This window comes from Pseudomonas sp. NPDC087185, assembly GCF_044744955.1.
Taxonomy (GTDB): Bacteria; Pseudomonadota; Gammaproteobacteria; order Pseudomonadales; family Pseudomonadaceae; genus Aquipseudomonas.
Genome location: NZ_JBIUZK010000009.1, coordinates 136376 through 193898, shown reverse-complemented (window position 1 = coordinate 193898; position 57523 = coordinate 136376). Strand labels below are relative to the sequence as shown.

The 57523-nt window shown below is 65.5% G+C and carries 46 protein-coding genes (2 of these 46 cut by a window edge); 14 read left to right on the top strand and 32 right to left on the bottom strand.

The genetic code is table 11. The annotated features are described in order from the left end of the window. On the top strand, positions 1–706 hold the 3' portion of the coding sequence (locus tag ACIPIJ_RS26145) for a hypothetical protein (protein ID WP_401082422.1). The gene continues 488 nt to the left of window position 1, outside the view; 706 of the gene's 1194 nt are visible here — the last part of the coding sequence; its start codon lies off the left edge, out of view; it ends in the stop codon at positions 704–706. 348 nt (positions 707–1054) lie between these two features. Here ACIPIJ_RS26145 and ACIPIJ_RS26140 read toward each other — a convergent pair whose 3' ends face one another. Then, a complete protein-coding gene (locus ACIPIJ_RS26140; RefSeq protein ID WP_401082419.1) occupies positions 1055–2590 on the bottom strand; it encodes an MFS transporter in 1536 nt (511 codons plus the stop codon). Positions 2591–2973: 383 nt separating this feature from the next. Between ACIPIJ_RS26140 and ACIPIJ_RS26135 the strand changes: the two genes are divergently transcribed. Both ACIPIJ_RS26135 and cysC read left to right on the top strand, forming a co-directional pair. Beyond that, positions 2974–3834, top strand: a complete 861-nt coding sequence (locus tag ACIPIJ_RS26135; RefSeq protein WP_401082417.1) for a LysR family transcriptional regulator — start codon at positions 2974–2976, stop codon at positions 3832–3834. Between the two features lie 38 nt (positions 3835–3872). Further along, positions 3873–4460, top strand: coding sequence for an adenylyl-sulfate kinase (gene cysC, locus ACIPIJ_RS26130; RefSeq protein ID WP_401082414.1), 588 nt, complete (start codon positions 3873–3875; stop codon positions 4458–4460). On the opposite strand, the gene ACIPIJ_RS26125 is transcribed toward cysC, so the two are convergent. From ACIPIJ_RS26125 to ACIPIJ_RS26070, 12 genes are all read right to left on the bottom strand, one after another. Continuing rightward, the gene (locus tag ACIPIJ_RS26125; protein WP_401082411.1) at positions 4444–5940 is read right to left on the bottom strand and encodes a TolC family protein; all 1497 of its coding nucleotides are present in this window, start codon (positions 5938–5940) and stop codon (positions 4444–4446) included. The two genes, cysC and ACIPIJ_RS26125, sit on opposite strands and share 17 nt — an antisense overlap. Positions 5941–6003: 63 nt before the next feature. After that, positions 6004–14292, bottom strand: coding sequence for an Ig-like domain-containing protein (locus tag ACIPIJ_RS26120; RefSeq protein ID WP_401082408.1), 8289 nt, complete (start codon positions 14290–14292; stop codon positions 6004–6006). A gap of 137 nt (positions 14293–14429) precedes the next feature. After that, positions 14430–15020: a phage tail protein gene (locus ACIPIJ_RS26115; protein WP_401082406.1), complete on the bottom strand. Its 591-nt coding sequence runs from the start codon at positions 15018–15020 to the stop codon at positions 14430–14432. Positions 15021–15094: 74 nt separating this feature from the next. After that, entirely contained in the window at positions 15095–15604 is a 510-nt protein-coding gene (locus ACIPIJ_RS26110; protein WP_401082404.1) for a GNAT family N-acetyltransferase, read from the bottom strand. 174 nt (positions 15605–15778) lie between these two features. Beyond that, positions 15779–16762, bottom strand: coding sequence for a sulfotransferase family protein (locus ACIPIJ_RS26105; protein WP_401082402.1), 984 nt, complete (start codon positions 16760–16762; stop codon positions 15779–15781). Beyond that, a complete protein-coding gene (locus ACIPIJ_RS26100) occupies positions 16750–17550 on the bottom strand; it encodes an aspartyl/asparaginyl beta-hydroxylase domain-containing protein (protein ID WP_401082400.1) in 801 nt (266 codons plus the stop codon). Before ACIPIJ_RS26100 ends, ACIPIJ_RS26105 begins: the two co-directional genes overlap by 13 nt. Positions 17551–17575: 25 nt before the next feature. After that, positions 17576–19672: a biotin/lipoyl-binding protein gene (locus tag ACIPIJ_RS26095; protein WP_401082398.1), complete on the bottom strand. Its 2097-nt coding sequence runs from the start codon at positions 19670–19672 to the stop codon at positions 17576–17578. Beyond that, positions 19669–20988 (bottom strand): efflux RND transporter periplasmic adaptor subunit, encoded by a 1320-nt coding sequence (locus ACIPIJ_RS26090; RefSeq protein WP_401082395.1) that lies wholly within the window; start codon positions 20986–20988, stop codon positions 19669–19671. Before ACIPIJ_RS26090 ends, ACIPIJ_RS26095 begins: the two co-directional genes overlap by 4 nt. Then, complete coding sequence (locus ACIPIJ_RS26085) at positions 20985–21731, bottom strand: efflux RND transporter periplasmic adaptor subunit (RefSeq protein ID WP_401082604.1); 747 nt, start codon at positions 21729–21731, stop codon at positions 20985–20987. The genes ACIPIJ_RS26090 and ACIPIJ_RS26085 overlap by 4 nt, the downstream gene beginning before the upstream one ends. Before the next feature lie 162 nt (positions 21732–21893). Then, on the bottom strand, positions 21894–23288 hold the full coding sequence (gene gabP / locus ACIPIJ_RS26080; RefSeq protein WP_401082392.1) for a GABA permease: 1395 nt from the start codon (positions 23286–23288) through the stop codon (positions 21894–21896). Between the two features lie 367 nt (positions 23289–23655). Next, positions 23656–24999, bottom strand: a complete 1344-nt coding sequence (locus ACIPIJ_RS26075) for an MFS transporter (RefSeq protein WP_401082389.1) — start codon at positions 24997–24999, stop codon at positions 23656–23658. Positions 25000–25104: 105 nt separating this feature from the next. Beyond that, entirely contained in the window at positions 25105–26046 is a 942-nt protein-coding gene (locus ACIPIJ_RS26070; protein WP_401082386.1) for a 2-hydroxyacid dehydrogenase, read from the bottom strand. 100 nt (positions 26047–26146) lie between these two features. On the opposite strand from ACIPIJ_RS26070, the gene ACIPIJ_RS26065 reads away from it, so the two are divergent. Continuing rightward, on the top strand, positions 26147–27034 hold the full coding sequence (locus ACIPIJ_RS26065; protein ID WP_401082383.1) for a LysR substrate-binding domain-containing protein: 888 nt from the start codon (positions 26147–26149) through the stop codon (positions 27032–27034). Between the two features lie 48 nt (positions 27035–27082). Here ACIPIJ_RS26065 and gudD read toward each other — a convergent pair whose 3' ends face one another. Together gudD and ACIPIJ_RS26055 are read right to left on the bottom strand one after the other, a co-directional pair. Beyond that, positions 27083–28438, bottom strand: coding sequence for a glucarate dehydratase (gudD, locus tag ACIPIJ_RS26060; protein WP_401082380.1), 1356 nt, complete (start codon positions 28436–28438; stop codon positions 27083–27085). 19 nt (positions 28439–28457) lie between these two features. After that, positions 28458–29810, bottom strand: coding sequence for an MFS transporter (locus ACIPIJ_RS26055; protein WP_401082377.1), 1353 nt, complete (start codon positions 29808–29810; stop codon positions 28458–28460). 262 nt (positions 29811–30072) lie between these two features. Here ACIPIJ_RS26055 and ACIPIJ_RS26050 point away from each other — a divergent pair, with 262 nt between their 5' ends. Continuing rightward, positions 30073–30771, top strand: a complete 699-nt coding sequence (locus ACIPIJ_RS26050) for a FadR/GntR family transcriptional regulator (RefSeq protein WP_401082374.1) — start codon at positions 30073–30075, stop codon at positions 30769–30771. 66 nt (positions 30772–30837) lie between these two features. Here ACIPIJ_RS26050 and ACIPIJ_RS26045 read toward each other — a convergent pair whose 3' ends face one another. From ACIPIJ_RS26045 to ACIPIJ_RS26015, 7 genes are all read right to left on the bottom strand, one after another. Further along, positions 30838–31599, bottom strand: a complete 762-nt coding sequence (locus ACIPIJ_RS26045) for an ABC transporter ATP-binding protein (RefSeq protein WP_401082371.1) — start codon at positions 31597–31599, stop codon at positions 30838–30840. Further along, positions 31596–32657 carry a FecCD family ABC transporter permease gene (locus ACIPIJ_RS26040; protein ID WP_401082368.1) on the bottom strand — a complete coding sequence of 354 codons (1062 nt, stop codon included), beginning with the start codon at positions 32655–32657 and terminating at the stop codon, positions 31596–31598. The genes ACIPIJ_RS26045 and ACIPIJ_RS26040 overlap by 4 nt, the downstream gene beginning before the upstream one ends. Further along, positions 32654–33724, bottom strand: a complete 1071-nt coding sequence (locus ACIPIJ_RS26035) for an ABC transporter substrate-binding protein (protein WP_401082601.1) — start codon at positions 33722–33724, stop codon at positions 32654–32656. Before ACIPIJ_RS26035 ends, ACIPIJ_RS26040 begins: the two co-directional genes overlap by 4 nt. A gap of 169 nt (positions 33725–33893) precedes the next feature. Continuing rightward, complete coding sequence (locus ACIPIJ_RS26030) at positions 33894–34904, bottom strand: NAD(P)-dependent alcohol dehydrogenase (protein WP_401082365.1); 1011 nt, start codon at positions 34902–34904, stop codon at positions 33894–33896. 163 nt (positions 34905–35067) lie between these two features. After that, positions 35068–35658 carry an HAD family hydrolase gene (locus ACIPIJ_RS26025; RefSeq protein WP_401082363.1) on the bottom strand — a complete coding sequence of 197 codons (591 nt, stop codon included), beginning with the start codon at positions 35656–35658 and terminating at the stop codon, positions 35068–35070. After that, positions 35655–36524, bottom strand: a complete 870-nt coding sequence (gene tesB, locus ACIPIJ_RS26020) for an acyl-CoA thioesterase II (RefSeq protein ID WP_401082360.1) — start codon at positions 36522–36524, stop codon at positions 35655–35657. The genes ACIPIJ_RS26025 and tesB overlap by 4 nt, the downstream gene beginning before the upstream one ends. Positions 36525–36615: 91 nt before the next feature. Beyond that, positions 36616–37188: a GNAT family N-acetyltransferase gene (locus tag ACIPIJ_RS26015; RefSeq protein ID WP_401082357.1), complete on the bottom strand. Its 573-nt coding sequence runs from the start codon at positions 37186–37188 to the stop codon at positions 36616–36618. Between the two features lie 148 nt (positions 37189–37336). Here ACIPIJ_RS26015 and ACIPIJ_RS26010 point away from each other — a divergent pair, with 148 nt between their 5' ends. The 3 genes from ACIPIJ_RS26010 (at position 37337) to ACIPIJ_RS26000 (ending at position 40383) form a co-directional block, all read left to right on the top strand. Next, the gene (locus tag ACIPIJ_RS26010; protein WP_401082354.1) at positions 37337–38023 is read left to right on the top strand and encodes a histidine phosphatase family protein; all 687 of its coding nucleotides are present in this window, start codon (positions 37337–37339) and stop codon (positions 38021–38023) included. Between the two features lie 55 nt (positions 38024–38078). Further along, positions 38079–38993: a histone deacetylase gene (locus ACIPIJ_RS26005; RefSeq protein WP_401082352.1), complete on the top strand. Its 915-nt coding sequence runs from the start codon at positions 38079–38081 to the stop codon at positions 38991–38993. Positions 38994–39141: 148 nt separating this feature from the next. Continuing rightward, positions 39142–40383 (top strand): TIGR03862 family flavoprotein, encoded by a 1242-nt coding sequence (locus tag ACIPIJ_RS26000; protein ID WP_401082349.1) that lies wholly within the window; start codon positions 39142–39144, stop codon positions 40381–40383. 71 nt (positions 40384–40454) lie between these two features. Here ACIPIJ_RS26000 and ACIPIJ_RS25995 read toward each other — a convergent pair whose 3' ends face one another. The 4 genes from ACIPIJ_RS25995 to ACIPIJ_RS25980 form a co-directional block, all read right to left on the bottom strand. Further along, positions 40455–41774 (bottom strand): DEAD/DEAH box helicase, encoded by a 1320-nt coding sequence (locus ACIPIJ_RS25995; RefSeq protein WP_401082346.1) that lies wholly within the window; start codon positions 41772–41774, stop codon positions 40455–40457. 166 nt (positions 41775–41940) lie between these two features. After that, a complete protein-coding gene (locus ACIPIJ_RS25990) occupies positions 41941–42546 on the bottom strand; it encodes a PolC-type DNA polymerase III (RefSeq protein ID WP_401082343.1) in 606 nt (201 codons plus the stop codon). Between the two features lie 10 nt (positions 42547–42556). After that, on the bottom strand, positions 42557–43036 hold the full coding sequence (locus tag ACIPIJ_RS25985; RefSeq protein WP_401082340.1) for an NYN domain-containing protein: 480 nt from the start codon (positions 43034–43036) through the stop codon (positions 42557–42559). Positions 43037–43191: 155 nt separating this feature from the next. Beyond that, positions 43192–43944, bottom strand: coding sequence for a DUF2076 domain-containing protein (locus ACIPIJ_RS25980; RefSeq protein WP_401082337.1), 753 nt, complete (start codon positions 43942–43944; stop codon positions 43192–43194). A 154-nt stretch (positions 43945–44098) separates the two neighbouring features. Here ACIPIJ_RS25980 and ACIPIJ_RS25975 point away from each other — a divergent pair, with 154 nt between their 5' ends. Further along, entirely contained in the window at positions 44099–44770 is a 672-nt protein-coding gene (locus ACIPIJ_RS25975; RefSeq protein ID WP_401082334.1) for a YciC family protein, read from the top strand. Positions 44771–44774: 4 nt separating this feature from the next. Here the strand turns inward: ACIPIJ_RS25975 and hrpB are convergent, their stop codons facing one another. Next, positions 44775–47303, bottom strand: a complete 2529-nt coding sequence (gene hrpB, locus ACIPIJ_RS25970; protein ID WP_401082332.1) for an ATP-dependent helicase HrpB — start codon at positions 47301–47303, stop codon at positions 44775–44777. 117 nt (positions 47304–47420) lie between these two features. Between hrpB and ACIPIJ_RS25965 the strand changes: the two genes are divergently transcribed. Further along, the gene (locus ACIPIJ_RS25965; RefSeq protein WP_401082329.1) at positions 47421–47840 is read left to right on the top strand and encodes a polyribonucleotide nucleotidyltransferase; all 420 of its coding nucleotides are present in this window, start codon (positions 47421–47423) and stop codon (positions 47838–47840) included. Positions 47841–47865: 25 nt separating this feature from the next. Beyond that, positions 47866–48735, top strand: a complete 870-nt coding sequence (locus ACIPIJ_RS25960) for a cation diffusion facilitator family transporter (RefSeq protein ID WP_401082326.1) — start codon at positions 47866–47868, stop codon at positions 48733–48735. A gap of 3 nt (positions 48736–48738) precedes the next feature. Here the strand turns inward: ACIPIJ_RS25960 and ACIPIJ_RS25955 are convergent, their stop codons facing one another. After that, the gene (locus ACIPIJ_RS25955; RefSeq protein WP_401082323.1) at positions 48739–49581 is read right to left on the bottom strand and encodes a DUF6515 family protein; all 843 of its coding nucleotides are present in this window, start codon (positions 49579–49581) and stop codon (positions 48739–48741) included. A gap of 395 nt (positions 49582–49976) precedes the next feature. Here ACIPIJ_RS25955 and ACIPIJ_RS25950 point away from each other — a divergent pair, with 395 nt between their 5' ends. Together ACIPIJ_RS25950 and ACIPIJ_RS25945 are read left to right on the top strand one after the other, a co-directional pair. Further along, on the top strand, positions 49977–50453 hold the full coding sequence (locus ACIPIJ_RS25950; RefSeq protein ID WP_003249795.1) for an Lrp/AsnC family transcriptional regulator: 477 nt from the start codon (positions 49977–49979) through the stop codon (positions 50451–50453). A gap of 54 nt (positions 50454–50507) precedes the next feature. Beyond that, positions 50508–50711: a DUF2788 domain-containing protein gene (locus ACIPIJ_RS25945; protein ID WP_008092861.1), complete on the top strand. Its 204-nt coding sequence runs from the start codon at positions 50508–50510 to the stop codon at positions 50709–50711. Here the strand turns inward: ACIPIJ_RS25945 and ACIPIJ_RS25940 are convergent. The 4 genes from ACIPIJ_RS25940 to ACIPIJ_RS25925 form a co-directional block, all read right to left on the bottom strand. Beyond that, positions 50708–51340 (bottom strand): pseudouridine synthase, encoded by a 633-nt coding sequence (locus ACIPIJ_RS25940; protein ID WP_401082320.1) that lies wholly within the window; start codon positions 51338–51340, stop codon positions 50708–50710. The two genes, ACIPIJ_RS25945 and ACIPIJ_RS25940, sit on opposite strands and share 4 nt — an antisense overlap. Before the next feature lie 6 nt (positions 51341–51346). Continuing rightward, a complete protein-coding gene (gene amn / locus ACIPIJ_RS25935; protein WP_401082317.1) occupies positions 51347–52810 on the bottom strand; it encodes an AMP nucleosidase in 1464 nt (487 codons plus the stop codon). A gap of 68 nt (positions 52811–52878) precedes the next feature. Then, positions 52879–54531: an acyl-CoA dehydrogenase family protein gene (locus ACIPIJ_RS25930; RefSeq protein ID WP_401082314.1), complete on the bottom strand. Its 1653-nt coding sequence runs from the start codon at positions 54529–54531 to the stop codon at positions 52879–52881. Between the two features lie 195 nt (positions 54532–54726). Further along, on the bottom strand, positions 54727–56718 hold the full coding sequence (locus ACIPIJ_RS25925; RefSeq protein ID WP_401082312.1) for a 7TM diverse intracellular signaling domain-containing protein: 1992 nt from the start codon (positions 56716–56718) through the stop codon (positions 54727–54729). Positions 56719–56983: 265 nt separating this feature from the next. Here ACIPIJ_RS25925 and ACIPIJ_RS25920 point away from each other — a divergent pair, with 265 nt between their 5' ends. After that, positions 56984–57523, top strand: the 5' portion of a protein-coding gene (locus ACIPIJ_RS25920) for a hydroxymethylpyrimidine/phosphomethylpyrimidine kinase (RefSeq protein ID WP_401082309.1). Its footprint extends 258 nt past the window's final position; 540 of the gene's 798 nt are visible here — the first part of the coding sequence; it begins with the start codon at positions 56984–56986; the stop codon falls past the right edge of the window.

Sequence of the window (57523 nt, the reverse complement as noted above, 5' to 3'; positions counted from 1 at the left end):
AAGAATCATTGAAAAACTAATTCACCCAGTTGAGTTAAACAATTTTGCCAAAGATATCTATCATTGCCAAAAAGAGGAAGACTTCCTCAGGTTAGTTGCACCAAAAGCGCTGACCGACTACCAAGCCATGATAATTTTCACCCGCTTGGTAAACCTCTTTGTTCACGAAATGAAGATCTCAGAAACCAACGTAAAGAGATTCAAGAAAGGTGCGTATCTATTTATTGACGAACTTGATGACTTAGAGCGTTCGAGCCTCAAGGAAGCCCGTGAAGTCAATGATATCCTTCGCCATATCTATGACAACTGCCCTAACTGCTTCTGCATGGTGATCGCACTTTCCGCAGAAATCTCCCAATTATCCGTGCTATTCTTCGACTATATTTTAAGCCGTATTCATCGCCAGATTGAGCTAGTCGTTCTGGACAAAGATGACTCGGTCGCCTTTGTCCGTGAAATCCTCAATAGCAATCGAGTCAACCCAGACGGTGAAGTCGGCTTCTTCCCATTCGATGAGACAGCTATTGAAACTATAGCGTCACAGCTCACTGAAATTACGCCACGAAAAATTGTTACGACAATGCAGCAGATTATCGAAGAAGCGCGTCTCGCAGGGCATGACCCTGCCGATGGCCCAGTATCTGTAGAGTTTCTGGATGAAAACGAAATTCTAGAGGAGGTCCTTGGAGAAGGAGGAGTCGCATAACTGGCAAAATTTTCGCCCGATATTCGATACAACAGCGAAAACAAAATTTACCATTTTACTTCGCTGTTGTATGAATTACATTGAAGCCAAACCATCTTGGTCTCTGCCACCATATTTTGGCGGGGCAAAAAGTGCACACTTACTCCGAACACCGCCGTTTTCCATGCTAGCTGTATTCCAGGCGGCATTCCATTTATAATTTAGAAATTAAAAAAACTATAAAATTCAGCTGGATATGCGACCAATTCAACTTACCCCGGCCCACCAAATGATCAAACAAAGACGTCCACGGAGGTCTTTGTTTGTGATTTGAACTCCAGCAAGTAAAGCTTCGCGTCAGTGCCTTTTTCACTGCGCGACTTGCACGGCCTGTACGCCATGCTCCGGCAGCGGCCGCCCCAGCAACACTCCGACTACCACTGCAAACACCAGCGTCACAGCCCCTGCCGTCAGCAGCACCGCCTCGAAACCACCCGCAAACGCGTGCCGCGCCAACGGCGCAACCGCCTCACGCAACCTCGGGTCAAGCAACGACAGCGCAGCCTGCAAATCCCCTGCAGCCACCCGGGTAGCCATACCACTGACCTTACCCAGATGCTCCGGTGCCACGCCGGCCATGGCCTCACGCAACAACTGCCCACTGCGCGCCGCCAGCACCCCACCGAATACCCCGATCGCAATCACGATGGCCCCAAAGCGCGTGGTCGTACTCAACCCCGAAGCCATCCCCGTCCGCTCGCGCGGCACGCAGGCCATGATGTTCTTCTGCGTATCACCATTGAGCAGCCCGGCCCCCGCTCCCAGCACCACACTGGCCCAGGCAAACGCGATGTAGCCACCCTGCCCGACCGCCCAGGCACACAGCAGATTACCTACCCCAACCAGTACCAACCCCAAGGCAAACACCTGCGCCGGGCTCAAGCGTACGGCCAGGCGCATGCCGAATCGCGGCATCAGCAACATCGCCACGGCAAACGGCAACATCCCCGCCCCCGCTGCCAGCGCCGATAACTGCAGGCCGTTCTGCAGGTACAGCGGCAACAAGGTCATCATCACCTGCGCACAAGCGGCATAGGCGAACATGCCCAGCAGGGCGCCGATGAAGCGGCCGCTGCGCATCAGTCGCAGGTCGACCATGGGCCGGGGCTGGCTGCGTTCGACCATGATGAACAGGCTGAACAGAAAAGCGCTGATCAGCAGGCGGCCGAGGGTATCGACGCTGCCCCAGCCGACCTGGTTGGCATCGATCATCGCCCAGATCAAACAGCTGAGGCTGCCGGCGAAGGTCAGGCTGCCCATGGGGTCGAGCCGGGCGGCGGCGCTGTCGCGCGATTCTTCGATGCTGCCCAGCACCATCAGGGCGAGCACGGCCACCAGCGGCAGGTTGATGTAAAAAATCCAGCGCCAGCCGAGGGTGCTGGCGATCACACCGCCCAGCAGCGGCGCGAAGGTGATGGTCGCGCCCATGCAGGCGCCCCAGAAGGCCCAGGCGCGCAGGCGTTCTTGCGGTTCGTGGAAGCGATTGCCGATGGCGGCCAGGGCTGAGGTCAGCAGCATGGCCGCGCCGATGCCTTTGGCGGCCCTGGCCAGGTCGAGCAACAGTAGGCTCGGGGCCGCGCCACAGGCCCACGAGGCAGCGCCGAACACGGCCAGGCCGAGCAGCAGCATGCGCCGTCGGCCGAAGCGGTCGGCGAGGCTGCCGGCGGGCAGCAGGCAGGCGGCGAAGGCCAGCAGGTAGGCGCTGACCACCCATTCGATGTCGGCGAACGAGCCGGACAGGTCGCGGGCGATGCTGGGCAGGCTGACGGCGACGATGTTGGTGTCGAGGATGATCAGGGCGCAGACCAGGGAGGCGGTCAGCAGTGTGTAACGCGCAGAGGGCATGGTGGGGCTCCAGAAAGCAGGGCGGGTTGCCTTGGCGGCCACTCATTGCCTGTGAAATCGCCGGGGCTGCGCTGCAGCCCATCGCAGGCAAGCCAGCTGCCACAGGGGCCGCGCTATCCGCATAGGCACAGCCGGCCGTTACTGCCAAGGCATCAGCCTTGAAGTGATGCCCTCACCATACCGCGACCCTTTTCAAGCGGTGTTAGCCCAAGCAGTCAGGTTTGTTAGCCAGCAGCTAACGCCTGGCGCCCTTCCCTGTGTCTTCGGTGGCAATCGTGTCAGCGGTGATGACACTATTGCCTGCAGGTTTAACCCCATTCGCAGAGCATTTGTCGCACCGGTGGTGCGACAATCAGCTTTACCTCCCAGCCTACGGGTCCGCCATGGAAATCCGCCATTTCCGCTACTTCCTCTGCGTCGCCCGCCACGGCCATTTCACCCGTGCCGCCGAGCAGCTGGGCATCGCCCCGCCAACCCTCAGCCGGCAGATCCAGGACATGGAGCGCGAGCTGGGTGTGCGCCTGTTCGAGCGCAATCAGCGCGAGGTCAACCTGACCGCCGCCGGCCAGGCGCTGTTGATCGAGGCGGAGCAGGCAGTGCGCCAGTTCGATGCGGCGCAGCGGGGGGCGCAGCGGGCCGGGCGGGGCGAGAGTGGCAATGTCGAGCTGGGTTATGTGGCGTCTGCGGCGTACTCCGGGATATTGCAGCGCCAGGTCACTACCTTCAGCGACGCGCACCCCGGGGTGCGCCTGAATATCCGTGAGCTGCCCATGGCCGAGCTGCCGGGCCTGGTCCGCGATGGGCTGCTGGACCTGGCCTATGTGCGCTCGCCGATGGAGATCCCCGATGAGGTCGAAGCCATCGCCCTGCACCAGGAGAACTTCGTCCTCGCCCTGCCCGCCAGCGCGCGGATCAATGAGCTGGCGCAGATCCCTGCGGCGCGGCTGGCCGGGGAAACCTTCATCCTCCCGGAGCAGATTTCCGGCACGCTGGAGGTTGCCGCGCAAGGTGGCTTTGTACCGCGCCTGGGGCCGCAGCCGGGCAGCCTGGTGGCGGTGATCACCCTGGTGTCGCTGGGCCAGGGCGTCGCCGTGGTGCCCGAGTCGGTGGTGCGGCGCATCAGCCTGCCGCAGGTAAATTACCGGCCCCTTGCCGACTGCCAGGCCAGCTCCTGGCTGAGCCTGGTGCACCGGCGTTTCGAAAAAGCCCCAGCGGTGCTGCGCTACCTCGAAAGCGTGCGCTAGCCGCACTACACTGGGCCTTTCGGCCTGGAGGGTTGCACGTGCACAACGCAGGAAGCGAACGGCAACGACGCGGCGCAGTGGTGTGGCTGACCGGGCTTTCCGGGGCGGGCAAATCGTCCCTGGCCACGGCCCTGGCCCTGCGCCTGCAGCAATTGGGGCACGCCTGCTACGTGCTCGATGGCGATGTGCTGCGCAATGGCCTGAACGCCGACCTTGGCTTTTCCCCCACCGACCGTCATGAAAACATCCGCCGCACCGGCGAGGTGGCGGCGCTGTTCGCCGATGCCGGGCTGGTCTGCATCGCCGCGCTCATTTCGCCTTACCGCGCCGACCGCGCGGCCGCGCGCCAGGCGTGCAAGGCCGGGTTCCACGAGGTACACGTCAAGGCCGACCTGGCCACCTGCGAGGCGCGCGACCCCAAGGGCCTGTACCGGCGGGCGCGGGCCGGCGAGCTGAAGGCGTTCACCGGCATCGATGCGCCCTACGAGGCGCCGCAGCACCCCGAGCTGGTGGTGGACACCGCCGGCGCCACGCTGCAGGCGTCGCAGGACCTGCTGCTGGGCTATGTGCTTGAGCAGGTCCTGCAGCAAGTCCTCCCACCCCAGGGCCTCACGACTCCGGCGTGATCTCGCCGCGCTGCCAGCGCGCTTCGCTGTTGCCCAGTGCCTGGGCGATGTCGGTCAGCTGGTCGGACGGCAGGGTCGCCGGCAGCGGGTCGAGGCCAGCACTGGCGAACAGTTGGCCGTAGCTGTTGCGCAACTCGGCGTAGGCCAGGTCGCGGCGCAGGTCGGCCTGCAAGGCGTTCAACTCACCCTGGATCAGCTCCAGCTCACCAATGCCCTGGGCCTGGTGGCGGTTGCGCAGCTGTTCGACGATCTGCTGATCAAGGGCAACCATCTGCTGGCTGGTGGCGAACTGGCGACGCGCCTCGCTGTAGTTGGCATTGGCCACATACAGCTGGGCCAGGATGGCCATCGACATTGCCTGGCGCCGCGCCTCGACCACCTGCTCACCCGCTTTGGCCACATCGATCGAGGCCGGGCCGGACAACACGTTGAACAGGTTCCAGGTGAGTTTGACGCCGTAGTCGGCCCAGTGCTGGTTGGTCAGGAAGCTGTTGCTGTCGTAATGCCCACCGGCGGAGAACTCCAGGCCCGGCAACATGCGCAGCATCGACTTACGCACCTCGGCAGCGCTGATGCGCGCCTGGTAGTCCTGCTCGCGCAGCTCGGGGCGCGAGGCCAGGGCCTGCTGTTCCAGGCTGTCCAGCCCGACTTTCAGCTCCGGCACGCTGTAGTCGTCGCTGGCCGCCAGGGTCAGCTCGGTACCCGGCGGCAGGTTGATCAGCGCGCCCAGCTCCGTCTTGGCCAGCGACAAGGCGCGGCGCTGCTCTTCCAGCTGGCGGGTGGCCTCGATCAGCGAACGCTGGTAGTTCAACGCCTGGATCTGGTCGCCGATGCGCTGCTCGCCCAGGCGCTGGCTGTTGTCGCGGGCCTGTTCGACGCGCACCATCAGCGCGTCGATCTGCTTGAGCAGCCGCTCGGCGGCGACTGCACGCCAGTAGGCCGAGCGCACGTCCTGGATAATGGTCTGCACCACCTTGCGCCGACGCTCCTGCACGATCAGGCGCTGGTCGCCCTGCTGCTTGGCGCTGACGTAGCTGACACCGAAGTCCAGCACGTTCCACACCATGGTCAGGTCGGCGACGTCGCGGTCGCGGTCCTGGGAGGTCGACGGCTCCAACGACTGGGTGTTGGTCAGCACGCTGCGGCTGCTGGCGGCGCTGACGTTGCTGCGCCCGGCATAGCCGGCCGACATGGCCATGCGCGGCAGCATGTCGAAGGTGGCCAGGTCGACCTGGCGCTGGGCCAGGGCTTCTTCCATCACCTTCAGGCGCGCCTCCAGGTTGTACTTCACCGCACGGGCCATCGCCTGGTGCAGGGTCAGCGGACCTTGCAGTGCCTCCTGGCCCTTGAACATGCTGGCCAGATCGTTACGCGCGCGCTGTTCGCTGACGCTGCGCTCGATCGGCTGGGTCTTGACCGCACAACCGGTCACGGCCAGTGCCAACATGCTGATCGCAAAAATCCTTGATGCTCTGCTCATCCCCACCGCCCCCTGGTACTGCCTTTTGATGTCTATTGTGTTGTTATCCGCCGTGCCCATGGCTCATGCCTCGGGCACGGGGGTTTCGATCTGCCCCAGCGCCAGCGCCAGGTCCCGGACCTGACGTTGCTCGCCGTCCTTGAACGCCTGCAACTGCTGGCCCAGCGTCGGCGCCCCGGACAGGCCCTCGCCGCCCTGGCGCCAGGGTTTGCCGCCGCTCAGCTCGTACTGGCCGCCGTCGTCCGGCAGCGTCTTGTCGAAGATGTTGGCCAGGCTGCTGGCACCGAACACGTTGGCATCGCCGCCGCCAAAACCGAGGAACCCCGCACCGGAGCCATTGCCGATGCCGAAGCCGCCTTGCTGCCCGGCGAACACCTGCGCCAGGTAGCTGGGCGCCAAGGCGCCATCGCGAATGAAGATATTGCCCAGCGGCGGCAGCCCACCACCCACGCTCGGGGCCTCGAACAGCGGCGCCGGCAGCAGCGGCGACTGGAATGCCGTCAACGGCGGCGCCGGCACTATCTGTACCGGCAGCGGCTGGCTGGCCAAGCCTGGGGCCGTGGCCGGGTAGGCGCGGAACTGCGGATCACCGTCGCTGGACTGCAACGCCCTGCCCTGGCCGACAAAGCCATCTTCCAGCACGTTGCCGGCCGCATCGCTGATGCCAGTGCCGCTGGCCTTCAGGGCCAATGCCAGGCTGCCGCTGCCGGCCACGCCTGCGACATTCACCTGCCAGGTGCGGCTGTCGACCTGCACCAGTGATTGCAGGGTGCCGGTGGCGTTGCCGGTCGACACCAGCTGGAAATCGCTCAGATCGACGCCGCGAACATCCTCACTGAAGGTCACCGTGAACGCCTGGCTGCCGCTGCCGGTGACAGGTGCCGGGACGATCGATTCGACGCTCGGCACACGGGTATCGACAATGACCCGTGCGCTGTCGCCGACCGCCGCCAGCCCTGGGTTCAAGGCATTGCCGGCGGCGTCGTGCAAGGTCGCGCCGTTGGCCGCCAGCCCCACCACCTGAATGCCGTCGGCATCGTTGTCGCCGGCCTGTATGCGGTACTGGAACACCAGCGTCGGCGTGCCGGACCCAGCGACAAAATCGGCGTACACCGTGCGCCCGCCAACATCCAGCGCCAGCTTCGGGGCGCCGTCGACGATCACCGCTTCGCTGGTGTTGACCACGAAGGTCAGGGTGTCGCCAGCATTGTAGAGCACACCGACCGGCACGCTGACGCTGCTCACCGTGGGCACGTCGCGGTCGATGTTGTACACCGCGCCAGCCAGGCCACCGGCCAGCAGGTTGCCGGCCACGTCGCTGATGGCGGTGGCATTGGCGTTGAGGTTCAAGCCCAGTGTGCCAGTGCCACTGACGCCGCTGGCGGTGATTTCGTACACCCCGTCACTCACCAGGCGCAGGCCGCTGAGCGTGGCACTGGCAGTACCGCTGCTGACCAGACTGAAATCGGACAAGTCCACGCCGTTGACGCGCTCGCTGAAGGTGACGGTGAAGCGCACGCTCTGCGCGTTGCTCGGCGACGGGTCGAGGGTGACGATGCCAACCGCCGTGGGTGCCTGGGTATCGATCAGCACCTGGCCGGTATCGGCGACGCCATTCAAGGTCAGGTCCATGGCGTTGCCCTGAGCATCGCGCAAGGCCCCGCCATTGGCCGACAGGCCGGTCACGCGAATGCCGTCGCTGTCGTTGTCGCCGGCCTGCACGATGTACTGGAACACCAGGGTCGGCGTGCCGGCACCGGCCATCAGCTCGGCGAACACCGTGCGCCCCCCGATGTCCAGCGCCAGGCGCGGCGAACCCGCCACCTGCACGGCCTCACTGGCCGTGACCACGAACACCAGTGCATCGCCGGCGTTGTAGGAGACACCGGCCGGGCCGCCGACACTGGTCACGCTGGGCACGCGTGTGTCGATAACGTAGTTGTTGGAGTCGCTGCTACCGACCCCGGCATTGCCGGAGCCCGCGCCCACCACCCCGGTGTTGTCCAGAGTGATCAGGTTGCTGGCGTCCTCGACATTGCTGGCGGGGGTGAGGGTCGCGGTCCAGGTGATGCCGCCGTCGGCGCTGGCCAGGTTGCTCAGCACGCCATTGGCCACGCTCAAGTCGGCCAGGGTGAAGCCGCTGATCGCCTCGCTGAAGGTGATGGTCACCGTGGTGGTTTCGCCCGCCCGCAAGGCGCTGTCGGCGACCACCACGGTGGCGGTGGGGATGACGGTGTTGACCGCGTAGTTGGCCGACGACGTCGTGCCGGTGCCGGTGTTGCCCGCCAGGTCGGCGACGCCGGCGTTGTCCAGGATGATCAGGTTGGTGCCCTCCTGCACGCCCGCGGTCGGGGTGAAGGTGGCGGTCCAGGTGATGCCGCCGTCGCTGCTGGTCACGGTGCTCAAGGTGCCATTGGCGACAGTCAGGTCGTTATTGCTGAAGCCGGTCACCGCCTCGCTGAAGGTGATGGTTACCGTGGTGCTCTCGCCAGCGCGCACGTCGCTGTCGGCCATCACCAGGGTGGCGGTTGGGCGTTGGCTGTCGATGGCGTAGCTGTTCGAATGGGTGATGCCGGAGCCTGCGTTGCCCGCCAGGTCCGTCACGTCGGTGTTGTTCAGGGTGATCAGGTTGCTGGTGTTGGTGATGCCGCCGATGGGCGTCAGGGTCGCGGTCCAGGTAATGCCACCGTCGCTGCTGGAGAGCCCACTGAGGGTGCCGTTGGCCACGGTCAGGTCGGCCAGGGTGAAGCCAGTCACCGCTTCACTGAAGGTGATGGTCACTGTGCTGGTTTGGCCAACCGCCAGTTGGGTGTCGGCCACCAGGATGGTCGCCGTCGGGCGCTGGGTGTCGATGGCATAGTTGTTCGAATCGGTGCTGCCGACACCGGCGTTGCCACCCAGGTTGGTCACACCGGTGTTATCCAAGGTAATCAGGTTGGTGGTATCGGTGATATTGCTGGTGGGCGTGAAAGTGGCGGTCCAGGTGATGCCGCCGTCGGTGCTGGAAACAGCGCTGAGGGTGCCGTTGGCCACCGTCAAGTCGGCGTTGGTGAAGCCCATCACCGCCTCGCTGAAGGTAATGGTCACCAGCGACGTCTCCCCAATGCGCAGCGCATTGTCGGCAACGATGACGGTTGCCGTGGGCACGACCGTGTCGATGGTGTAGTTGGCCGACGAGGTCGTACCGGTGCCGGTGTTGCCCGCCAGGTCGGCGATGCCGGTGTTGTTCAGGACGATCAGGTTGGTTGCATCCTGCACACCTGCGGTCGGTGTGAAGGTCGCGGTCCAGGTGATGCCGCCATCGCTGCTGGAGAGGGCGCCCAGGGTGCCATTGGCCACACTCAGGTCGTCATGGGTGAAGCCGGTTACCGCCTCACTGAAGGTGAAGGTCACCAGGCTGGTTTCGCCGGCCGTCAGGTTGCTGTCGGCGATCACGATGGTGGCCGTCGGGCGCTGGCTGTCGATGGCGTAGTTGTTCGAGTCGGTGGTGCCGGAGCCTGCGTTGCCGGCCTGGTCGGCAACGCCGGTGTTGTCGAGGGTGATCAGGTTGGTGGTGTCGGTGATGTTGCTGATCGGGGTGAGGGTCGCCGTCCAGGTGATGCCGCCATCGATGCTGGAAACGGCGCTCAGGGTGCCGTTGGCCACCGTCAGGTCGGCATTGCTGAAGCCAGTAACCGCTTCGCTGAAGGTGACGGTCACCAGCGATGTCTGGCCGATGGCCAAGTTGTCGTCGGCGACCACGATGGTCGCGATCGGGCGCACGGTGTCGATGGCGTAGTTGTTCGAGGTGGTGGTACCGAAGCCCGCGTTGCCACTGTTCAGGCCCAATACGCCGCTGTTGTCGAGGGTGATCAGGTTGGTGGCGTCGGTGATGTTGCTGGCGGGCGTGAAGGTGGCGGTCCAGGTGATGCCGCCATCGCTGCTGGAAACCGCGCTCAAGCTACCGTTGGCGATGGTCAGGTCGGCATTGGTCAAGCCGGTCACCGCCTCACTGAAGGTGATGGTCACCAGGCTGCTCTCGCCGATGCGCAGGGCCGTATCGCTGACCACGATCGTCGCTGTGGGTTGCAGGGTATTGACCGTGTAGTTGACGGAGGACGTGGTGCCGCTGCCCGCGTTACCGGCCTGGTCGGCGACCCCGGCGTTGCTCAGGGTAATCACGTTGCTGGCGCCCTGCACGTTGATCAGCGGGGTGAAGGTGGCTGTCCAGGTGATGCCGCCGTCACTGCTCGACAGCCCGCTCAGGCTGCCGTTCTGCGCCGACAGGTCGGCGAGGGTGAAGCCGGTCACCGCTTCGCTGAAGACGATGGTCACCGTGGTGGTCTCGCCCACGGTCAGGGCGGTGTCGGCCATCGCGATGATGGCGGTCGGGCGCTGGGTATCGACGGCGTAGTTGTTCGAATCGGTGGTGCCGGAGCCTGCGTTGCCGGCCAGGTCCGTCACGCCGGTGTTGTCCAGGGTGATCAGGTTGCTGGTGTCGGTGATGTTGCTGGTCGGCGTGAAGGTCGCCGTCCAGGTAATCCCGCCGTCGCTGCTGGACACCGCAGTCAAGGTGCCATTGGCCACGGTCAGGTCGGCGTTGGTGAAGCCGGCCACCGCCTCGCTGAACGTGACGGTCACCTGCGACGTCTGGCCGATGGCCAGGTTGGTGTTGGTCACCACGATGGCCGCGGTCGGGCGCACGGTGTCGATGCTGTAGTTGTTCGAGTTGGTGGTGCCGGTGCCGGTGTTGCCAGCAGCATCGGCCACGCCGGTGTTGTTCAGGGTGATCAGGTTGGTGGCATCGGTGATGCTGCTGGTCGGAGTGAGAGTTGCGGTCCAGGTAATGCCTCCGTCGCCGCTGCTCAAATCGCTCATAACACCATTGGCCACACTCAGGTCGGCCAGGGTCAGGCCTGTGACCGCCTCGCTGAAGGTGATGGTCACCTGCGACGTTTCACCGATGCGCAGGGCAGTATCGGCGACGACGATGGTGGCGGTCGGGCGCACGGTATCGATGCTGTAGTTGTTCGATTGGGTGGTGCCGGTGCCGGCGTTACCGGCGATATCGAGCACGCCGGTATTGTCCAGGGAGATCAGGTTGGTGGCATCGGTGACATTGCTGGCGGGCGTGAAAGTGGCCGTCCAGGTAATGCCACCATCGCTGCTGCTCACCGCACTCAACGTGCCGTTGGCGATGGTCAGGTCGGCGTTGCTGAAATCCGTCACCGCTTCGCTGAAGGTGATGGTCACCAGGCTGGTTTCACCGATGCGCAAAGCGCTGTCGGCGACCACGACGGTTGCCGTGGGGCGCTGGGTGTCGATGCTGAAGCTCGGCGAAAGGGTGACGCCGCTACCCGCGTTGCCCGCCAGGTCGGAGACGCCGGTGTTGTTCAGGGTGATCACCGCACTGGCGACGGTGGTGCCGGCGGCCGGGGTGAAGGTGGCGGTCCAGGTGACGCCGCCATCGCTGCTGCTCAAGGCGGACAAGGTGCCACCGGCCACCGTGAGGTCGGCAGTGGTGAAGCCGGTCACCGCCTCGCTGAAGGTGAAGGTCACGGTCGACGTCTCGTCGGATTTCAGCGCGCTGTCGCTGAGGGTGATGGTGGCCGTTGGCGGCACCGTCTCGCGGATGATCACCTGCACCAAGGCCGCACCGGAAGTGCCGCCATCGCCGTCGTTGACGGTCACCGAAATCGACCGGCTGGCCTGGCCGATGCCATTGCCGGCATTACCGTTGTCGTAGGTGATGCTGCGTACCAGCGCCTGTACCGCTGCAGCCGTGGCATTGGCGTTGAACGTCACCACCAGGTTGGCGCCGCCGGTGCCACCGGCCACGCTGCCGATGGCCACGCCGCCGTAGCTGACCGTGCTGCCGCTGACGCTGATCTGCCCGGCGCCGGTGCCCACGCTGCGGATGCCCAGGCTGTCTTCGCTGCCCACGCCATTGGCGCTGACCGAAGCCGTGAGGTTGCCCCCGGCGAAGTCGGCCGAATCGCTGTCGCTGACGGTGGCATTGCCGGCTGCATCGATCAGCACCGCGCCGCTGCCCTGGGTGAAGGCCACGCTGTCACCGTTGAGGTTGCCGATCACCGGCACGGCATTGAGCGGCTGCACCACCACCGACGCCGTGCGGGTGGTGCTGCCCATGTCATCGTTGACGCTGACGGTCACACTGCGCGTGCCGCTGGTGTAGGCCGCCGCCGCGTTGCCATAGGTGACCGAAGCCAGGATCGCCCGGTACTGGGCCAGAGTGGCGACGCCGCTCAGGGCCAGCACCGTGCTGCCCGAGCCGGTCACGGTGATGCCATAAGTCGCTGCCAGGGCAAGCTGCGCACCGCTCAGCGACAGCGTCTCGTTGGCGCCGTCGACCACACCGCTCAACGTCAGGGTGGCGCCACTGACTTGGGTATCGCCGTCGGTCTGGGTGAGAGAGAGGTTCGGCACGATCGCCACCGACGTGCCAGCGAAGTTGACCGTGCTGTCATTGCCAGCGGTACCGGTGTCCAGGTCGACCACCGGCGGTGCCGAGTACAGCACCTCGTAGGCGCCGATATCCACGCCCCCCCCGCGCGGCCGGTCAAAGCCGCGCAGGTCGGTGGCCGGCGCGCCACTGCTGGTGCCCTGGTCGATGGCATTGGTTGCGGTGGCGGCCAGGCGGTAGTCGCCGCCGGCGGCATTGACGAAGTTGACCGTGGTGCCGACCAGGTTGGTGATGCCGGTGTAACTGCTGCCCGTGGCGGCATCGGCCGCGACGCCGTTCACCGTGTTGCCGGTGAGGATGGAGTTCTGCACCGTCACCGTGCCGGCCTGGCCGCTGACCCAGCCGAGGCCGGCCGAGGTGATGCTGCCGGTGCTGGTGTTGAGGAACACGTTGTTGGCAATGGTGCTGTTGACGATGCTCACCGAACCGCCCGTGTTGCTCAGTACGATTACCGCGCCGGCGGCGACGGTGCCGGTCGCACCGTAGGAACCGGTGTTGTTGTAGATCGCCACGTTCTCCAGCACATGGTTGTTGGCGCCGCCCAGGCGCACCAGCGAAGCCATGGCAGTGCCACCCACGATGCTCGCACTGTTGTCGTGGAGGGTCGTATTGCGCACGACCACCGTCGAGCCTGCAGTGGTCGCCGAGTTGATCACGGCGCCTGAGTTGCTTTCGAAATTGGAGTCCAGGACGGTGATCGAACCGTTGTTGGCGCGGATCGCGCCACCGGTGAGGTTGCCCGAGAAATAGCGGAAGTCGAGGTTGCGCACGGTCAGCACGCCACCGCTGTTGCTCTGCAGCCCCGACGCCTCGAGTGCCTCGCGCGCACCGTTGTTGTTGACGTCGCCACTGAGGATGATGTCGCCCAGGCCGTCTCCATCGACATCGCCATTGAGGGTGATGTTGCTGGTGACCAACAGCGCCGAGGCGGTGGACCAACGTATGGTCTGCCCTTTCAAGGTTTGGTGAAACACGATGATGTCGCTGCCGCTACCGGCAGTGGAGCCGTCCACCGACGTATCGGTGTTGGCCGCCTGGATGGCCTCGGCCAATGACACCTTTCCATTGACCACCGTGGACGAGGCATCGGTGTCGGTCACGGTGATGGTCGCCAGCGAGGTGTTGAACGCCGTCAGGTCGCCGCGCTGCACGCCCACCCCGGTGGCCACCACGCCGGAGACGGTCTCCAGTTCCCAGTCCTCACCCGCACGGTTGCCGGTCGAATCGGACGACGCGCCGACGTCGGCACCGCTCAGCCGTGCCACTTCGCTGACGAACAGCTGGCCATCGCTGCCGGCGCCGGTGTTGCAGGCGAAGAAGCGGATGTCACCGCCCTCGGCCAGGCTGGCGCCGATGCGCGCCAGGTCGGCGGAGTGGCTGGCCAGCTGGTTGGCCCAAATGGCATTGCCGGCCAGGTACACGTAGCCGCTGTCGCCGTGGCTGATGATGTCGATGGACGTGACGTCGCTGCGGCCGTCGAGGTAATCGGCAATCTGCTTGAAGCCGTCCTTGCCGTTTTCCAGCACCACCACCTCAACGCCTGCGGGCAGGCCGGCGATGAGCTTTTGGTAGTCGCTGACGGCGGAGTCGACGAACACCACTTCGTGGCTGCCGGCCGCCGTGGTCGCCGGGGCCGTGGCGGGCGCGGCGTCCTGCGCGCTTTCATGGCTCGCGCTGTCCTGGGTGCTGCTGGTATCGCTGGCCGTGGCGGTGTCCTTGCTGGTGGCTACCGTGGCCGCTGCAGCCTCCGCCGCCTGGGCACCCTGGTCGGCCACCACGGCCACCGAGGCATCGAACATCATGCGCGGTTCCAGGGCCTGAATCAGGCTCGGCCGGTTCGTGGAAACGTTGGGTGTGTGGGTGTCCTTGCCGCGTTTCCAGAATGCCATGATGACCTCTTTCAGCCCCGAAGCGGGTTGTGCTTGCCGCCCCCGCATACGCGGGCGGCCTGTCCTTTTTGATAACACCGCAACGGGCTGCGGGGCGCCGATGGACGCCCCGCAGCCCTGCCTGCAACCTGCCGGCCTCAGTTACGCGACGGGTAGATCCCTTCGGTCGCGATGATGAAGTTGATGCCCAGGTAAGGGCTCTGGTTCGAGAACGGCTGGTTGCCCCCGCTGGTCGTCGCGGTGCCGCTCGGGATGTTGAGGTCGAACGGCTTGAGCGTGGTGTTGCTGCCCGTCGAGGCGTAGATGGCCACCTCCGCGCCTGCACCCGTGGTGTCTTTCGGCTTGGCCAGCACGCCGCTGGTCGAAGGCGCCGCCAGGTCGGCATCGCCTTCCGCTGCCGGGATGGCAACCGATACCGTTTTGGCAGGAATGTTCACGACCTGCGCCGCCATGTTCAGTTGCGTCAAGGTGGTCGTTGCCGTACCCGCAGCCTCACCCAGCTCGACCACCGGCAAGCCGGTGCCCTGCCCGGGGTGGACAGGCGCACGGCCACGCAGGTCAGGCAGGCCGAAGGTGGTCTGGCCATTACCGCCGTAGGTGGTGCCCAGAATAGAGAACAACGCGCTGTTCTGGCTGACGCTCAGAAGCTGCCCATTGCACAGGGCCCAGCCCCGAGGGGCGAAGTTGCCCGCGAACAATGTGATCTGACCCAGGAACGGCTCACTCATTTACTGCTCTCCTATGACAACGCTGCAAAGCGGGCCCACTGGCCCGCGGGAATTGATGCGCGTGACAGGCGCCGCTAGTGCGCCCGGTCGACGTGGGAAATCGCGGTATCGAGCGCCGGTCGGCGCATCTTCAGGTACAGGCCGTTCTCACCTACCGTCGTAAAGCCATGGCGTTGGTAGAGGCGCAGTGCCGGGTTGTGTGCGGCAACGTGCAGGCCGACGCTCAGCCCCTGCGCATCGGCGCGGGCCAGCCACTGGTCGAGCAGGCGGTTGCCGATGCCTTGGCCACACCAAGCCGGCAACAGGGCGGTATCGATGAGTTGCAGGTGGCTCTCGGTCCACAACAGGTAGGCTCGGCCGATGCGCTCGCCCGCCGCTTCGATGACGAAGAAACCGGCGCCGGCGAACTGGGCCTGGTAGTAGTCGTGCTGGGCCTGGAACTGCTGGTCGAGAAAGCTTTCGATGGCAGCCTGCGGCCACGCCAGCATGGCCATTTCGGCGGCACGCGTGGTGCCGTAGAGATCACGCAGGAACGCCAGGTCGGCGCCCTCCATGGGACGGAGACACACCTCGGGGATGGACATCGGGTCTGGCTTCCCTGCGTAAGTTACCCCATGGTGAGGGGCGCACGTCCAAGTGAATTGTCCTACACGATCTCGATGAGCGTAGCCGAAGAACAAGGCATATAGCCACTACCCCAAAGCGGTCTTGAGCACTTTTTTCTCAAACACCCGTTTGAGGTGTTTTGACACCCGTTTCTACAGGCTTCGCAAGCGTATGGATTCCAAGGCTTTATAGGGTTCAACGGCCCAACGGGCCACCGCTGCACGCACCTCATCAGTGGCTTCGTCCCGCTTGCGCTGGCTGTCGTGGCTGAAGTTCATGGCCGGTTGCTTGGCGTCGAAGGCGGCGACTTCCTGCAACTGCGGCACATCGCCTGGCTGTATGCCGAACAGTGGCCCAAGGCGCCCCCAGGCGGCATCAGGCAATTCGCTGTAGTTCACCGCGATACCCCCCTGCTGCTCGCACAGTGCCAGGCCAGCAGCGAGGATTTCACCCATCACCCGGCAGGCGTATTCCACCGGCCCCAGGGCCTGGGTATCGCCCAGCAGCGCATCGAGCCCGGTGGCCCCCAGCAGGCCCGGCACCCGGTGCATCCCAGCCTGACGCAGTTGCGAGACGACGATTTCCAGTGGGTCGCGGTACAGGAAAATCCGCGGTACCTCTGGATACAGTTCGGCCAGCACGGGTGCCTCGAAGATGTTCCAGGCATCGAGCTTGATCACCAGCTGCCGCTCACCGCCCTGGCGCTGCTGGCCATAGGCCGAGAGCAGCGCGCGCACGCCATCGGCCTGCCAGGCAGCGGCGGCCGGGTCCTGGCGCGGGGCGCGCAACAGGTTGTCCAGCGGTGGTGGCTCGGACAGCACGATGTTGTGCGCCTGGCTGGCCAGCAGCTGGGCAAGCAGCGTCGAGCCACAGCGCGAGGCGTGGAACACCAGCGCCGTGGGCGCCAGGCCCGGGCTGTGTGCCTGCCAGTCGAGCAGCGCCTGGACATCGGTATCGCGGCGCATGGCCTGGTTGAAGGGCAGCCGCAGCGCGCGGTCGACATCGTCACGAAAGAACGGCAAGGCCAGGCGCCGTTCGCCGAACCAGCACCAGTCCACCCGCCAGCCGGCGTCGCTGCGCCAGAGGCGGATGGGCAGCCAGCCTTGAAAGTCCGTCGAACGGTTCACACTCGCCATTGATCGCTCCATGCCTGCTTGCCCTGGCGCATGGCGCTCAGGACGTCTGCCTCGGTAAACACCAAGCCTTGCGCGGTGCCCAGGCGCACGGCCTCGGCGACAAAGTCCTGGGCACGCGCCAGCACCTGCAGGCGCGCAGCCAAGGCCGGCTGTGATGCCACACGCTCACGGAAGCAGGCGAACGCCTGGGCTGCCCTGCCAAGCTGCAAGGCCGGCGTTTGCTTCAAGCCCTCTTCGATCAAGGCCAGCAGCCACGGGTCGGCCAGGCAATCGAGCACCAGGTGGATACGCTCGCCAGGCCCCGGGTTGCTCACCCGGTGCGGCCGCGACAGGTCGATGAACCAGCACTCGCCAGCGCGCATGGGCACCTGCAGGCCGTCGACCAGAAACTCCACGCCAGGTGGGCTCAGCAGCGGCACGTGCAGGCGCAGACAGCCGCCGGGGCGGCCCAGGTCCGGGTCGCGGTGCTCGTGGATCCGCGCGCCCTCGCCCAGGCGCAGCAGGCGCGCGGCCTGCAGCGCTGTGCCAAACGGCGCCAACACGGCCTGCCACGCCGCTTCTTGTTGCCACCAGCCCAGTTGCAGCGGCACGCCCTGGCCAGGTGCCAGCGGCAGGGGGGCATCTTCGGCACTGATCAGCGCCACCCCGCTCCAGTCGCCCTCGTGGTAACCGCGGTTGAAATGCGCCTGCCAGGCCTCGGCCTCCACGCGGGCCAGGGCCTGCAGCAACGCTGGCAGGTCGATGGCCAGTGAGAGTCGGGAACACAGCGGCAACGGGACGTCGATCATGGCTGCTCCTTGCAGTGAATGGGGCCTAGAAACCGCTCTCGCGCACACCCAGTGCCGCCAGCCGGCGCCAGGCGGCCCCCAGCAGCGACTCACGGGCACCGTCGAGCACCACCACCCCGCGCAGCGGCTGCGCGACGTCGGGCACGTCAGCCAGCGGGCTCAGGCGCACACCGTACTGCGCCTGCAGCGGCTGGGCACGCTGCTGGCCGTCGCGGCGCACGGCCACCGGGCCATGGCGGTCGGAGGCCAGTGCCTCCAGCTCCAGCGCCGCCACGCCGGTGGCATCCACCTGTTCCACGCGCACCGGCAAGGCGGGCCGCGCCGGGTCATCGGCAATGAAGCGCCCTTCACTGCCGGCCGCCACACGCCACAAGTCGGCCTCGGCCAGGTAACCGCGCAGGCGCAGCCCCGGCTCCACCACCCGGCCCAAGGTCTGTGCAGGGTTGACCCACTGCCCCGCCAGCAGGTCCCTCGGCACATCGCGCCACACCCCCGCACGGGGCGCACGCAATTGCAGGCGTTCGCGCTGTGCGGCCAGGCCACGGTACTCGGCCACGGCTTCGGCGAGCTGCTGCTCGATCACCCCGGCATCGCTGGCGGTGGCGCTGCGCCCGGACTGTCGACGCAACAGCAACTGCAGAATCTCGATTTCGCGGCGCACGATGGCCTGGCGTGAGTCCAGGTCGGGCGACTCCAGCTCCAGCAGCAACTGGCCCTGAGCAACCGCTTGGCCATCGCGCACCTGCAGTTGCTTCACGCGCGCCGCCACCGGCGCATGCAAGGCACTCACCCGCGACGCCTCTAGCATCGCCGGCACCTCCACGCCACCGCGCCAGGGCACCGCCAGCAGCGCCAACAGCAACAGCAGCCCCAAGCCGACGCGCAGGGCCTTGCGCGGCTGGGCCTGGCCGCGGCGCTGCCACCACTGCTGCAGTTCTTTCCACACCGGCAGGCCGATGAACCACACCAGCTCCACCAGCATCAGGAATATCCCCAGCACCTTGAAGAACAGGTGGTACACCGCCAGGGCGATACCAAAGAACAACACCGCACGCCAGATCCAGGCACCATAGCCCCACACCAGCAGGCGCCGGCGCATGGCCGGCGACCACGGCTCGGGCAGCGCCTCGCCATAGCCGAACAACGCTTCACGCAGGCGCCAGCGGCACAGCGCGAACGCGCGTTGCTGGAGGTTTTCCACACCCCACAGGTCACTGATCAGGAAGTACCCGTCAAAGCGCATGAACGGGTTGAGGTTGACCAACAAGGTGGTGATCCAGGTGGCGCTGGCCAGCATGAACGCTGCGGTGCGCAGCGGCCCGTCGGGCAGCAGCGACCAGGCCAGCAGCGCCAGCACTGCCAGCACCAGCTCGGCGAAGACACCGCCCGCATCGATCAGTAGCCGCGAACGCCGGTCACTGACGCGCCAGGCATCGCTGACATCGGTGTAGAACATCGGCAGCAGCACCATGAACGCCAGGCCCATGCTCTGCACCCGGCAACCGGCGCGCTTGGCCATGTAGGCATGGCCGAACTCGTGACAGAGCTTGGCAAAGCCCAGGGCCAGGCCGAAGGCGAGCATGCCGCCGAGGCTGAACAAATGCGGGAAGGTGGCGATGAAGCGCGACCAGTCGCGCATCACCAGAAACAGGCCCAGCACCAGCAGCAGCGGCAGGCCCACACGCAGCAGCCAGCCGCCATGGCGTTCGAGCACGGGCCAGGTCCGGTTGAGAAAGGCATCCGGGCGCCACAGCGGGATGCGAAAGAACAAGTACTGGTGCAAGGCTTTCTGCCACAGCCCCTGGCGGCTGGCGGCGGCCTTCACCGTATAGCTCTGGCGCTGGCGGGGGTCTTGGGCGGTGAGCAGGTCGTGGTGGCCCAGAAAGGTCAGCAGGTCCTCCACCGACGCCGCATCCAGGGGTACGCCAGGTTCGGCATTGACGGCCGCCAGCACCTGCTGCGGCTCGCCCAGCGACCAGTGGCGAAGCAAGCGCACCGCGGCCGCGCCAAGCTTGAAGTAACGGCCACGCAAGGGGTCGGCCAAGGTCCATTGCGGGGCGCCGTCCAGGGCCGGTGCCGCCGGGGACAACTGCAGGTCGGCGCGCAGTGCCGGCAACATCACAGGCCCAACCCTTGACGCACGGCCGCCAAGGGCCGGCGCAGCAGGTAATAGGCCAGCGGCGCGCGTTCGCCGTACAGTTTGGCGGTGCCACGCAGGCCAATGCGCGGCGGCCCCTCGACGAACGCCGCATCCAACCGGTAGGCCAGTTGCCCGGCAGCACTGGCCTGGGCTTCATAGGCGGCGCGCTCCAGCTGTGCCAGGTGCCGATGCAGCGGGTCGCTGTCGAGGAACAGCGCCACTTCGGCCCCCGGCTGCAGGGCGATGGCATCGCCAACCGGCAACTCCAGGCGCAGTTCAGCCTGCGCCGGGTCGGCCAGCTGCATCAGTCGCTCGCCGGTCTGCACCGGTTTACCGGTCCAGCGCTCGGCATCGGCGAACACGGCGATACCGCCACGTTCGGCGCGGATCTCGCTACGCGCCAGCAGCTGGCGCGCATAGTCGAGCTCGGCGCGTTTCTGCTCGACGCGCGCGGCCAGCAGGTCGAGGCGTGCGCTGGAGTCGGCATCGCTGAAGGCGCGCTGGGTACTGGCCTTGAGCTCCGCCTCGGCCACGCCCAGGGCGCGGGCAGCGACATCGGCCTGGGCCTTGAGCGTGGTGGCCTCGAAGCGCACCAGCAAGTCCCCCGCCGCCACGGTCTGGTTGGGCTTGACCAGGAACTCGGCCACCACCCCATCCAGCGGCGCCGCTACCACCCAGCCGCCACGCGGCACCACTTCGGCCGGTGCCAGCACCGACTGACGCACTGGCACCAACAGCACCAGCAACGCCAGTGCCAGCACCGCCAACACGCGCCGCCGCGGCCAGCGCAGGCGCCAGGGGCGTACCGGGTTCAGCGCCTGCCAGGCATGTGCGTAGGTTTCGCCCAACTGCACCAGCAAGGCCTGCTCGGCGGCGTTGAACGGCTGCTCGCGGGCCAGCCACAGCCCGCCGAAGGCTTCACCCTGGCGGTCATGCAACGGCAACCAGAACGCCTGCCCGGCCGACAACGCCTGCCAGTCGGCAAGCGTCTGGGCGTCCAGCAGGCTCGGCTCGACCGCACTCGCCTGGCCTGCGACACCCGCTGCCTGCAACCTGCCCGCGGCACGCTCGACAAAGGCCACGAATGGCGCGTTGGCTTCCACCACGCTGATGCCGGTCAGGGCCTGCACCTTGCCGGCAATCAGCAACGCGGCATGGCGAAAGCCGAACAGCGCCTGGCCGTCGTTGACCATGGCGTAGGCCAACTGCTCGCTGCTGGCGGCCTGCCGCGCCTGGCGCTGCAGCCCCAGAAACACGGCGAAGGCACGCTCCGCCGCCCCCTGAACGGCGGCGGTCATGGCTGCTGCGCGAAGCTGGCCGTACCGCTCATCCCCGCCAGCAAGCCGCGGGCGTCACTGGGCAACTCGCCGATCAGCAGCAGCGTCTGGCTGCCCTCATCGATGCGCGCGCCTACCCGCTTGACCTTGGCGTCCAGCGGCTGACCGGTTTCATCCGGCGTGAACTGAAAGTCTTGCCCCGGCTTGAGCCGCGCCAGCCAGCGCGAGGGCACCAGCAGCTGGATCTCCAGCGAGCGGTTGTCCACCACTTCAAGCAGCGGCGCGCCATTGGCGACGCTTTCGTGGGGCTGGGCACGGCGTTGCACCACACGGCCATCGAACGGGGCGCTGACCACGCACCGCTTGACCTGCACCTGGTAGACCTGGGCTTCAGCCTGGGCCTGGGCTTGCTTGGCCTCGGCCAGCGAAACCTCGAACTGGCCGACCGACTTCAGCGCGGCCAGTTGGCGGTTGTGGTTGAGTTCTTCGCGGCTGGCGCGCACCGCCGCCTGGGCGGCATTGAGCTGGGCCTGGTAGGCCGAGCAGTCAAAGCGCGCCAGGGTGCTGCCCTTCTTGAAGTCTTCGCCGTCGGCGTAAGGCATCTCGACGATACGCCCGGCCAGCTCACTGGCCAGCACCGCCTGGTCACGGGCGCGCAACACGCCGCGGGCGTTGTGCTCGCCGCCGCCGCTGCCGGCGGCTGGCGTATCCAGCAAGGGGTCGCCGGGGGCCTCACTGGCGAGCGCCAGCGGCAGGTGCAACATACTCAAGGCCAGAGCCAGTCGAATCCCACGACACATGTTGCACACTCCCTTGCGAGCCGATGTGGCCGGAGTGTACGAAAAAAGTGATGGCACGGATATATCACGCGGATGAAGTTCACGACGGCCGCAAGACGGCCGCCGTGGTTGCTGCTTGAACAGCGTTCAGCCGAGCGAGCGGGCGCCCGCTGCCTGACGCTCATGGCCGCGTGAGGTGACGATGCCCAGGAAGGAAATCACGATCGCCAGGCCCAACGTCGAACTCACTTCCGCGCGGTGCTCCGGCGTGTACATCATCACTGCCAGCGCCCCGGCAATGAAGATGATCACCGCCCAGGTCAGCCATGGGAACAACCACATGCGGAACTTGAGCTCGGCGTTTTCGCGCTCCAGCCGCCTGCGCATGCGCAGCTGGGAGATGGCGATGACCATGTACACCAGCAGCGCGATGGCCCCGGAGCTGGCCAGCAGGAACTCGAACACGCCCTTGGGCGCGAAGTAGTTGAGCACGGCAATGGCGGCGCCGATCAAGGTGCTGCCGAACACCGCGGCGCGGGGCACGCCGACCTTGGAGGTCTTGTTGAGGAAGGCCGGCGCGTCGCCGCGCTTGGCCAGCGAGTACATCATCCGCGAGGCGATGTAGATCGACGAGTTCATGCAGCTGGTCACCGCCACCAGCACCACCAGGTCGACCATGAAGGCGGCGTTGGGGATGTTCATGAGCTCCAGCGCGCGCTGGTACGAACCCACCACCGCCAGTTGCGGGTCGTTCCACGGCACGATCGAGATGATCACGAAGATCGACAGGATGTAGAAGGTGCTGATGCGCCAGATCACCGAGCGTGTGGCCTTGGCGATGTTGCGCGACGGGTCGCTGGATTCCGAGGCGGCGATGGTCACCGCCTCGGTGCCGATGAAGCTGAACATCACGGTAATGAACGCGCCGATCACCGCAGACCAGCCGTTGGGCGTGAAGCCGCCGTACTCTTTCATCAACCCGCTCAGCCCGCTGACTTCACGGTCTGGCAGCCAGCCCATCAGCGCGGCAAAACCCGCGCCGATGAAACAGAGAATGGCTGTGACCTTGAGGATGGCGAACCAGAACTCGAACTCACCGTACTTGGCCACGCTGAACAGGTTGGTGCAGGCCAGCAGCAGCACCGAGGCCAGGGCGAAGATCCAGCTGTCCACCTGCGGGAACCAGGCATTGAGCACATGCCCGGCGGCCAGTGCTTCGATCGGGATCACCAGTACCCAGAACCACCAGTACAGCCAGCCAATGGTGTAGCCGGCCCAGCGGCCGATGGCCTGGTCGGCGTAAGTGGAGAATGAGCCGGTGTCGGGGTGTGCCACGGCCATTTCGCCGAGCATGCGCATGACCAGCACCACCAGGGTGCCGGCCACGAAGTAAGAAATAATGGTGGCTGGCCCGGCCGCCGCAATGGCGTGCCCGGAGCCGACGAAGAGTCCGGCACCGATGATGCCCGCGATGGACAGCATCGTTACATGACGTGGCTTGAAACCTTGCGCAAGGTTGCCATCAGATCCCACGGTGTTCATTGATGTTGTTCTCTTTTTGCTGACACAAGGAAGGACGGGCAGGCGTAGGCGAAAATATCTCCTTTGAAATCAATAAGTCGACACCTTGTTTGCGCACTGTTGTTGATCTTTGGCACGCGTCACAGCGCAAGGCGCCACGGCAATTCGGGGTTCATTTAAGCTCCCTGAGGCGGTGGGAAATTACACGAGAACGCCTCGGAACTGTTCGATCACGACAGCGCTTTTCCATAAACGCCAGATGGCGTGAATGGCATGCCCAAATACGCCTGCTGGCCATTTGAAGGTTTCGTTTTTCATCTGGATATGCGTAACAGGCGGGCACAAAAAAGCCCCGGTCTCCCGGGGCCTCTGTTGCTCAGGCGTCTGCCTACGCCTCTCCGGTACGCTCGAAGCGCCGGGCGAGCAACAGGTAAGCGAGGATCCCCAGCACGCCATGGGCGGCCACGAACCAGAGTGCGTTGTCGAACGAGCCGGTGCTGGCCAGCACGTAGCCGATCACCAGCGGGGTGACGATGCCGGCGACGTTGCCGATGCCGTTGAACACACCACCGCACAGGCCGACCATTTTCTTCGGTGCCACATCCGACAGCACCGCCCAGCCCACTGCCGCCAGGCCCTTGCCGAAGAACGCCAGGGTCATCAGGGCGATCACCGCCGCGTTGCCATCGACGTAGTTGGCCAGCACCAGGGTGGTGGACAACGCCATGCCGATCACGAAGGGTGTCTTGCGCGCCCTGGACGGGTGCACGCCACGGCGGATCAACCAGTCGGACACGAAGCCGCCGAGGATGCCGCCGGTGAAGCCGCAGATGGCCGGCAGTGCGGCAACCCAACCGGCTTCCATGATGGTCATGCCACGGCCCTTGATCAGGTAGATCGGGAACCAGGTGATGAAGAAGTAGGTGAGCGCGGTGATGCAGTACTGGCCCAGGTACACCGCCCACAGGTTGCGGCTGGTGAACAGCTGCGCGAGCTCGGCGCGGGTCGGTTTGCTCTTGGCCGTCTTGCGTTCCTGTTCCAGGTCGACCAGCGCGCCGCCTTCGCGCATGTAGTCGAACTCTTCGCGGCTCAGGCCCGGTGCGCTGTGCGGTTCGTGGTAAAGGCGGAACCACACCACGCTCAGCAGCAGGCCGAGCATACCCATCCAGATGAACACCTGCTCCCAGCTCAGGGTGTGGGTCATCCACGCCATCAGCGGTGCGAACACCACCACCGCCATGTATTGCGCCGAGTTGAACAGCGCCGAGGCAGTGCCGCGCTCGCCGGTGGGGAACCAGCAACTGACGATGCGCGAGTTGGCCGGGAACGCCGGCGACTCTACCAGGCCGAGCATGAAGCGCATGGAGAACAGCGCCACCGCGGCCGACACGCCAGCCAGGCCCATCCAGCCGACCGTGCCCTGCAGCAGGGTGAACAATGACCAGAGGATCAGGCTGATGCCATACACCCGGCGCGCGCCGAAGCGGTCGAGCAGCCAGCCGCCGGGCACCTGGCCGAGGGCGTAGGCCCAGGCGAAGGCGGAGAAGATCATGCCGAGCATGACCGGGTCCAGGCCAAGGTCCTTGAGCACCTCGGTGCCGGTGATCGACAAGGTGGCGCGGTCGGCGTAGTTGATGACGGTGATGACGAAGATCAGCGCCAGCACCAGGAAGCGATGGCGGCCGATCGCGGCCACGGCCTGCGGTGCGGCGACGGCGGATTTGCTGTTCATGTGGACCCTCTTGCTTCTCGGTGGAAGCGATTGTTCTTGTGGAGAGAAGGTGTGGCCTTGAGGTGTTGCTTATTGGCCCTGTCGCCGGCAAGCCGGCAATGGGCGTTACGCGCAGTTCGGTGGTACCTCCCCACGGAAGCAGGCTTCGAGGTTCGCCAGCACCATCCGCCCCATCTCCAGACGGGTCTGCAGGGTGGCGCTGCCACGGTGCGGCTGCAGGCTGACCTGGTTGAGGTCGCGCAGTGCGGGTGGCACATGGGGTTCATCGACGAACACATCCAGCCCGGCCCCGGCAATGCGCTGTTCGCGCAGCGCTTCGACCAGCGCGTGCTCATCCACCAACTTGCCGCGCGCCACGTTGATCAAGTAGCCATCAGGCCCCAACGCATCGAGCACCTCGGCCGTCACCAGCACCTTGCCGCCATCGGCGCTGGCAGCGACCACCAGCACATCCACCGAGCGCGCCAGCTCGACCAGGTCGGCGACGTAGCGATAGCTGCAGCCCGGCTGCTCCCGCCGACCGTTGTAGGCAATGCGCATGTCGAAGGCGGCCGCGCGCCGGGCAATGGCCTGCCCGACCTGACCCAGGCCGATAATGCCCAGCGCAATACCACTGACCTTGCGCGCCAGCGGCAGGTTGACCGTGCCCCACAAGCCGTCGCGCACCAGCCGTTCGCCCTCGCCCAGACGGCGCAGGGTATTAAGGATCAGGCCCATGGCCATGTCGGCCACATCGTCGGTGAGCACGCCGGGGGTGGTGGTCACATGAATGCCGCGACCCGCGGCGTGGCGCAGGTCGACAGCGTCGGTACCGATGCCACTGATGGCGATGATTTGGAGCGCGGGCAGCTGGTCCATCAGGGCATTGCTCAGGCCCTTGGCGCCACCGGTGACCACGCCACGGATGCGCGGGCCGACCTCGGCCAGCAGCTGCTGCGGGTCGGCATGCTGGTACAGGCGGTGCACTGCGTAGGCACTGACCAGCTGTGCATCGATGGCCTCGGGCACAGGTTGGGTCAGCAGCAGTTCGACGGTGGGGTTGTTCATCGTTGGCATCCGGCAATTGCTCAGTCGTGACTCGATGCTAGGCCGCCAATCGATACAGGTCTAATATAGATGCTGGATCGAATAATTCAGGAATTGAATCATGGAACTGCACCAGTTGCGCTGCTTCGTGGCGGTCGCCGAAGAGCTGCATTTCGGCCGCGCCGCCACCCGCCTGCACATGACCCAGCCGCCGCTGAGCCGGCAGATACAGCTGCTGGAGCATTCGCTTGGGGTGCTGCTGCTTGAACGCAACAACCGCCAGGCACGGCTTACCCTGGCCGGCCAGAGCTTTCTTGAAGACGCCCGGCGGGTCTTGCAGATTGCCGAGTCGGCCAGCCAGTCTGCACGGCGCATCGCCCATGGCGAGGCTGGCCGGCTGACGCTGGGTTTCACTGCGGTAGGTGCCTACAGCATGATCCCGCGCTTGCTGGTGCATGCAGGGCAGACCGTCCCCGACATCGAGCTGGTGCTCAGCGAGCGTATTTCCGCGACCCAGGTGCATGACCTCGAAGCAGGCCTGATCGACGTTGGCCTGGTGCGCCAGGTACTGCCCAGCGCGCGCGTGGAGTACCTGCCGATCCACCGCGAGCCCTTCGTCGCCGCCCTGCCCGCCGGGCACGCGCTGGCGGCACGCGAGCGGCTCAGGCCGGCGGACTTCGATGAGCAGCCGTTCGTGATGTACAGCGCCAATGAAGGGCGTTACTTCCATGACCGCATCGCCAATCTGTTCGCCCGGCATGAGGTGCAGCCCCGGTATTTGCATCAACTGGGGCAGACGCATTCGATCCTGGGCCTGGTCAATGTCGGGCTGGGCTGTGCGGTGGTACCGGCTTCGGCACAGGCGTTGCGGCTGGAGCAGGTGGTGTTCAGGCCGCTGGTGGGGATGGACCAGCAGGCAGAGATTTTCATGGCGTATTGCCGGGACAACCCGAACCCGGTGCTGGGTGAATTTGTGGCGATGGCACGGGCGTTTTTTGAAGCCGGGTGAACCTGCACCGGCCTCTTCGCGGGCAAGCCCGCGAAGGGGCCAGCTGCTTCAACGCACCAGGCAAGGCCGCTTGTTGTCGAACGTCCACCCTGGGATCAAGAACTGCATCGCCACCCCATCATCCCGCGCCCCCAACCCCATGCTGCGGTAGCACTCATGGGCCTTGGCCAGCTGGTCTTCGTCCAGCTCAACCCCCAGCCCCGGGCGCTCCGGCACGCGCACATGGCCATCGACGATGCGCAGCGGGTCACGGGTCAGGCGCTGGCCGTCCTGCCAGATCCAGTGGGTGTCGATGGCGGTGATCTCACCCGGCGCCGCCGCCGCCACCTGGGTGAACATCGCCAGCGAGATATCGAAGTGGTTGTTGGAATGCGAACCCCAGGTCAGGCCCCAGTCGTTGCACATCTGTGCCACCCGTACCGAACCCTGCAAGGTCCAGAAATGCGGGTCGGCCAAGGGGATGTCGACCGACTGCAGCTGGATCGCGTGGCCCATCTGCCGCCAGTCGGTGGCGATCATGTTGGTGGCAGTCGGCAACCCGGTGGCGCGGCGGAACTCGGCCATCACCTCACGGCCCGAATAACCGTTCTCGGCACCGCATGGGTCTTCCGCATAGGCCAGCACGTCGTGCTTGTCGCGGCACAAAGCGATGGCCTCCTTCAATGACCAGGCGCCGTTGGGGTCAAGGGTAATGCGTGCTTCGGGGAAACGCTCGGCGAGGGCCGTGACTGCTTCCATCTCCTCTTCGCCACGCAGCACGCCGCCCTTGAGCTTGAAGTCGCTGAAGCCATAGCGCTGCTTGGCCGCCTCGGCCAGGCGCACCACCGCCTCTGGGGTCAGCGCCTTCTCGTGGCGCAGGCGGAACCAGTCGTCATCGGCATCGGCTTCGTTACGGTAGGCCAGGTCGGTCTGCTGACGGTCACCGATGTAGAAGAGGTAGCCGAGCATCTTTACCGCTTCGCGCTGCTGCCCTTCGCCGAGCAGCGCCGCCATCGGCACGTTGAGGTGCTGGCCGAGCAGGTCGAGCAGTGCCGACTCGATGGCCGTCACCGCATGCACGGTGATGCGCAGGTCAAAGGTCTGCAGGCCACGGCCAGCGGCGTCACGGTTGGCGAAGGTCTGGCGCATGGCATTGAGCACGCGCTGATAGTGGCCGATCGGTTGGCCGACCACCAGGCTGCGGGCGTCTTCCAGGGTCTGGCGGATCTTCTCGCCACCGGGCACTTCACCCAGGCCGGTGTTACCGGCGCTGTCACGCAGCACCACGATGTTGCGGGTGAAGAACGGGCCATGGGCGCCACTGAGGTTGAGCAGCATGCTGTCATGGCCGGCCACCGGGATCACGCGCAGGTCGGTGACCACAGGGGTGCGGGTGTGGAGTGCGGGAGTTGTCTGCATGTTCATGGTTTTTATCTCGCAGTCATCAGTGGGTCTGGCTCAGGGCCGAAGGCGCCTTGAGCTCTTGGGAAGGGGCGCCCTTGGGGCGAAGGCGAACGAAGAACACCGCGATGGCCGCCAGCACCGAGGTCACGGCCAGGCCGTAGAGGCCGCCCTGGATCGAGCCGGTATGCTGCTCCAGCAAGCCGAAGGTGGTGGGCGCGACGAAGCCGCCGAGGTTGCCGACCGAGTTGATCAGGGCGATCACCGCCGCGGCGATGCGTGCGTCCAGGTACCCCTGGGGGATCGGCCAGAACAGCGACGAGGCCGATTTGAAGCCGATGGCGGCAAAGCACACCGCGACGAAGGCGAACACCGGGCCGCCAGTGGTCGACATGAACATGCCGATGGCCGCGACCACCAGTGCACCCGCCACCCAGGCCTGCTGGAATTTCCAGCGTGTGGAGCCTGCGGCGAAGGCATACATGGCAATGATCGAGATCAGCCACGGGATCGAGTTGAAGAAGCCGACCTGCAGGTCGCTCAGGTCGCCCATGCGCTTGATGATGCTCGGCAGCCAGAAGGTGGCGGCGTAGATGGTCAGCTGGATGCAGAAGTAGATTAGGCAGAACAGCACGATCTGGCGGTCCTTGAGCAGGCGCCAGGACGACACCTTGACCGCGCCGACCGCCTCGCGCTCACGCTGCTCGCGGTCGATGGTCTCGACCAGCGCGTCCTGCTCGGCCTTGCTCAGCCACTTGGCGTCATGCGGTTTGGAATCGAGCCAGAAGAACACGAAGAAGCACAGGGTGACCGAGGCCATGCCCTCGATGAACAGCATCCACTGCCAGCCGTGCATGCCCAGGCCCTGGATCTGCATCAGCGCCCCGGCCAAGGGGCCGGAGATCAACGAGGCCAGTGCCGAGCCACTGAGGAAAATCGCTATCGCCTTGCCGCGCTCGGCCGCCGGCAACCAGCGGGTGAAGTAGTAGATCACCCCGGGGAAGAACCCGGCTTCGGCAACCCCGAGCAGAAAGCGCAGCACGTAAAACTGGGTTTCGGTCTGCACGAACGCCATGGCCGTGGCCACCAACCCCCAGGTGAACATGATGCGGGTCAGCCACAGGCGGGCGCCAACGCGTTGCAGCAGCATGTTGGAGGGCACTTCGAACAGCGCGTAGCCGATGAAGAACAGCCCGGCGCCAAAGCCATAGGCGGCGGCGCTGATACCCAGGTCGCTTTCCAGGTGTGGGCGGACGAAGCCGATGTTGACGCGGTCGAGGTAGTTGACGATGAACATGATGACGAACAGCGGAAGGACGTGGCGCTTGACCTTGGCCACGGCGCTGGCCAGCACGTCGCCTCCATTCCGGGCAGACGGATCGAGGGTTTCGTTCACGGGTGGATCTCCCACTAATTGTTTTTGTGCGGGTCGAGGGGTCTGGCATGACAGTGGGCCAGAGCATAGGCGCAGCGAAGTTGTACGACAAGATGGTGATTAGCGCCTAAAAGGCAAAATACAAGCTGATAAAACCTACAAAAGTTTCGATCAAGCGACTAACGTTATTCTGATGGATACCCCAGGCAGCGAAAAAAACGGCAGAAACTATTTTTATCGATTAACTTGTCGTACAAGCTAATTGGTAAGGCAGATTCAGCCCATGTCCCAGCCGCCCCGCAAACACAGCCACAGCCGTGCCCACGATCTGGTCTCCAGCCTGACCCAGCAAATCCTGCTGGGCACCTTCAAGCCGGGCGACAAACTGCCCTCGGAGAACACCCTGGTACGCGAGCACGGCGTCAGCCGCACCGTGGTGCGCGAAGCCTTGTCGAAACTGCAGGCCTCAGGCCTGGTGGAACCACGCCACGGGATCGGCACATTCGTGATGGCGCGGCCGGCACAGGCCGGTTTGCGGGTGGGTGTGGAAAATGCCGCAAGCGTGCGCGACCTGCTGGAGTTGCGCATCGGCCTGGAAGGCCAGGCCGCCGCCCTGGCGGCGGTGCGCCGCAGTGATGAGCAACTGGCACGCATGCGTCAGGCGCTGGACGACTATCAGGACCTGGCCGCTGCGGGCGACAGTTGCATCGAAGCCGACCGGCGCTTTCACCTGCTGATCGCCGAGGCCACCGGCAACCTGTATTTCAGCGAGATGATGGCGCAGCTGGGCAATGGCCTGATCCCGCGCAACCGCATGGCCATCGCCGAACGCGCCGGGGCCAACCTGGCCCGGCATGCGTACCTGGCCAACCTGGAACATGAAGCGATCCTCAATGCCATGCGCCGGCAAGACCCGGACGCAGCGCGGGCCGCGATCTGCCTGCACCTTTCCAACAGCCGGGACCGGTTGTTGCCGGACTAGGGGCCACTTCGCAGCCCATTCGCGGTACGAGCGCGCAAAGAGGCCGGCACAGGCCATGCACGGCGGTCAGGCCAACGCCCGATCCACCAGCACCTGCAATCGCCCCTGCGAGCACCGCTCGACCCGAGCCTCGACGCCATACACCTGCGCCAGCACCTCAGGCCTGAGCACCTGCTCCGGCGCCCCGCACGCCACCACCCTGCCCTCGCGCAGCACCACCAGCCAGTCCGCCTGGCTGGCCGCAAGGTTGATGTCATGCAGCACCGCCACCGCCAACAGCCGATGCGCCACCACCCGCTCACGCACTGCAGCCATCACCCGCAACTGATAATGCAGGTCGAGCGCGCTGGTCGGCTCGTCGAGCAGCAACACCTGTGGGTTACGCGCCAGCAACTGCGCCAACGCCACCAATTGCCGCTGGCCACCGGACAGGCTGTCGAGCGAGCGTTCGGCCAGGCTTTCGATGCCCAGCTGACGCAGCGCATCGAAGGCATGGCCCAACAGGTTGTCGGCCCCCCTCACCCGCAACGCCGCAACAATACTTTCCAGCACCCCCAGGGCAATCCCCGGCGGCAATTGTTGAGGCATATAGGCCAGGCGCCGGGAACGCTCGGCAATCCCAAGCCGAGTGACATCCTGGCCATCCAGGCGCAATACCCCTTTCATCCGCTCAAGCCCTGCCAGCGCGCGCAGCAAGGTGGACTTGCCGGCGCCATTGGGCCCCACCAGCGCCACCAGGCTGCCCGCTGGCAGCGCTGGCAGGCTGACGCCATGCAGGACCTGCCGGGCGCCATAGGCCACCGAAACTTCGTTGATCGACAGGCTCACAACGACCTCCCTCGACGGAACACCAACACCACGAACACCGGCACACCCACCAGCGCAGTCACGATACCGACCGGCACGATCACCCCCGGCATGATCAGCTTGCTGGCAATCGACGACAGCGCCAGCATCAACGCGCCCACCAGCGCACTGGCCGGCAGCAGGAAACGTTGGTCCTCGCCCACCAGCAAGCGGGCGATGTGCGGCCCGACCAGGCCGACGAAACCAATGGTGCCGACGAACGCCACCGCCGTGGCCGACAGCAGGCTGATACGCAGCAACGAGGCAAAGCGCAGGCGCCGGGTATCAACGCCAAAACTGCGCGCCCGCTCCTCGCCCATGCGCAGCAAGGTCATTGCCGGCGCCGCGCGCAGCGAGAACGGCAGCACCAGCAACAGCACCAGGGCCAGCAGGCCGAGTTTCTGCCAATCCGCCCGCGCCAGGCTGCCCAGGGTCCAGAACACCAGCTGCTGCAGCACATCCTCGGTGGCCAGCAGCTGCAGCAACGACACCAGCGCATTGCAGCTGAACACCAAGGCAATGCCAAACAACACCAGGCTCTGCACCCCGGCGCCGCGCAAGCGCGACATGGCTTGCAGCAACACCACCGAGAGGCAGGCGAAGACGAATGCCATCAACGTCACCTGCGCACTCGGCGCCAGCCAGGCGACTCCCAGCGGATAGGCAATCGCCAGCGATGCGCCAAGTGCCGCAGACGACGACACGCCCAGGGTGAACGGGCTGGCCAGCGGGTTGTCGAGGATCGCCTGCATCTCGGCCCCCGCCAGCGCCAGTGCCGCGCCCACCAGCACCGCCATCAGCGAGTACGGCAAACGCACGTTCCAGATGATCACGCGTTCCGTGGCACTCAGTGTCGCCGGGTGGAACACGCCCTGCAGTAAACGCCCAAGGCCCATGCCCGAGGCACCGCTGGCCAGGTCGCCAAGCACCGCGAGCACCAACAGCAGTGCCAGGACGAACACCAGCAATGCCCGGCGCCAGAGCAGACGCCGGTAGTGCCAGGCCGCCGGTGCCGCGCCCTCCTGGGCCAGCGCGGTCACTTGGCGTCGATCCAGTATTGGCCGTCCAGGCCTACGTTCAACAGCTGGTTGATCTCAGCCATCGTCGCTTGCGGGTCGACATCCTTGAAGCGTTCGGGGTGAATCCAGCGCGCCATGGCTTCAACGGCGAGGATGTTGAACGGCGAGTTGTAGAAGTCATGCCACAGGCCATGCGCCTGACCCTCGCGGATCGGCCGCAGCGGTGCGAACACCGGGCGCGCGGTGATCGTCGCCAGGCTTCGACGCGCGGTCTGGGCCGAAACACCGGCCCCCAGCAGCACACCCGGCGCACGGTTGCCAGTGGCGATGTACACATCCGGGTCGGCCTGCAGCACGTACTCGACACTCACGTCGCCCAACGCACCCGGCACCACATCGGCCGCGATATTGTGCCCGCCGACTGCTGCGACCACACTGCCCAGCCCACTCTTGCCGGTGGTATGCCCCGGCGCCTGCCACACGCCCGCCAGCAATTCGAGAAACACCTTCGGCCGCTCGTTGTCCTTGAGCCCGGCCAGGCTGTCGGTGATGTGCTGGAGGTGGCGGTCATACAGCTTCAGGTAGTCCTGCGCCTGACCTTCGCGCCCCAGCAACTGCCCGAGCGCCTGCATGCTCACCCGTGTATTGCGGATCGGGTGCACGCGAAAGTCGATGAACAGCACCGGCACCCCGGCCTTTTCCAGCAGCTCGGCCACCGGGCTGTGCTGGGTCGGCCCTTCGCCGGCGATGCTGAAGACCGCCAAGTCCGGCTTCAGCGCGAGAATCTGCTCGGCGCTGACGCTCTGCTCGGAGGCTTGGCCGATCAGCGGCAGGTTGGCGATTTGCGGGTATTTCTGCACGTACGCCTGGTAGGTGTGCGGGTCGAGCAGGCGTATATCGTTCTGCCAGCCGACCACGCGCTGGAACGGGTTGTCGCGGTCGAGCAAGGCCAGGGCGAAAAACAACCGGCCTTCGCCCAGCACGATACGCTGCGGTGCATGGTCGAGCTCAACCTTGCGCCCAAGCACATCGGTCACCTGGACGGCACTGGCGGTGGGTGAAAAGCCGGCGCAGGTGGCCAGCAGCATCAAGGCAGGCAGCAGGCGCTGCCAGGTACGGAGGGAGAAACACATCGGGGGAAATCCTCTTGAAGAGAATCAGTCGCATCTGAAGCGGGGCATTCTAGCCAGCCGCCTTCCCCTACCGATGTGCGCAAATGTAGTGGCTTGTAAGGCCGTGGTTACACAGTAAAGCCGATTACCAGGTCAGGCAGATCTTGCCGAAATGCCGGTTGCTCTCTTGATAACGGAACGCTTCGACGATCTGCTCCAGTTCGAAGTGTTTGTCCACCACCGGCCGCAAGCCGTTGGCATCGATCGCCCGCACCATCGCCTGCTGCTGCGCGCGGCTGCCCACCAGCACGCCCTGCAGGCGGATCTGCCGCACCAGCGCCTGCACCAGCGGCAATTGGCCGGCAACGCCGGTGAGAATGCCGATCAACGACACATGCCCGCCGATGCGTGCGGCGATCATCGACTGCTCCAGGGTCGCCGGCCCGCCCACCTCGATCACATGATCGACGCCGCGGTTGCCGGTGAGCTCACGCACCTTCTCGCCCCAGGCCGGGATGGTTTTGTAGTTGATCAGGTGGTCGGCACCCAAGGCTTTGAGGCGTTCGAGCTTGGCGTCACTGGATGAGGTGGCGATCACCGTGGCGCCCGCCAACTTGGCGAACTGCAGGGCGAAAATCGACACACCGCCGGTGCCTTGCACCAGCACAGTGTCGCCGGGCTTGAGGTGGTCATCGCTCATCAGCGCGCGCCAGGCGGTGAGGCCGGCGGTGGTCAGGGTGGCGGCCTCGGCGTGGCTGTAGCCTTTGGGGGCCAGGGTGAACGCGGTGGCGCGGGCCGTGACCAGTTCACGGGCGTAGCCGTCGATGCCGTCGCCCGGCACGCTGGCGAAGCCTTCGACCAACGCTTGACCGTCGAGCCAGTCGGGGAAGAAGGTGCTGACCACGTTGTCGCCGACCTTGAATTCACTCACGCCCGGCCCGACCGCCGTCACTTCGCCCGCGCCATCGGCCATGGGGATACGCCGCTCGCTCGGGCCCCACATACCACTGACCACGGCGAAATCGTGGTAGTTGAGGGAGCTGGCGTGTAGGCGCACGGTGATCTCGCCGGCTTGGGGTGCTGCCGCTTCACTGCTGCCGACTTCGACCTTGTCGTAGCCGCCGCCGGGTTGCACGTAGATGGCTTTGCGGGTCATGGCCAGGTGCTCCATTCAAAGGAAAGTGGGGTTCAGCATAGACAGCGCGGGCCTCTTCGCCGGCAAGCCGGCTCCCACAGGTACTTCGCAGCCTTTAGCAGCGGTGGTCAGTCTGTGGGAGCCGGCTTGCCGGCGATAGGGCCAGCCATGACAACCGAAAAATTCAGCCGAGCAGCATCCGCAACGCCCGGCAATCCGCGGCATGCCAATCCACCAGCTCCGGCCACGGGTTGTCCGGCAGGTTCACCAGCACCGTGCGCGCACCGGCCGCACGCCCGCAGTCCAGGTCGAAGCGGTAGTCGCCGACCATCACCAGCTCGCTCGGCGCCACGCCCCAGGCACTGGCAATCTTCAGCAAGCCATCGGGGTTGGGCTTGGGCGCTGCCTCGTCACGGCCAAGAATATGCTCGACCGCAAAGCAGTCCGCCAGGCCGATCGCCTCCAGGGTGACATGCGCCAGCTCACGCGCATTGCGGGTAAGGATGCCCAGCCTGCAGCCACGCCCGGCCAGCTCGCGTACCAGCTCCACCGCGCCGGTGGCTGCCGTCGAGGCAACCGCCAGGTCACGCTCGTGCTCCAGCAACCAGGCATGCTTGGCGGTAGCCTCTGCCGCGGGCAGCGCCGCCAAGTGGGTGAGGATGTCATGCTCGGGCGGAATCTCCAGCGCCTGGCGGATCGCGGCAAAGTCATGCACCGCCACGGTGAGGGTGCCGTCCATGTCGAACACCCAGTTGCGGATATCGGCCAGGCTCATGCCCAGTCCTTGCGGTGGCGGATCAGGCCTTCCTGCGTGGACGACGCCACCAGTTGCCCGGCGCGGTTGTAGATGCTGCCGCGGCAGAAGCCACGGGCATTGCCGGCCCAGGGGCTGTCGGTTGCGTACAGCAACCACTCGTCGGCGCGCAGGTTGCCGTGGAACCACAGCGAATGGTCGAGGCTGGCGATCTGCATGTCGCGCTGCCACACCGACTTGCCATGGGGTAGCAGCGAGGTGGTCAGCAGGCCGAAGTCGGAGGCATAGGCCAACAGGTATTTGTGCAGCGCCGGGATGTCCGGCAGGTTACCGTCGGCGCGGAACCAGGCGTACTTCACCGGGTCGCCAGGCTTGGGGTTGAACGGGTCCCGCTCGGTGACCGGGCGTATCTCGATGGGCTTGGCGCACAGCACCTTGTCACGGATGCGCTCGGGCAGCTTGTCGGCCATGGCGCGGGCCAGCTCGACCTCGCTGGGCAGGTTCTCCGGCCCGACCACGTCAGGCATCTGCGCCTGGTGCTCGAAGCCCTCCTCGTCGTACTGGAACGACGCACTGCAGGTGAAAATGGGCTGGCCCTTCTGGATGGCCGTTACCCGCCGGGTACTGAAACTGCCGCCATCGCGCACGCGGTCGACCGAATACACCACTGGCAGGCTGGCATCGCCCGGGCGCAGGAAGTAACCGTGCAGCGAATGCACATGGCGCGCGTCCTCGACCGTCTGGCTGGCCGCCGACAGTGACTGGCCCAGCACCTGGCCACCGTACAGCTGGCGGAAGCCAAGGTCCTGGCTGCGCCCACGGAACAGGTTCTCCTCGATCGACTCGAGGCTCAACAGGTCGACCAGGTCGTCCAACACATGACTCATCGGGGGTTCTCCTAGCAAGGCATCACAGCTCTACGGCGCTCTCATGAAGGCGAATGATACAGGGTTTGTCATTGGCACCGCGCATGGCGGCTCATTCAGCGCGCAGGGTCTGCTCCCAGTGAGCGCGGTCGATGCGGTACAGCACGTGGGGGCGCAGCGGGTGGCCGCTGGGCAGGCGCGGGTGTTCGAAGCTGCCTTGCAGGTCCTGAACCATGCCGATGGCCTGCATGACTTTCTGCGACGGCAGATTAATCTCGCTCGTGAATGACACCACCTCTTCCAGGCGCAATTGGGCGAAAGCACAACGCAGGCACGTCCACGCCGCCTCGCTGGCAAAACCCAGGCCCCAATGCCGTCGGGCCAGACGCCAGCCGATCTCCACGGCCGGTGCGAACGGCGCGTCGAAGTTGACGTTGAGCAGGCCAGTCATGCCGATAAAGGCCCCACTGTCCTTGCGCTCCAGGGCCCACAGGCCGAAGCCGTATTCGTTGAAATGCCCACGGATCCTGCCGATCAGCGCCGCCGCTTCCAGCCGCGTCAGGGGTGCTGGGAAGTAACGCATCACCTGCGGGTCGGCGCACATGGCGGCGAACTCGCGCAAGTCGTCGTCCTGCCATTGGCGCAGCACCAGGCGTGCGCTTTCCAGTTCGCGGATAGGGGTCATGGGGTGTGCTCCGGTTTTACTGTCCTGCAGTTTACAGCGTAGGCGAAATGCAATTTTCACAACGCCTTCACCCGGCCCCGACAGGCCCCTTTGCACAATGCCGCCATCCCCCGCCGCCTCAAGCGCGGCCATGCCATCGGAGCCACGCATGCTGCAGAGCAACACCCTGGGACACTCCGCCATCCACGCCCGGCGCAAGCGACGGCTGTCACGCAAGGCCCTCGGCGCCGCCCTTGGCCTGTGCATGGTCGTGGCGGCATTGGGCACCTGGCTGGCGACGAGGACGCACATCGTGGACCTTGGCAACGAACAACAGTTGAGCGACAGCGGCCTGCTGCAGGACTGGGCCGAGGGTGCGGTGATCGTGATGATCCGCCATGCCGAGCGCTGCGACAGCGCGCCAGGGCCGTGCCTGGACGACCCCACCGGCATTACCAGAGCGGGCAGCGAAGCGGCGACGCGGGTTGGCCAGGGCCTACGCCATCTGGGCCTTGCCAATGCGCAGATGCTGAGCAGCCCCAAACTGCGTACCCGGCAAACTGCCCACTTCATCCTCGGCCAGGCGGTAACGAGCGAAGACTGGCTGGAAAGCTGCGACAACCAGTTCGCCAAGGAGGCCATGGCGCGCAAGCAACCGGGGCATAACCTGGTGCTGGTGACTCACAACGGGTGCATCGATCACTTCCAGCGCGACAAGCGGGTGGTGGGTGGCGAGCGCGAGAGTGGCTACGCCAGCGCGTTGTTCGTGTCGGTGGATGGCAATGGCAAGGCGCGCATACTGGGCCGGCTGAATGAGCCGGACTGGCAACGCGTGCTGGCATCCGCCGGGCAATAGCACGCTGCCGGCAATTACTGGCAAGATCAGCGCTGGCCCTGATTGCGAACCCACCATGCCGTTGCCGCTGATCTACCACGATGACTACAGCCCGGAGTTCCCGCCCGAGCACCGCTTCCCGATGGACAAGTTCCGCCTGCTGCGCGACCACCTGGTCGACAGCGGGCTCACCACCGACCAGGCCCTGCTGCGCCCGGAAATCTGCCCCAACGATATTCTGGCCCTGGCCCATGACCGCGGCTACATCGAACGCTACATGAACGGCGAACTGTCGCGCGAAGACCAGCGCCGCCTGGGCCTGCCCTGGAGCGAAGCGTTGGCCCGGCGCACCGTGCGCGCCGTGGGCGGTTCGCTGCTGACCGCCGAGATGGCGTTGCAGCACGGCCTTGCCTGCCACCTGGCGGGCGGCACCCACCATGCCCATTACGACCACCCGGCCGGGTTCTGCATCTTCAACGACCTGGCGGTGATCAGCCGCTACCTGCTGGAGGCGGGGCGCGTGCACAAGGTGTTGATCTTCGACTGCGACGTGCACCAGGGCGACGGCACCGCGCGCATCCTGCAGGACACCCCGGACGCGATCACCGTGTCGCTGCACTGCGAGCAGAACTTCCCGGCGCGCAAGGCCCACAGCGACTGGGACATCCCCCTGCCGCGCGGCATGGGCGACGCCGCCTACCTGAAGGTGGTGACTGACGCGCTGAACTACCTGTTGCCGCTGTATCAACCTGACCTGGTGCTGTACGACGCAGGTGTGGACGTACACAAGGACGATGCGCTCGGTTACCTGCAACTGACCGATGCCGGCCTGGCAGCGCGCGACGAGCAGGTCATGCGCCACTGCCTGGGCCGGGATATCCCAGTGGTCGGCGTGATCGGCGGTGGCTATAGCAAGGACCGCGAAGCGTTGGCCAGGCGCCACGGCATCCTCCATCACAGCGCGGCAAAGGTCATGAGTTGTTCACAATGACTGTGGAACCGCTTGTGGATAACCTGAGTGAAAGCGGCTGCAGCCCATGCCCAGCGTGCCCTGCAGAAGACTGATCATTTTTTGTTCAGTGCTTCCATGGGCCTTGCTGGGCTAGAATGGGCAACTTTTCCACAGCCTGTCGCCCACCATGTCCGATCTTCGCCCCGCATCCCCTCCCCTCGCCGTCGTCATCGGCGGCGGCCCCGCCGGTTTGATGGCTGCCGAAGCCCTGGCCCAGCGAGGCCTGGCCGTTCAGGTGTTCGACGCCATGCCGTCGGTGGGCCGCAAGTTCCTGCTGGCGGGCGTCGGCGGCATGAACATCACCCATTCGGAAGCTTATCCACAGTTCGTGGCGCGCTATGCCGAGCGCCAAGGCGAGATCGACCGGCTGCTGCAGGGCTTCGACGCCGATGCCCTGCGCCAGTGGATCCACGGCCTGGGTATCGAAACTTTCGTCGGCACCTCAGGCCGGGTGTTCCCCACGGACATGAAAGCCGCGCCGCTGCTGCGCGCCTGGCTCAAGCGCCTGCGCGACAACGGCGTAGTTATCCACACCCGGCATCGCTGGCTGGGGTGGAATGCCGAGGGTGCCTTGCGGATCGCTTATCCACAGGGTGAATTGCAGGTCAAGGCCGATGTTGTCGTGCTGGCCCTGGGCGGTGGCAGCTGGGCAAGGCTGGGTTCCGACGGCGCCTGGCAGCCGCTGCTGGCCGAGCGGGCTGTGGATATCTCGCCGCTGCAAGCGAGCAACTGTGGGTTCGAGGTGGCGGGCTGGAGCGCGTTGCTCAAGGAAAAGTTCGCCGGCGCGCCGCTGAAGAACATTGCCCTGAGCGTTCCTGGCAACGCGCCGCGCAAGGGTGAGTTCATCCTTACCGCGCAAGGTGTCGAAGGCAGCCTGGTGTATGCCTGGTCGGCCCCCCTGCGCGAGGCTATCAATCGCGAGGGCCAGGCCACCTTGCTGCTCGACCTGCTACCGGGCAAGCCTGTGGACAAGATTGCCCAGGCGCTGACAAAACCCCGCGGTTCACGCTCGATGGCCAAACATCTGCACAGCCAGCTGGGCATCGATGGGGTCAAGGCGGGCTTGCTGCGTGAACTGACCGATCAGGCGACGTTTGCCGACACGGCAGCCCTGGCGCGGGCGATCAAGGCGTTGCCGATCACGCTGGTGCGCACGCGGCCGCTGGACGAGGCGATCAGCAGTGCCGGGGGCGTGCGGTTCGAAGGGCTGGATGCGGGGTTGATGGTGAAGGGGCTGCCTGGGGTGTTCTGTGCCGGCGAGATGCTCGACTGGGAGGCGCCGACCGGGGGGTACCTGTTGACAGCGTGCTTTGCCAGCGGGTTGCGGGCCGGGCAAGCGGCGGCAGATTGGCTGGTGCGGGCTACCTGACAGAATGCCGGGGCTGCTTCGCAGCCCTTCGTCGGCAAGCCAGCGAAGGGCCGCAGAGCGGCCCCACACGCTCAAGGTTTGCGCTTTTTCGGCCCGGTGTTGAAGCTCGGCACTTTGCGCACCGACTTGACCGGCGCTTCGTCGCCGCTGTCCATCCAGCGACCCAAACCGCGCTTGGCGCTGTTCTCTTTCGGCTTCTTGGGCTTCTTCGGCTTCTTGATCACCTGGCCACTGGCATCGGTCATCGGCACTCGGTGATCGGGGATGAAGTCCGGCTCTTCATGGCGCGGCAAGGTCTGGCGGATGAGTGTTTCGATGGTTGCCAACTGCTGCACTTCGTCGGCGCAGACCAGCGAGATCGCTTCGCCCTTGTTGCCGGCACGGCCGGTACGGCCGATGCGGTGCACGTAATCCTCGGCGACGATCGGCAGGTCGAGGTTGACCACCAGCGGCAGGTCATCGATGTCCAGGCCACGGGCGGCAACGTCGGTGGCCACCAGCACCTGAACCTCACGGGCCTTGAAGCTGTCCAGCGCGCGCTGGCGCGTGGCTTGCGGGCGGTCGCCGTGGATGCCATCGGCGTTCACCCCCTCACCCAGCAGGCGCTCAACCAACTGGTCCACGCCGTTACGGGTCTTGGCAAACACCAGCACCTGCGTCCAGCGCTGCTTGCGCAGCAGGTGGCAGAACAGGTCGGCCTTGCGCTTCTTGTCCACCGGCACCAGCCACTGCTTGACCGTGGTGGCGGCAGCGTTGCGCGGGCTGACTTCGATACTCAGCGGGTCGTTCAGCGCCAGCCCCGCCAGCACGCGGATCTGCTCGGAGAACGTGGCCGAGAACAACAGCGTCTGGCGCTTGCGTGGCAACGCCGCGTACACCGACTGCAGCTCTTCGGCAAAGCCCAGGTCGAGCATGCGGTCGGCTTCGTCGAGTACCAGGGTCTGCACCTGGTTGAACTTCACTGCGTTCTGACGGAACAGGTCGAGCAGACGGCCCGGGGTGGCCACCAGCAGGTCGACGCCACGGCGCAGGCGCATCATCTGCGGGTTGATGCTGACCCCGCCATACACCGCATAGGTGCTCAGCGGCAGGTTCTCGGCGTATTCGCGTACGTTGTTGTGCACCTGCTCGGCCAGTTCGCGGGTGGGTACCAGCACCAGCGCGCGGATCGAGTTGCTGGCAACTTTCTCACCCTCCAGCGCCAGGCGTTGCAGCACCGGCAAGGCGAAACCGGCGGTCTTGCCGGTGCCGGTCTGGGCCGCAGCCATCAAGTCGCGGCCGGCCAGCACGGCGGGAATGGCCTGGGCCTGGACCGGGGTCGGGGTGGTGTAGTCCAGCTGCTGCAAGGTGCGCAGCAAGGGTTCGATCAGGCCGAGTTTGGCGAAATTCATGGCAATACCGTCAGGGGTTCAGCGAAGGCGGCAAGTTTACCGCAACACCCCGGCCTACTTGCAGATTTCGCCTTTAAGCGGTTGCGCGGGCTTATTCAGAAGCCTGTACAAGTGAAGATAAGTTACAAAACCGCTCGAATTGAACGGCACACTTTGCCTGTGCTCATCAGCAGAACTTGGCCAAGGTATCGCGGACCTTCGCTGCGGGTACCTTCTGCAAGCGGCAGAGCAGATCGTGGGACAGCTGCTGGACGCCATGAGCCTGGCGCAGTACGCCCGCCAGGTGTTGCAGCAGGTTGGCGGCCATTTCGGCATCGGCCATGGCCCGGTGCGCCGCGCCGGTGTCCGGCAGCCCGGCCCACCGGGTCAGGGTACCCAGCTTGTGGTTCGGCGCCGCTGGCAGCAGGCGTCGAGACAGCAGCAGCGAACAGGCGAAGGATTGCCGGCGGCTACGGCCGATGCGGCTGAGTTCGTAGTCCCAGAACTTCTGGTCGAAGGCGGCGTTATGCGCCAGCAGCGGGGTCTCACCGACGAACTCGGCCACCTCGCTCATTACCTTGTCCACTGGCGGTGCACTGCGCAGCATGGCGGTGGTGATGCCGGTCAGCCCGGCGACGAAGGCTGGCACCGGCACGCCGGCGTTCATCAGGCTCTGGTAACGCTCGACGATGCGGCCATTCTCCAGCATCACCACCGCCACTTCAGTGGCGCGGCAGCCGGCACTGGGGGTAATGCCCGTGGTTTCAAAGTCGATGACAGCGATTCGTTCCATGACAATACCTTCAATGCTTGAGTAACAGCGCACCTTCGATGGGCACATAGCGGGTGGCGGCACGAATCAACGACAGTGCGGTAAGCCCCGGCACCCCATACACCACCGCCTCGGTGCCGTGGCGCTGGATCACCCGCTCCAGCAGCAGGTCGAAGTCACCGTCGCCGGAGGCCAGCACCACCTGGTCGACCCGGCTGGCCGCGTCGATCACATCGAGGGTGATGCCGACATCCCAGTCGCCCTTGGCCGAGCCATCGCTGCGCTGGATGTACGGCTTGAGGCGTACGTCGAAACCCAGGTTGCGCAGGATCTGCTGGAACTGCTGCTGCTTGCTGTCACCGCGGTCGATGGCATAGGCCACCGCCTCGACGATCTCGCCCTCGCGGCTGACGTCCTTCCACAGGGCGGTGTAGTTGAAGTGGCAACCGTGGGCCTGGCGCACGGTGTAGTAGAGGTTCTGCACATCGGCGAACAGCGCGATCTTTTTCACCTTGAAACCTCCCTCGTCTGAAAGTATTCGCGGGCAAGCCCGCTCCCACAGGGTAAATGCGATCTCCAAGATCGCACTGATACCTGTGGGAGCGGGCTTGCCCGCGAATTGGGGCGCTTAGCGCCCCCAGCAATGCCGCCAGTATGCCAGACCGGTCAGACGTACGTATCGTCGTCCGAGAAGAAGCCACCGTCATCGCTGCCGTAGTCGGTGTCGGCAAAACCACCTTGGTCGTTGCCCCAGCCACCGTTGTCGGCCACGTGCTCCTGCCCGCCTTGGTCACTCCAGCCGCCGGTATCACTGGCTGGCGCAGGCTCTTCCTTGATCACCTCGGCCACTTCCTCGGGCTTGTCGTGGTTGAACAAGCTGCTGATGCCTTGCGCCAGCAACACGCCACCGGCCACACCCGCAGCGGTCTGCATCGCGCCGCCAAGGAAGCTGCCTGCCCCGCTGCGGGCGGGCGCCGCGCCGAAGCCGGATTGTTGCTGTTGCATCTGCGCCTGCGACGGGGAGAAGCCCGGCGCGCTTGGCTCGCGCCAGCCACCACTGGAGGCGACCGGCGCGCTGGCGCGCTGCGGCTGCTGGGCGGGCTCCGGGTTGCGCGCACCGGCGCCGAAGATGCTGGACAGGAAGCCGCCACCGCTGTTGCTGCTGGCGCGGCTGGCCTCGGCCTGGGCACGGGCCTGCTTGAGCTCGGCCTCCAGCTGCTTGTTCTGCTCGTCCAGGCGTTTGAGCGCGGCCTCCTGCACAAGAATTGCCTGGGCCATGTAGTAAGGCGCCGCCGGCTGCTGACGCAGGTGCTCCTCGATTCGCGCCTGCGCCTGCGCATCGCGCGGCTGGCTTGGGTCTTCAGCTTGTTTGATGCGGCCAAACAGGCCATCGATGACGGTTTGTTCTTCAGTGTTCATGGGCTTCCTCATGGGCAAGCGGGACATCGGACGTGTCAAAGATGGGGCGCGCGGGCCGCGGATTCAATCACTTGGGCGGTGAAAGTTTTTTCAGCAAATGACTGCGCTGGGCTAAAGTTAGGCCCCTGCTTTTACTGCCATGCGATGTTGACTGATGAATCCGCTGAGCGTTCTGCGCGACTCCCTGTACTTCTTCCGCCGCCACCTGGCGAGCATCATCCCGCTGTGCCTGCCGCTGGTGGTGCTCGAAGCCTTGCTGACCCAACTGCTGTACCGGCAGATGGGCGACCAGGCTTCACCCGCTTACGGCATGCTGATCAGCCTGCTGCTCTACCCGCTGTACAGCGCGGCGCTGATCCTCTACCTCGATACTCGCAGCAATGGCCAGGACATCTCCAGGCGCGACCTGTTCGCCCGCGCGGTGCAGCTTTGGCCGCAACTGGCCTTGCTGATCCTGATCAGCTCGCTGTTGATCATGGCCGGCCTGGCGCTGCTGGTGGTCCCTGGTGTGTGGATCATGATCAACCTGGTGTTCGCCGAGTACCTGCTGGTGCTGCGCGGCCTGCCGGTGGTGCAGTCGATGCGCGAGAGCGCGCGCATGACCACCGGGCACTTCATGCGCATCATGATTTGCGTGGTCGGCGTGCTGGCACCGATCTGGCTGATCGACGGCCTGCTGCTGATGGCCTTCCCGGAGCCATCGCCTGGCATGGAGCTGGCGATGAACAGCCTGAGCGGTTTCCTGCAGCTGTTCAGCACCGTGGTGCTCTACCGCCTGTTCATGCTGCTGGAAGGCGAAGCCGGCAACGCCACACAGTCTGACTGAAACGTCAGGTGCCTCGCGGCTTGGCCCGCGCCGTGGCTTCGGCCACCAGCGGGTCGTCCGGCCAGTAGTGCTTCGGATACCGCCCCTTGAGGTCCTTCTTGACCTCGGCATAGGTGGTGCGCCAGAAATTGGCCAGGTCCTGGGTCACCTGCACTGGCCGGCGAGCCGGGGACAACAGATGCAACTTGACCTGCTGGCGGCCTTGGGCGATGCGCGGCGTATCCGCCAACCCAAACAGCTCCTGCAAGCGCACGGCTAGGATCGGCGGGGTTTCGCTGTAATCCAGGCGAATGTTCGAGCCGGACGGCACGGCCAGGTGCACGGGGGCCCATTCGTCCAGGCGCTGGGGCAGCGGCCAGGGCAGCAGGTTGCGCAGTATCGAGGACAGGTCCAGGGCGGCGAAATGGCTCAGGCGTGAGACCTTGCCCAGGTAAGGCTGCAGCCAGTCTTCGAGGCTGGCCAGCAGCGCTTCGTCGCCCAAGTCAGGCCATTCGCTGTGGCCCTCTTTATCCAGGTCAAGTTGACGTAACAGCGCCACCCTCGCCTGCCACTGGCGCAGTTCTGGCGTCCAGGTCAGCAGGTTCAAGCCTTTGCGCCGCACCAGGCCCAGCAGTGCGTTGGCCCGGGCTTCCTCATCCAGGCCAGGCAGCGGTTCGCGGCTGAGTACCAGCTCGCCGACCTTGGTCTGGCGTTCGGCACGCAACACCTGCTCGCGCTCGTCCCAGTCAAGGATGTCGAGGCGCTCGACCTGCTCGGCCAGCACATCGTCGAGCAGTGCCGGGTCGAACTCGGCAGCCAGGTAGATACGCTCTTCCCGCTGGCCCTGGCGGCTACCCAGATCGGCGATGACCAGCCAAGGGCATTTCATCAACGCATCCACCTCGGCGAACAAGGCGGCGCGGCCATTGGCCAGGCGATACTCGGCGCCGCCTTCGCGGCGCTGCTGGGCAACCCGGTCGGGGTACGCCAACGCCAGCAACGCGCCAAGCCAGCGTGGGTGATCGGGGTCGGCAACCGCCGCGCCGGGCTTGCCGCGCAGCAGGCCACGGTATTGGCGGGCCAACTGCCGAGCACGCTGCACACCGCCCTGGCCGCCCCGGCTGGTTTTACTTTCGCCGCTGACCAGCGTCAGCCGGCTGTGCAGGTCGGCCCCGCCTCCGCGCTGGATATCGCGCTCGCCCAGCAAGGCAGCGACATCGCAGGCCATCGCCGCCAGGCCCAGGTCCTGGCCACGCAACAGCAAATGGGCGATGCGTGGATGCGCCGGCAGTTCGGCCATGGCCTGGCCGTGCTCGCTGAGGTTGTCGCGGCTGCCGCCCTTGAACGCACCCAGCCGTGCCAGCAGGTCCTGGGCCTGGGAGAAGGCTGCGGCAGGTGGTTGATCCAGCCAGCGCAATTGCTCCGGCGTGACACCCCAGCGGCCCAGTTGCAGGGCCAGGCCGGCCAGGTCGGCTTGCAGAATCTCGGCGCTGCCATGGGCGGCCAGCTGGTCGTGCTGGGCCTCGGACCACAGGCGGTAGCAAACACCCGGCTCCAGACGGCCCGCACGGCCTGCGCGCTGGGTGGCGCTGGCGCGTGAGATACGCTGGGTGTCCAGGCGCGTCATGCCGCTGCCGGGGTCGAAGCGCGGCACCCGGGCCAGGCCCGCATCGATCACCACGCGCACGCCATCGATGGTCAGGCTGGTTTCGGCAATGTTGGTCGCCAGCACCACCTTGCGCCGGCCCTGGGGCGCCGGGTCGATGGCGGCGCGCTGGGCATTGAGGTCGAGCTCGCCATGCAAGGGGCAGAGCAGGATGTCGGGGCGTTCACCCAGCGCTTCCTGCAGGCTCTGGTGAACCCGGCGGATCTCGGCCTGGCCCGGCAGGAACACCAGCACGCTGCCGGTTTGATCGGCCAACGCCTGCAGCACGCTGTCCACCGCCCGTGGCTCGATGAACTCGCCGGGCTGGAACGGCCGGCCCCAACGGATATCCACCGGGTGCATGCGGCCTTCGCTGCTGACCACTGGCGCATCGTCGAGCAGGCGTGACAGGCGCTCGCCTTCGAGGGTGGCCGACATCAGCAGAATTTTCAGCGGCGGGTCATCGCGCAGCAGCTCGCGGCCATTGAGGCTCAGCGCCAGGGCAAGGTCGGCATCGAGGCTGCGCTCGTGATATTCGTCGAAAATCAGCAGGCCCACGCCCTCGAGTGCGGGGTCGGCCTGCAAGCGCCGGGTGAGGATGCCTTCGGTGACCACTTCGATGCGGGTCTTCGGCCCAACCCGGCTTTCCAGGCGAATGCGGTAGCCCACGGTTTCGCCGACCTTTTCCCCCAGCTCGCTGGCCAGCCGTTCGGCCGCCGCCCGCGCCGCCAGCCGGCGCGGTTCGAGCATGAGAATGGTCTGCCCTGCCAGCCAGGTTTCATTCAGCAGCGCCAGCGGCACGCGGGTGGTCTTGCCGGCGCCGGGCGGTGCTTCAAGCACGGCTTCGTGGCGGTTTTCCAGGGCCTGGCGCAGGGCCGGCAAAACGGCATCGATTGGTAAAGAAATCATGGTGGTCCTCGAACAGTGACGCGAGTATAACGGCGAACCCAGCCTGCTCTATCATGGTCTTAGCATCAGGTGCTGGCGCATCGCCCAGCCCGCCGCACACCTTCTTCGGAGATTTACATGCGCATCCCCTCCCGCGTCATCGGTGGCGCCCTCATCGCTACCCTGCTGACCCAGCTGACGGCCTGTGGCACGCTGTTCTACCCTGACCGCCGCGGGCAGATCGAAGGCAAGGTCGACCCGGTCATCGTCGCCCTCGATGCCATCGGCATTCTGTTCTACGTGATCCCAGGCCTGATCGCCTTTGGCGTCGACTTCGCCACCGGTGCCATCTACTACCCCGGCGGCACCACGGCGCAAGTGGCGCCAGAGAAACTGCGCGAAGCCGTGAGCCCGGATGGCAAGGTCGACAACCTCAAGCTGCAGGCTATCCTGGAAAGCGAACTGGGCCAGCGCCTGCCGCTGGATGACCCGCGGCTGATCCAGCACCGCGGCAGCGTCGAGCAGCTGGCGGCATTCGGGACGGTGCCGTCGGCCTGAAACCCACAAGGAAGTCACCCACGGCATGACCACCTCGGCTGAACACCAGCGCCTGTTACGCCTGGCCACCCGCGCGTCACTGGCGGTGGCCTGCATCCTGGTGCTGAGCAAGGCCGTGGCCTGGTGGCTGAGTGGTTCGGTCAGCCTGCTGGCCGGGCTGACCGACTCGGCACTGGATGCCGTTGCCTCGTTCCTCAACCTGCTCGCGGTGCACTACGCGCTGCGCCCGGCGGACGACGACCACCGCTTCGGCCATGGCAAGGCCGAGGCCCTGGCGGGTATGGCGCAGGCAATGTTCATCGGGGTCAGCGCAGTGCTGATCGGGGTCCAGGCCGCCGGGCGCCTGCTATCGCCACAGCCCTTGGGTGATACCGCCATCGGCATCGGCGTGATGCTGCTCTCCCTGGTGTTGACACTTGCCTTGCTGGCGTTGCAGCGCAAGGTCATTCGCCAGACCGGGTCAACCGCCGTACGCGCCGATTCGCTGCACTATCGCTCCGACCTGCTGCTCAATGGCAGCATCCTGCTGGCCTTGCTGCTGGCACGTTTCGGCTGGCCACAGCTGGATGCGCTGTTCGGCCTGGGTATCGCCGCGTACATCCTCTGGAGCGCGCTGCAGATCGCCCGCGAAAGCACGGCCATCCTGATGGACAAGGAGCTGCCCGGGGATATCGGCGAGGGCATGGCCGAGCTGGTGCTCGGCATCCCCGGAGTGAAGGGCGTGCACGACCTGCGCACGCGGGTGTCGGGCAACCAGTGGTTCATTCAATTGCACCTGGAGCTGCCCGGGCAATTGCCGCTGCATGAGGCGCACGCCTTGTGCGTGCAGGCCTCCCAGGTGATCCGCCAGCGTTATCCACAGGCGGATGTGATGGTGCATGCCGACCCGGTGTGAGGCTCAGTTGATGCTATAGCCCCGGCCACTGAAACAGGCCCCCAGCGCTCGCCGGTAGGTGTCGGCAACGTTGCCCGGTGGTGCGTAGGGCGCGGTCGCCGGGTCGAACCCTGACTGGCTCACGGCCCAGCGGTGGCACTGGTAACGGTCTTGGTCCTGCTGCTCCTGCCCCTGCCCGTACATGGGGTAGGCCACCACGTCGTACGCGTTGCCTGCGGGCGCTGGCGCCACGGGTGTCGGTGCGACCGCCGGTGGGCTGACCACCACGTATTGCTGGCTGTCAGCCAGGTACTGGTAGTACGTGTCGGCCACCAGGAAGAACAATGCGCCCCCTAGCCAGACTTCACGGGCATAGGATGGCAAGTAGCCGACCCGCACGCCGTAGGGCGGGGTTACCACGATGTAGCGGCCACCGTGTGGGCGATACCAGTAGCCACCCGAGTAGAAATAGTCCTCGCCCCGGTATGGCACCTTCCAGGAGCGGTCCGGGAAGTGATCAACACTGTGCCCAGGGCGGTATTGCGGCCCTGGCCCCCAGCCATTGCCGTGGCCATCCGGGCGCCCCTGCCAGTCGCCGCCGGGCCGTTGCCCAGGGCCGCCCGCCTGCCAATGACGGTCGTCGCCATTGCGCCGCGGAATGTCCTGGTAATAACCCTGCCGTGCAGGCTGGGTCTGGCGCACTTCGTCGCGCGAGTTGAGCGGCGAGCGGCCTTCGCCACCGCCGTTGGGGTCCTGCCGGCCATTACCCCCGCCATGCCCCTCGTCCGGGCCTTGGGCCAGTGCCCCCAGGCTGATGCTCAAACCCAGCAAACCAACACCTGCCAACTGCCAGATGCGCGACTTCATGTTGTTCCTCACGGTAAAGAAAACGGCTTGCCGCCAGTCTACCGCGCCCACAGCGGCTAGCCAGATGAAATCGCGGACATGAAAAAAGGGAGGCCGTTGGCCTCCCTTTGGGAATTGTCGTCCGTGCTCGGCACTTGTGGCGCCGGCTCACCTCACACCGTCTTCTGGAAGGTGTGTAGCCCGGGGGCCTGGGGCATCCTGTTGGATGCGTTGGCCGCGACCGCCCGCCTAGGGCGCGTCGCCGTGGACTGATGTCCGGGCAGTGATTCTGTGGATAAAGATACCGGGGCGGTGCCGGCAGAGGATTGCGAAGATTGCTCAGATAAATAGCACTTGCGCAATTTTTAACCCTGGATTGATAATTCACCGCAATCTGAACAGAAAAGGCCTTTTCCATGAGCAAGCTTGACCGCTACGACCTGAGCATCCTCGCCGAATTGCAGCGCGACGCGCGCATCTCCAACCAGGAGCTGGCCGAACGCATCGGCCTGTCGCCATCGCCGTGCTCGCGTCGGGTCAAGCAGCTGGAAGACGACGGGTATATCTCGCGCCAGGTCGCCCTGCTCGATCGCAAAAAGCTGGGCCTCAGCCTGACCGCTTATGTGCTGATCGGGATGGACCGGCACACCCCGGAACGCTTCGAGACGTTCGAGGCGGCCATCCGCAACCTGCCGCAGGTGCTCGAATGCAGCCTGGTGACCGGCATGGATGCCGACTATCAGCTCAAGGTGGTGGTCCCGGACATGGACCACTATCAGAAACTTCTACTCGGCAGCCTGACCCGGATCGAAGGCGTCACCAGCGTGCGCTCAAGCTTCGTGCTCAACCAAGTGCTGGCGAGCACCGAGCTTCCTTTGACCCACCTTCGTTAAACGCACAGGCTACCCGGCGTATACTCGGCGGCTCAGCCTGCCTGGAGAACACAGATGGATCCCGCCGTATTCGAAGAATGGATGATGATCATCCTGGTCACCGTGTTGATCGGTTTCATGGGCTTCATCGTCTGGGACCTGGCGAAAAAGTCCAAGGCCGGGCGGTTCGGCACGATGATCCTGTTCTTCGTGCTGGGACTCGGGGTACTGGCCTTCATCATCAAGAGCGTGGTGGTGGGGTTTCTCGAAGGGGTTTAAAGCTTGGCGGCGACCTCGCGCCAGCACCCCTGCTCCAGCCCATCCAGCGCCCAATCGCCGATCTTCACCCGCACCAGACGCAAGGTGGGCAGCCCCACCGCCGCCGTCATGCGCCGCACCTGGCGGTTACGACCTTCGCGAATCACCAGCTCCAGCCAGCTGGTCGGCACGCTCTTGCGAAACCGTACCGGGGGGTTGCGTGGCCATAGTTGCGGCTCGTCCAGGCGCCGGGCTTCAGCTGGCAGCGTCGGGCCGTCGTTAAGTTCGACGCCGTCGCGCAGCCGCTGCAACTGCTCATCACTCGGCTCGCCCTCCACCTGCACCCAATAGGTTTTCGCCAGCTTGTGCTTAGGGTCGGCAATACGCGCCTGCAAGCCGCCGTCATTGGTCAGCAGCAGCAAGCCTTCACTGTCACGGTCCAACCGCCCGGCCGGGTAAACACCGGGGATATCGAGGTAGTCCTTGAGTGTTGCGCGCCCTTCACTGTCGCTGAACTGGGTCAGCACATCGAACGGTTTGTTGAACAGGATCAGGCGCGGCTCGGCTGGCGGCGCCTTGGGCTGGCGACGTGGGCCGGCGGCAGGCCGCGCCTGGGGGCGGCGCGGCTTGGAACGGGGTGGCAGTGGCATGGATCCTCAGCGGAACGGCGGCTCATCGAAGCTGCGCAGTTTACGCGAGTGCAGCGAATTGAGCTCGGTGCGCAGCAGGTCGAGGGCGGCGATGCCGATCTTCAGGTGCTGGCTGACCGCACGGTTGTAGAAGGCGTTGGCCGAGCCCGGCAGCTTGATCTCGCTATGCAGCGGCTTGTCGGACACACACAGCAGGGTGCCGTAAGGCACTCGCAGGCGATAGCCCTGAGCGGCGATGGTGCCGCTTTCCATGTCCACCGCCACGGCGCGCGACAGGTTGATCAGTGGCCGCTCCTGGGCCCAGCGCAACTCCCAGTTACGGTCGTCGTACGTCAGCACGGTGCCGGTGCGCAGGCGCTTTTTCAGCTCCTCGCCACGCTCACCGGTGACCTGCGCCGCCGCTTCCTGCAACGCCAGTTGCACCTCGGCCAGGGCTGGGATGGGAATATTCGGTGGCACCACACGGTCGAGGATGCCATCACGGCGCATGTAGGCGTGGGCCAGCACATAGTCGCCGATGGTCTGCGACTGACGCAGGCCGCCACAGTGGCCGATCATCAGCCAGCAGTGCGGGCGCAGCACGGCCAGGTGGTCGGTGATGTTCTTGGCATTGGACGGGCCGACACCGATGTTGACCAGGGTCACGCCATCGCCATCGGCGGCGATCAGGTGGTAGGCGGGCATCTGGTAGCGGTGCCACACCACGCTGGCCACCAGGGCCTGCGCTTCACCGTGGTCCATGCCTTTCTCGATCGCCACGTTGCCCGGCAGCACCATGCGCACGAAGCGCGGGTCTTCACGCAGCTGTTCGAGGCCGTGGCTGATGAACTGGTCAACATAACGGTGATAGTTGGTCAGCAGGATCCACGGCTGCATATGGCGCCAGTCGCTACCGGTGTAGTGCACCAGGCGGCGCAGCGAGAAGTCCACGCGGGCGGCGTCGAACAGTGCCAGCGGCAGGGTTTCGGCGCTGCCCCAGTCGCACAGGCCATCGGCGATGTTGTCGGTGGCGGCGGACAGGTCAGTGCTGGGGAACACGCGCGCCAGCTCGGCGGCGGTAATACCACTGCCGGCCAGCTCATCGCCCTGGTCGACCACGTACGGATACGGGATGTTCTGTTCGCTCACGCCGACTTCAACGGTCACCGTGTAGTCGTGCATCAACGGGCGCAACTGCTCGAGCAGGTAGCCACGAAATGCCGCTGGCTGGGTGACCGTGACACTGTAGGTGCCGGCCACCTGGACCTTGGCATAGGCGCGGGTGGTGGCGGCGACTTCGCCGTGGCTGTAGTAGGTCAGGCGCAGCGCCGGGTAGCGGTACACGGCGCGCTCGTCGGCATCCGGCTCGGTGCGGTCCTTCAGGTAACGCTTGAGGGCCTGGCTGAGGGCCCCGGTGGCCTGTTCATGCAGGGCCGCCAGACGGTCGACGGCCTGTTCGGGAGTATCAACGACTACAAAGGCGTGGCTCACACTGTGCTTCCTGTCTGGACATGCATGTCAGCCATCTTGCCTGCCTTCGCCGGTAAAAACATCCCCTGTCATGCTGGCCAGACCGGCGTGGCCCGCGCGACCAGCGCCTCGACATCGGCGCCGCGTGGCAACGCCCCGTACGCGCGGCCACCCCCTGCCAGCCGGCTGCCGATGAACGCATCGCTGACAGCTGCGTTACCGGCCTCCAGCAACAGCTTGGCCTGCAGGGCCAGGGCGATGTCCTCGGTCAGCTGCCGCGCGCGGTACTGGATATCGCTGGTGTCGGCGAAAGCCCCCTTGAGATTGCCGATGTACGCGGCCAGGCGAGGGTCGCCATGGCCATCGCCCAGTTCGGCGAACAGCGCATCGAGCACGCCCGGCTCCTTGGACAACGCCCGCAGCACGTCCAGGCACTGCACGTTGCCAGAGCCTTCCCAGGTAGAGTTGACCGGCGCCTCGCGGTACAGCCGCGGCAGGATGCTGTCTTCCACATACCCGGCGCCGCCCAGGCATTCTGCCGCCTCGTTGATCATGGCCGGCGCGCGCTTGCAGATCCAGTACTTGCCCACCGCGGTGACCAGCCGGGCGAAGTGTGCCTGCTGCGGGTCATCGAGCTGCTCCAGTGCTTGCCCCATGCGCAGGCTCAAGGCCAGCGCCGCCTCGCTCTCCAGGGCCAGGTCGGCCAGCACGTTCTGCATCAGCGGCTGCTCGCTCAGCATCCGCCCACCGACCTTGCGGTGGGCGCAATGGTGCGTGGCCTGTGTCAACGCCTGGCGCATCAGGGCGCTGGAGCCGACCATGCAATCGAAGCGGGTCATCGCCACCATCTCGATGATGGTCGGTACGCCCCGCCCTTCTTCGCCGACCATCCAGGCCAAAGCGCCACGGAACTCCACTTCGCTCGATGCGTTGGAGCTGTTGCCCAGTTTGTTCTTCAAGCGCTGGATGTAGAACTGGTTGCGCTGGTCATCCGGGCGGTGACGTGGCAGCAGGAAGCAGCTCAGGCCCTTGTCGGTCTGGGCCAGGGTGAGGAAGGCATCGCACATGGGCGCCGAGCAGAACCACTTGTGCCCGACCAGTTCGTAGGCCTGGCCCGGCCCGGGGCTGCCGACCGGGTAGGCGCGGGTGGTGTTGGCGCGCACATCGGTGCCGCCCTGCTTTTCGGTCATGGCCATGCCGATGGTCACCCCGGCCTTGTGCCGGTCGCCGACATTGCGTGGGTCGTATTCGCGGGCGAGGATCTTCGGCAACCAGTATTCGGCCAGCTCGGGCTGCAGCCTGAGCGCGGGGACGGCGGCAAAGGTCATGGTCAGCGGGCAGCCGGTGCCAGCTTCAGCCTGGCTGTGCAGGTAGGTCATCGACGCCCGGGCCACGTGCGCGCCAGGGCGTGGCTCGGCCCAGGGCAACGACGGCAGGCCGTGCTCGACGGCCGTGCGCATCAGCTCGTGGTAGGCGGGGTGGAATTCCACCAGGTCGATGCGATGGCCGTAGCGGTCATGGCTGCTGAATTCCGGCTTGTGCGCGTTGGCCAGGAAACCTGCGGCCATCAACGGCCCGCCGGCCAAGGCACCGTAGGCGTCGATCCGCGCTTCGGCCCAACCGGCCCCGAAACGCCGCGACCACTCCTGCAACGGCAGGTCGAGGCGGTACAGGTTGGCGCCGTCGAGGGACGGCGGCTGGTTGGTGACTTCGTGGGTTTCAGCGTACTGGTGCAGGTTCATCGCGAGCTCCTGAGGCCGGGTATGCCTGAAAGCCCCAGTGAAGCACTCCCTGTGGGGGAGTCAACGTGACAAAAATGACTAAACGTGTAGCAGCGACTGCAATCCCTTCAACCCGCCAGGGTCTGCATGAAATGTATTGGCGCGAAGGCCAGGCAAGGCGAAACGTGGCGGGTGCGGACACCTTTCGTACAGCGCCTAGAAACGCGTTGCCCCCGAGACCGCGATGCCGGGCGGCACCTGCACCTGTGCAATCGCCACATTCAAGGTCAGTTCGAAACGGCTGCCCAACCCTCGCGTCGACTCATGCACCAGCTGGCCACCCAGCACTTCGCCCATCTGCCGGCAGATCGACAGGCCGATGCCCAGCCCGCCGTAGCGCCGGGTCATCGAGCCATCGACCTGGAAGAAGCGCTGGTAGAGGATCGCCTGGTCCAGGTCATCGAAGCCTATGCCGCTGTCACTCACGGTGAAGGTCAGTGCCAGGCTGTCCGGCCCCAGTCGGCGGCCGCGGACCTGCACCATCACCCCGCCCTGGTGGGTGAACTTGAGGCCGTTGTCCACCAGGCAACCCAGGCAACGCGCCAGCTTGTGGGCATCGCCCAGCAGTTCGTCCGGCAGTTCGGCGGGGATGTCCAGGCTCAGGTAAAGCCCCTTGCCCAGGGCCGTTCCGGCGTAGCCGGCACGCAGGTCCTGGAGCAGGCGACGCAGGCTGAACGGCGCCGCCTGCACGCGCAACCGGCCGGCCTGCAGCTCGGTCAGGGTGAGGATATCGTCGACCATGTCCATCATGTTCTGCGCAGAACCGACCGCAGTACGGTGGTATTGAGCCATCTCGGCGCTCATGGGCAACGTGTGCATCAACTCCAGCGAACCGATCACGCCATTCATCGGCGTGCGCAGTTCGTGGGTGACGGTGGCGAGGAACTCGTCCTTGAGGTGGTTGCTCCTGGCCAGTTGCTGGTTCACTTGCTCCAGCGCCCGCCCGGTGTCACGCAAGGTCTGTGCCTGCTGTTCGCGCATGCTGTTGATGCGGTCGGCCAGGGCCAGTGACAACAGCGCCACCTCAAGCGCCGAGCCAAGCTGGCTGGCGTACATGGTAATGAACACGTTTGGCAGGTAACCCAGCACCATCAGGGTATTGACCAGCCCGCCGAGCAAAAAAGCCGTCCAGGCGATGATGAACCAGCGCGCCACGCGCAGCCCTCGCGACCAGGCGTACAGCCCCGCAGTGAAAATGCTCACGGTGAACAACAGCGCCAGCACCGTGGCCATGCGCAGGGCAATCCCGTAGGGCATGCTCACCGCCAGCAGCATCACCAGTGCGCCACCCAGCATCAACAGCTGCAGCAGGCGGTCGAAGCCGCGGCTGATCTTGCCCAGGCGCAGGAAATGGCGGGCGAACTGGCAGCCGAACAGCCCCGCCGCACCGATGAACAGTGGAGTGGCCGCATTCGCCCACCACGGGCTGTCCGGCCAGAAGTACGCGACCCCGGCGCCATTGACAGACACCTGGTACAGGCCGAACGAGGCGATGTAGAGGATGTAGTAGAGGTAACTGACATCGCGCACACTGAGGTAGATGAACAGGTTGTACACCAGCATCACCAGCAACACGCCGTAGATCATCCCCAGGACATACAGGCGGGTCGGCTGCTCTTCCATGTAGGCCTCGGCAGACCATAGCGCCAGCGGCGCCTGCACCGAGCCCTGGCTGTGCAGGCGTAAATAGACGGTGGTGGCCTGGCCAGGTTGCAGGGGCAGCTCGAACAGGTAGTTGTTCTGGCGGATCTGGCGGCTGTCATAAGGCAAGGCGTCGCCGGTACGCTGGGCCAGGCGATAAGCGCCATCGGTGCCGGGCAGGTACAGTTCGAGGTGATCCAGCGGCGGGTAGGCCAGCTCCAGCAACCATTGACGGGGCAAGGCATTTGCCGAGGCCTGGTAGCGCAAATCGATCTTGAGCCAGAACACCGACGTCGAGTAGCCGGCGTTCAGCACCTCTTCGCGGTGTGCGCGAAAACGGCTGGCGAACGCGGGCGCTGTGACCTGGGCAATGCTGGCGCTGCCAGTGCGGTCTTCATAGACCTGCATGACCTTGCCCAGCGCAAGGTGCCGGGTGCTGGCGTCGAAATCGACCGCAGCGGCCAGCGCGGGCAAGCAGCCCAGAAGCAAAATCAGCAAATAGCGCATACAGCCCCAGCATGGCCTGCACGGTCACGTCGCGATGGCCCCCTATCCCTATGAGACGACGAAATCCGGCGAAGCCCGTTTATCGAGTTATCCGAGCACTCTAGCATAGCTTTCCACGCTGGCCAGGGGCCACTTTAATTTTGACAGAAAAGGCTCTAGATCAGCACTTTCAGGCACCCAACAAAAACAAAACTGACCTATCGATCAGCAAAAGCCGTTTGTAGGACGATCCGCGCAAATAGGTTTGGTGGTAAGCTCGCCGACCATGAATACCTACAGCTCCCGCCCCGTTGTCCTCTGTCTCTCCGGCCACGACCCAAGTGGCGGCGCCGGCTTGCAGGCAGACATTGAAGCCCTGATCGCCCAAGGCTGTCATGCCGCACCCGCGGTGACCGCCCTGACCGTGCAGGATACCGTCAACGTTTCCGACTTCCGCGTGCTCGACCGCGAGTGGGTGCTGGCCCAGGCCAACGCCGTGCTGGCCGACTCCACGGTGGCTGCGGTCAAGCTGGGCATGCTCGGCTCGATCGAAATGGTCGACACCGTCGCCGAACTGCTGCGTGCTCACCCGCACCTGCCGGTGGTCTGCGACCCGGTGCTGCGCGCCGGTGGCGGTGGCCGCCTGGGCAAGGACGAAGTTGGCTATGCCGTGCGCGAGCGCCTGCTGCCACTGGCCGCCATCGCCACGCCAAACCTGCCCGAGGCGCGCATCCTGGCCGAACTGCCCGAAGGCACGGCCGACGAGTGTGCCGAGAAACTGTTACCGTTCTGTAGACACCTGCTGATTACCGGTGGTCACGGCGAC

Excerpts from the sequence above, each read along its gene's own strand:
- ACIPIJ_RS26030 (WP_401082365.1), bottom strand. The coding sequence starts at position 34,904 with ATGACCCGCAAAGCCATCTACGTGCAACCCGGCGGCGGCTACGACAAG.
- ACIPIJ_RS25975 (WP_401082334.1), top strand. The coding sequence starts at position 44,099 with ATGAATCCGCTGAGCGTTCTGCGCGACTCCCTGTACTTCTTCCGCCGC.
- gabP (WP_401082392.1), bottom strand. The coding sequence starts at position 23,288 with ATGAACACCGTGGGATCTGATGGCAACCTTGCGCAAGGTTTCAAGCCA.
- ACIPIJ_RS25990 (WP_401082343.1), bottom strand. The coding sequence starts at position 42,546 with ATGGAACGAATCGCTGTCATCGACTTTGAAACCACGGGCATTACCCCC.
- hrpB (WP_401082332.1), bottom strand. The coding sequence starts at position 47,303 with ATGATTTCTTTACCAATCGATGCCGTTTTGCCGGCCCTGCGCCAGGCC.
- ACIPIJ_RS26100 (WP_401082400.1), bottom strand. The coding sequence starts at position 17,550 with ATGATCGACGTCCCGTTGCCGCTGTGTTCCCGACTCTCACTGGCCATC.
- ACIPIJ_RS26105 (WP_401082402.1), bottom strand. The coding sequence starts at position 16,762 with ATGGCGAGTGTGAACCGTTCGACGGACTTTCAAGGCTGGCTGCCCATC.
- ACIPIJ_RS26140 (WP_401082419.1), bottom strand. The coding sequence starts at position 2,590 with ATGCCCTCTGCGCGTTACACACTGCTGACCGCCTCCCTGGTCTGCGCC.
- ACIPIJ_RS25945 (WP_008092861.1), top strand. The coding sequence starts at position 50,508 with ATGGATCCCGCCGTATTCGAAGAATGGATGATGATCATCCTGGTCACC.
- ACIPIJ_RS26050 (WP_401082374.1), top strand. The coding sequence starts at position 30,073 with ATGTCCCAGCCGCCCCGCAAACACAGCCACAGCCGTGCCCACGATCTG.
- ACIPIJ_RS25940 (WP_401082320.1), bottom strand. The coding sequence starts at position 51,340 with ATGCCACTGCCACCCCGTTCCAAGCCGCGCCGCCCCCAGGCGCGGCCT.
- ACIPIJ_RS26000 (WP_401082349.1), top strand. The coding sequence starts at position 39,142 with ATGTCCGATCTTCGCCCCGCATCCCCTCCCCTCGCCGTCGTCATCGGC.
- ACIPIJ_RS26120 (WP_401082408.1), bottom strand. The coding sequence starts at position 14,292 with ATGGCATTCTGGAAACGCGGCAAGGACACCCACACACCCAACGTTTCC.
- ACIPIJ_RS25950 (WP_003249795.1), top strand. The coding sequence starts at position 49,977 with ATGAGCAAGCTTGACCGCTACGACCTGAGCATCCTCGCCGAATTGCAG.
- ACIPIJ_RS25960 (WP_401082326.1), top strand. The coding sequence starts at position 47,866 with ATGACCACCTCGGCTGAACACCAGCGCCTGTTACGCCTGGCCACCCGC.
- ACIPIJ_RS25980 (WP_401082337.1), bottom strand. The coding sequence starts at position 43,944 with ATGAACACTGAAGAACAAACCGTCATCGATGGCCTGTTTGGCCGCATC.
- ACIPIJ_RS25965 (WP_401082329.1), top strand. The coding sequence starts at position 47,421 with ATGCGCATCCCCTCCCGCGTCATCGGTGGCGCCCTCATCGCTACCCTG.
- ACIPIJ_RS26135 (WP_401082417.1), top strand. The coding sequence starts at position 2,974 with ATGGAAATCCGCCATTTCCGCTACTTCCTCTGCGTCGCCCGCCACGGC.
- ACIPIJ_RS26070 (WP_401082386.1), bottom strand. The coding sequence starts at position 26,046 with ATGAACAACCCCACCGTCGAACTGCTGCTGACCCAACCTGTGCCCGAG.
- ACIPIJ_RS25955 (WP_401082323.1), bottom strand. The coding sequence starts at position 49,581 with ATGAAGTCGCGCATCTGGCAGTTGGCAGGTGTTGGTTTGCTGGGTTTG.
- gudD (WP_401082380.1), bottom strand. The coding sequence starts at position 28,438 with ATGAACATGCAGACAACTCCCGCACTCCACACCCGCACCCCTGTGGTC.
- ACIPIJ_RS26025 (WP_401082363.1), bottom strand. The coding sequence starts at position 35,658 with ATGAGCCTGGCCGATATCCGCAACTGGGTGTTCGACATGGACGGCACC.
- ACIPIJ_RS26125 (WP_401082411.1), bottom strand. The coding sequence starts at position 5,940 with ATGAGCAGAGCATCAAGGATTTTTGCGATCAGCATGTTGGCACTGGCC.
- ACIPIJ_RS25995 (WP_401082346.1), bottom strand. The coding sequence starts at position 41,774 with ATGAATTTCGCCAAACTCGGCCTGATCGAACCCTTGCTGCGCACCTTG.
- ACIPIJ_RS26090 (WP_401082395.1), bottom strand. The coding sequence starts at position 20,988 with ATGACCGCCGCCGTTCAGGGGGCGGCGGAGCGTGCCTTCGCCGTGTTT.
- ACIPIJ_RS26065 (WP_401082383.1), top strand. The coding sequence starts at position 26,147 with ATGGAACTGCACCAGTTGCGCTGCTTCGTGGCGGTCGCCGAAGAGCTG.
- ACIPIJ_RS25925 (WP_401082312.1), bottom strand. The coding sequence starts at position 56,718 with ATGCGCTATTTGCTGATTTTGCTTCTGGGCTGCTTGCCCGCGCTGGCC.
- ACIPIJ_RS26075 (WP_401082389.1), bottom strand. The coding sequence starts at position 24,999 with ATGAACAGCAAATCCGCCGTCGCCGCACCGCAGGCCGTGGCCGCGATC.
- ACIPIJ_RS26110 (WP_401082404.1), bottom strand. The coding sequence starts at position 15,604 with ATGTCCATCCCCGAGGTGTGTCTCCGTCCCATGGAGGGCGCCGACCTG.
- ACIPIJ_RS26015 (WP_401082357.1), bottom strand. The coding sequence starts at position 37,188 with ATGACCCCTATCCGCGAACTGGAAAGCGCACGCCTGGTGCTGCGCCAA.
- ACIPIJ_RS26035 (WP_401082601.1), bottom strand. The coding sequence starts at position 33,724 with ATGCTGCTGGCCACCTGCGCCGGCTTTTCACCCACCGCCAGTGCCGTC.
- ACIPIJ_RS26005 (WP_401082352.1), top strand. The coding sequence starts at position 38,079 with ATGCCGTTGCCGCTGATCTACCACGATGACTACAGCCCGGAGTTCCCG.
- ACIPIJ_RS26010 (WP_401082354.1), top strand. The coding sequence starts at position 37,337 with ATGCTGCAGAGCAACACCCTGGGACACTCCGCCATCCACGCCCGGCGC.
- ACIPIJ_RS25930 (WP_401082314.1), bottom strand. The coding sequence starts at position 54,531 with ATGAACCTGCACCAGTACGCTGAAACCCACGAAGTCACCAACCAGCCG.
- ACIPIJ_RS26085 (WP_401082604.1), bottom strand. The coding sequence starts at position 21,731 with ATGTTGCACCTGCCGCTGGCGCTCGCCAGTGAGGCCCCCGGCGACCCC.
- tesB (WP_401082360.1), bottom strand. The coding sequence starts at position 36,524 with ATGAGTCATGTGTTGGACGACCTGGTCGACCTGTTGAGCCTCGAGTCG.
- ACIPIJ_RS26115 (WP_401082406.1), bottom strand. The coding sequence starts at position 15,020 with ATGAGTGAGCCGTTCCTGGGTCAGATCACATTGTTCGCGGGCAACTTC.